Source organism: Pseudoalteromonas sp. SR43-5 (assembly GCF_014163835.1).
Taxonomy (GTDB): Bacteria; Pseudomonadota; Gammaproteobacteria; order Enterobacterales; family Alteromonadaceae; genus Pseudoalteromonas; species Pseudoalteromonas distincta.
In genome coordinates this window covers 1-57,671 of sequence record NZ_JACJEA010000025.1, presented here as the reverse complement: position 1 = coordinate 57,671, position 57,671 = coordinate 1, and the positions used below count along the sequence as shown (strand labels likewise).

At 39.6% G+C, this 57,671-nt stretch carries 50 protein-coding genes, 1 tRNA gene and 1 pseudogene (1 of these 52 running past the window's edge); 42 read left to right on the top strand and 10 right to left on the bottom strand.

Annotation, left to right across the window (positions count from 1 at the left end):
• A protein-coding gene (locus H5090_RS15015) for a crotonase/enoyl-CoA hydratase family protein (protein ID WP_182696106.1) crosses the window boundary here: on the bottom strand, positions 1–307 show its beginning. 491 nt of this gene lie to the left of the window's left edge; only the first 307 of its 798 coding nucleotides appear in the window; the start codon lies at positions 305–307; its stop codon lies beyond the left edge, outside the window.
• A gap of 367 nt (positions 308–674) precedes the next feature.
• Here H5090_RS15015 and H5090_RS15010 point away from each other — a divergent pair, with 367 nt between their 5' ends.
• Genes H5090_RS15010 through H5090_RS15000 form a run of 3 tightly spaced genes read left to right on the top strand, consistent with a single transcriptional unit; the run spans position 675 to position 2,358 of the window.
• Complete coding sequence (locus H5090_RS15010) at positions 675–995, top strand: HI1450 family dsDNA-mimic protein (protein WP_002958729.1); 321 nt, start codon at positions 675–677, stop codon at positions 993–995.
• Between the two features lie 42 nt (positions 996–1,037).
• Entirely contained in the window at positions 1,038–1,850 is an 813-nt protein-coding gene (locus H5090_RS15005; RefSeq protein ID WP_024597159.1) for a DUF481 domain-containing protein, read from the top strand.
• Between the two features lie 25 nt (positions 1,851–1,875).
• The gene (locus H5090_RS15000; RefSeq protein ID WP_165723566.1) at positions 1,876–2,358 is read left to right on the top strand and encodes a hypothetical protein; all 483 of its coding nucleotides are present in this window, start codon (positions 1,876–1,878) and stop codon (positions 2,356–2,358) included.
• A 41-nt stretch (positions 2,359–2,399) separates the two neighbouring features.
• On the opposite strand, the gene H5090_RS14995 is transcribed toward H5090_RS15000, so the two are convergent.
• Positions 2,400–2,885, bottom strand: a complete 486-nt coding sequence (locus tag H5090_RS14995; protein WP_182696105.1) for a peptidylprolyl isomerase — start codon at positions 2,883–2,885, stop codon at positions 2,400–2,402.
• Positions 2,886–2,897: 12 nt separating this feature from the next.
• Positions 2,898–3,809, bottom strand: a complete 912-nt coding sequence (locus H5090_RS14990) for a folate-binding protein YgfZ (RefSeq protein WP_182696104.1) — start codon at positions 3,807–3,809, stop codon at positions 2,898–2,900.
• Positions 3,810–3,973: 164 nt separating this feature from the next.
• On the opposite strand from H5090_RS14990, the gene H5090_RS14985 reads away from it, so the two are divergent.
• Both H5090_RS14985 and H5090_RS20910 read left to right on the top strand, forming a co-directional pair.
• The gene (locus H5090_RS14985; protein WP_002958724.1) at positions 3,974–4,225 is read left to right on the top strand and encodes a succinate dehydrogenase assembly factor 2; all 252 of its coding nucleotides are present in this window, start codon (positions 3,974–3,976) and stop codon (positions 4,223–4,225) included.
• Positions 4,226–4,280: 55 nt separating this feature from the next.
• Positions 4,281–4,637 carry a hypothetical protein gene (locus H5090_RS20910; RefSeq protein WP_024597157.1) on the top strand — a complete coding sequence of 119 codons (357 nt, stop codon included), beginning with the start codon at positions 4,281–4,283 and terminating at the stop codon, positions 4,635–4,637.
• On the opposite strand, the gene nadB is transcribed toward H5090_RS20910, so the two are convergent.
• Positions 4,612–6,222: an L-aspartate oxidase gene (nadB, locus tag H5090_RS14980; protein WP_154903488.1), complete on the bottom strand. Its 1,611-nt coding sequence runs from the start codon at positions 6,220–6,222 to the stop codon at positions 4,612–4,614. The genes H5090_RS20910 and nadB overlap by 26 nt on opposite strands.
• A 245-nt stretch (positions 6,223–6,467) precedes the next feature.
• Between nadB and rpoE the strand changes: the two genes are divergently transcribed.
• From rpoE to pdxJ, 10 genes are all read left to right on the top strand, one after another.
• Entirely contained in the window at positions 6,468–7,049 is a 582-nt protein-coding gene (gene rpoE, locus H5090_RS14975) for an RNA polymerase sigma factor RpoE (RefSeq protein ID WP_002958721.1), read from the top strand.
• 1 nt (position 7,050) lies between these two features.
• Positions 7,051–7,668 carry a sigma-E factor negative regulatory protein gene (locus tag H5090_RS14970; RefSeq protein WP_039484802.1) on the top strand — a complete coding sequence of 206 codons (618 nt, stop codon included), beginning with the start codon at positions 7,051–7,053 and terminating at the stop codon, positions 7,666–7,668.
• Positions 7,669–7,672: 4 nt separating this feature from the next.
• Entirely contained in the window at positions 7,673–8,623 is a 951-nt protein-coding gene (locus tag H5090_RS14965) for a MucB/RseB C-terminal domain-containing protein (protein WP_182696103.1), read from the top strand.
• 20 nt (positions 8,624–8,643) lie between these two features.
• Positions 8,644–9,093 carry a SoxR reducing system RseC family protein gene (locus H5090_RS14960; RefSeq protein WP_024594973.1) on the top strand — a complete coding sequence of 150 codons (450 nt, stop codon included), beginning with the start codon at positions 8,644–8,646 and terminating at the stop codon, positions 9,091–9,093.
• A 275-nt stretch (positions 9,094–9,368) separates the two neighbouring features.
• Positions 9,369–11,156: a translation elongation factor 4 gene (gene lepA / locus H5090_RS14955; protein WP_002958717.1), complete on the top strand. Its 1,788-nt coding sequence runs from the start codon at positions 9,369–9,371 to the stop codon at positions 11,154–11,156.
• Positions 11,157–11,172: 16 nt separating this feature from the next.
• Positions 11,173–12,108 (top strand): signal peptidase I, encoded by a 936-nt coding sequence (gene lepB / locus H5090_RS14950; RefSeq protein ID WP_002958716.1) that lies wholly within the window; start codon positions 11,173–11,175, stop codon positions 12,106–12,108.
• 2 nt (positions 12,109–12,110) lie between these two features.
• Positions 12,111–12,788, top strand: a complete 678-nt coding sequence (gene rnc / locus H5090_RS14945; RefSeq protein ID WP_002958715.1) for a ribonuclease III — start codon at positions 12,111–12,113, stop codon at positions 12,786–12,788.
• The gene (gene era / locus H5090_RS14940) at positions 12,778–13,710 is read left to right on the top strand and encodes a GTPase Era (protein ID WP_182696102.1); all 933 of its coding nucleotides are present in this window, start codon (positions 12,778–12,780) and stop codon (positions 13,708–13,710) included. Before rnc ends, era begins: the two co-directional genes overlap by 11 nt.
• 20 nt (positions 13,711–13,730) lie before the next feature.
• Positions 13,731–14,423, top strand: coding sequence for a DNA repair protein RecO (gene recO, locus H5090_RS14935; RefSeq protein WP_002958713.1), 693 nt, complete (start codon positions 13,731–13,733; stop codon positions 14,421–14,423).
• Positions 14,424–14,445: 22 nt separating this feature from the next.
• A complete protein-coding gene (gene pdxJ / locus H5090_RS14930; protein ID WP_182696101.1) occupies positions 14,446–15,177 on the top strand; it encodes a pyridoxine 5'-phosphate synthase in 732 nt (243 codons plus the stop codon).
• 81 nt (positions 15,178–15,258) lie between these two features.
• Here pdxJ and barA read toward each other — a convergent pair whose 3' ends face one another.
• Positions 15,259–18,033 carry a two-component sensor histidine kinase BarA gene (gene barA, locus H5090_RS14925; RefSeq protein ID WP_182696100.1) on the bottom strand — a complete coding sequence of 925 codons (2,775 nt, stop codon included), beginning with the start codon at positions 18,031–18,033 and terminating at the stop codon, positions 15,259–15,261.
• A 109-nt stretch (positions 18,034–18,142) separates the two neighbouring features.
• Here barA and rlmD point away from each other — a divergent pair, with 109 nt between their 5' ends.
• The 5 genes from rlmD (at position 18,143) to eno (ending at position 25,641) form a co-directional block, all read left to right on the top strand.
• Positions 18,143–19,468 carry a 23S rRNA (uracil(1939)-C(5))-methyltransferase RlmD gene (gene rlmD / locus H5090_RS14920; protein ID WP_182696099.1) on the top strand — a complete coding sequence of 442 codons (1,326 nt, stop codon included), beginning with the start codon at positions 18,143–18,145 and terminating at the stop codon, positions 19,466–19,468.
• An 8-nt stretch (positions 19,469–19,476) separates the two neighbouring features.
• Complete coding sequence (relA, locus tag H5090_RS14915) at positions 19,477–21,633, top strand: GTP diphosphokinase (RefSeq protein WP_182696098.1); 2,157 nt, start codon at positions 19,477–19,479, stop codon at positions 21,631–21,633.
• Between the two features lie 2 nt (positions 21,634–21,635).
• Entirely contained in the window at positions 21,636–22,433 is a 798-nt protein-coding gene (gene mazG, locus H5090_RS14910) for a nucleoside triphosphate pyrophosphohydrolase (protein WP_182696097.1), read from the top strand.
• 162 nt (positions 22,434–22,595) lie between these two features.
• Positions 22,596–24,230: a CTP synthase gene (locus H5090_RS14905; protein ID WP_033020682.1), complete on the top strand. Its 1,635-nt coding sequence runs from the start codon at positions 22,596–22,598 to the stop codon at positions 24,228–24,230.
• Positions 24,231–24,342: 112 nt separating this feature from the next.
• On the top strand, positions 24,343–25,641 hold the full coding sequence (eno, locus tag H5090_RS14900) for a phosphopyruvate hydratase (RefSeq protein WP_002958706.1): 1,299 nt from the start codon (positions 24,343–24,345) through the stop codon (positions 25,639–25,641).
• A 193-nt stretch (positions 25,642–25,834) separates the two neighbouring features.
• On the opposite strand, the gene mutH is transcribed toward eno, so the two are convergent.
• The gene (gene mutH, locus H5090_RS14895) at positions 25,835–26,506 is read right to left on the bottom strand and encodes a DNA mismatch repair endonuclease MutH (RefSeq protein WP_165723564.1); all 672 of its coding nucleotides are present in this window, start codon (positions 26,504–26,506) and stop codon (positions 25,835–25,837) included.
• A gap of 529 nt (positions 26,507–27,035) precedes the next feature.
• Between mutH and rppH the strand changes: the two genes are divergently transcribed.
• The 22 genes from rppH to H5090_RS14780 all read left to right on the top strand — a co-directional run bounded on the left by rppH (position 27,036) and on the right by H5090_RS14780 (position 49,972).
• Positions 27,036–27,554 (top strand): RNA pyrophosphohydrolase, encoded by a 519-nt coding sequence (rppH, locus tag H5090_RS14890; protein ID WP_002958704.1) that lies wholly within the window; start codon positions 27,036–27,038, stop codon positions 27,552–27,554.
• Positions 27,555–27,584: 30 nt separating this feature from the next.
• The gene (ptsP, locus tag H5090_RS14885; protein WP_002958703.1) at positions 27,585–29,849 is read left to right on the top strand and encodes a phosphoenolpyruvate--protein phosphotransferase; all 2,265 of its coding nucleotides are present in this window, start codon (positions 27,585–27,587) and stop codon (positions 29,847–29,849) included.
• A 90-nt stretch (positions 29,850–29,939) separates the two neighbouring features.
• The gene (locus tag H5090_RS14880; protein ID WP_182696096.1) at positions 29,940–30,749 is read left to right on the top strand and encodes a sulfite exporter TauE/SafE family protein; all 810 of its coding nucleotides are present in this window, start codon (positions 29,940–29,942) and stop codon (positions 30,747–30,749) included.
• A 13-nt stretch (positions 30,750–30,762) separates the two neighbouring features.
• A complete protein-coding gene (gene lgt, locus H5090_RS14875; RefSeq protein ID WP_002958701.1) occupies positions 30,763–31,566 on the top strand; it encodes a prolipoprotein diacylglyceryl transferase in 804 nt (267 codons plus the stop codon).
• A gap of 13 nt (positions 31,567–31,579) precedes the next feature.
• Complete coding sequence (locus H5090_RS14870; RefSeq protein WP_024594909.1) at positions 31,580–32,431, top strand: thymidylate synthase; 852 nt, start codon at positions 31,580–31,582, stop codon at positions 32,429–32,431.
• 23 nt (positions 32,432–32,454) lie between these two features.
• Positions 32,455–33,333 (top strand): UTP--glucose-1-phosphate uridylyltransferase GalU, encoded by an 879-nt coding sequence (gene galU / locus H5090_RS14865; protein ID WP_002958699.1) that lies wholly within the window; start codon positions 32,455–32,457, stop codon positions 33,331–33,333.
• Between the two features lie 699 nt (positions 33,334–34,032).
• Positions 34,033–34,716: an SPOR domain-containing protein gene (locus H5090_RS14860; RefSeq protein ID WP_024594911.1), complete on the top strand. Its 684-nt coding sequence runs from the start codon at positions 34,033–34,035 to the stop codon at positions 34,714–34,716.
• Between the two features lie 107 nt (positions 34,717–34,823).
• Positions 34,824–35,414, top strand: a complete 591-nt coding sequence (locus tag H5090_RS14855) for an SPOR domain-containing protein (protein ID WP_138488674.1) — start codon at positions 34,824–34,826, stop codon at positions 35,412–35,414.
• Between the two features lie 47 nt (positions 35,415–35,461).
• The gene (locus H5090_RS14850; RefSeq protein WP_149602251.1) at positions 35,462–36,055 is read left to right on the top strand and encodes a FlgO family outer membrane protein; all 594 of its coding nucleotides are present in this window, start codon (positions 35,462–35,464) and stop codon (positions 36,053–36,055) included.
• Between the two features lie 13 nt (positions 36,056–36,068).
• On the top strand, positions 36,069–36,761 hold the full coding sequence (locus tag H5090_RS14845) for a FlgO family outer membrane protein (protein ID WP_182696095.1): 693 nt from the start codon (positions 36,069–36,071) through the stop codon (positions 36,759–36,761).
• A 7-nt stretch (positions 36,762–36,768) separates the two neighbouring features.
• Positions 36,769–37,437, top strand: a complete 669-nt coding sequence (locus H5090_RS14840; protein ID WP_182696094.1) for a FlgO family outer membrane protein — start codon at positions 36,769–36,771, stop codon at positions 37,435–37,437.
• A gap of 72 nt (positions 37,438–37,509) precedes the next feature.
• A tRNA-Arg gene (locus tag H5090_RS14835) sits at positions 37,510–37,584 on the top strand.
• Between the two features lie 259 nt (positions 37,585–37,843).
• Positions 37,844–39,082 carry an integrase domain-containing protein gene (locus tag H5090_RS14830; protein WP_182696093.1) on the top strand — a complete coding sequence of 413 codons (1,239 nt, stop codon included), beginning with the start codon at positions 37,844–37,846 and terminating at the stop codon, positions 39,080–39,082.
• Positions 39,083–39,094: 12 nt separating this feature from the next.
• Complete coding sequence (locus tag H5090_RS14825; protein ID WP_182696092.1) at positions 39,095–39,883, top strand: hypothetical protein; 789 nt, start codon at positions 39,095–39,097, stop codon at positions 39,881–39,883.
• Positions 39,884–39,999: 116 nt separating this feature from the next.
• Entirely contained in the window at positions 40,000–40,200 is a 201-nt protein-coding gene (locus tag H5090_RS14820; protein ID WP_039484739.1) for an AlpA family transcriptional regulator, read from the top strand.
• Entirely contained in the window at positions 40,200–40,580 is a 381-nt protein-coding gene (locus H5090_RS14815; protein ID WP_182696091.1) for a hypothetical protein, read from the top strand. Before H5090_RS14820 ends, H5090_RS14815 begins: the two co-directional genes overlap by 1 nt.
• 8 nt (positions 40,581–40,588) lie before the next feature.
• Positions 40,589–41,473 carry a hypothetical protein gene (locus H5090_RS14810; protein WP_182696090.1) on the top strand — a complete coding sequence of 295 codons (885 nt, stop codon included), beginning with the start codon at positions 40,589–40,591 and terminating at the stop codon, positions 41,471–41,473.
• A 353-nt stretch (positions 41,474–41,826) separates the two neighbouring features.
• Positions 41,827–44,283 carry an EcoAI/FtnUII family type I restriction enzme subunit R gene (hsdR, locus tag H5090_RS14805; RefSeq protein WP_182696089.1) on the top strand — a complete coding sequence of 819 codons (2,457 nt, stop codon included), beginning with the start codon at positions 41,827–41,829 and terminating at the stop codon, positions 44,281–44,283.
• A gap of 118 nt (positions 44,284–44,401) precedes the next feature.
• Complete coding sequence (locus H5090_RS14800) at positions 44,402–45,889, top strand: N-6 DNA methylase (protein ID WP_182696088.1); 1,488 nt, start codon at positions 44,402–44,404, stop codon at positions 45,887–45,889.
• Positions 45,889–47,736 (top strand): restriction endonuclease subunit S, encoded by a 1,848-nt coding sequence (locus H5090_RS14795; RefSeq protein WP_220490788.1) that lies wholly within the window; start codon positions 45,889–45,891, stop codon positions 47,734–47,736. Before H5090_RS14800 ends, H5090_RS14795 begins: the two co-directional genes overlap by 1 nt.
• Positions 47,737–47,878: 142 nt before the next feature.
• A complete protein-coding gene (locus H5090_RS14785; RefSeq protein ID WP_182696086.1) occupies positions 47,879–49,108 on the top strand; it encodes an HNH endonuclease in 1,230 nt (409 codons plus the stop codon).
• A 9-nt stretch (positions 49,109–49,117) separates the two neighbouring features.
• Positions 49,118–49,972 carry a hypothetical protein gene (locus H5090_RS14780; RefSeq protein ID WP_182696085.1) on the top strand — a complete coding sequence of 285 codons (855 nt, stop codon included), beginning with the start codon at positions 49,118–49,120 and terminating at the stop codon, positions 49,970–49,972.
• Between the two features lie 685 nt (positions 49,973–50,657).
• On the opposite strand, the pseudogene H5090_RS20905 reads toward H5090_RS14780, so the two are convergent.
• The 4 genes and pseudogenes from H5090_RS20905 to H5090_RS14765 form a co-directional block, all read right to left on the bottom strand.
• A pseudogene (locus H5090_RS20905) lies at positions 50,658–51,149 on the bottom strand (DDE-type integrase/transposase/recombinase); the annotation flags it as partial.
• A gap of 275 nt (positions 51,150–51,424) precedes the next feature.
• Positions 51,425–53,092, bottom strand: coding sequence for a glycoside hydrolase family 32 protein (locus tag H5090_RS14775; protein WP_259395110.1), 1,668 nt, complete (start codon positions 53,090–53,092; stop codon positions 51,425–51,427).
• A gap of 288 nt (positions 53,093–53,380) precedes the next feature.
• Positions 53,381–54,958: a glycoside hydrolase family 68 protein gene (locus H5090_RS14770; RefSeq protein WP_002961343.1), complete on the bottom strand. Its 1,578-nt coding sequence runs from the start codon at positions 54,956–54,958 to the stop codon at positions 53,381–53,383.
• A gap of 1,497 nt (positions 54,959–56,455) precedes the next feature.
• Positions 56,456–57,388, bottom strand: a complete 933-nt coding sequence (locus H5090_RS14765) for a hypothetical protein (protein WP_002961341.1) — start codon at positions 57,386–57,388, stop codon at positions 56,456–56,458.
• Between the last annotated feature and the right edge of the window lie 283 nt (positions 57,389–57,671).

Genomic DNA, 57,671 nt, shown 5'->3' with positions numbered 1-57,671 from the left:
TAACAGGCACGCTCAGTGACTGCCAGCCTAATACTACTTTTTGCGCTAAGTTTTGATTGCCAGGTAACCATTTAAGCAATAATTTTATAATATTCAATGGTGCCGCCATTACGGCTGATATATCAAGCCCTGCACAAAAATGCTCGCCATCGCCTTTTATTACTACAGCACGAATACTGCGGTCTCTTTTTATGTTTTTAATGGCTTTGTTTAGCTCTACAAACATTTCAAAGCTTAATGCGTTTTGTTTTTTTGCTCTGCTAAGCGTGACGGTTGCAATGCCATTTTGTTTTTCTAGTTTTATCATTACACACTCCTCTGACCTGTTAGTTGAGCTTATGTTGTTATAAGAATTAAGTAAAGTGACGGTATTTTTTAAATAAATGGAATTTATTGCTAAAGCTGTAGTCTTAAAGGGTTAGATTTAGATGAGAAGAAGCTAAACAATTAGAACTTGAGATAATAAAATTTTTTACGTTGTTATTTTAAGCTTAAATTAAAAAAGTAATCTTGATATTCAATGGGTTAGTTAAATTGTTATTTACTGTTTGAGTTGTATGCTGAATAAAGCATGACTCAGTTACAAAAAAGTCAGTGTTTTACGCTTTTTTTTATCAAAATGATGATGAGATTTGATAATATAGCGCAACTTAAAAGCTTAAGGTTAAGCACATATGTCGGGTCCACGTTTATATACGGTAGAAGAAGCTACTCACCAAGCTTATGATATTTTTTTAGAGCTAGCGCCAAATAACTTGAGTGATAAAGATGTTGAAGACTTTAATGAGTTTAGAGAAGACCTAGGCTTTATCGAAGAAGACGAGCCAGACGATCAGTGGCAAGATTTTGTTGCCCTTGAGATAGAGCCAGAGCACTTTATTCAGGTGCTAGTTGGTTTAGAATTTGAAAATGATGATGTTTTGTTTGCTAAAATTTTGATTAGTCGTGATAAAGATGCTCCGTTTTGTCATATTTTATGGAAAGAGAGTGAATAAGCAATACCGCTTATTTTTATAATTGTGTGCAGAGAGAGTGTTGTGCGTAAGTATTTATTTTTAATTTTTTTAATAATTAGCTGCCCAAGTTGGGCTGTTGATCCATTTGAAGATTTTCATGAATATGGCAAGCTCTCTGATGAAGAAATTCATGAGTTACACAAAGGTGATATGCTTTACGGTGATACTGAATTTGGTTTTATTCTAAGTAAAGGTAACACCAATTCGACCAGTTTTAAGCTCAAAGGTAATTTATACCAAGATTTTGAAAAGTGGCGTAACCAATTTAAAATAGACTCTCTTTATAAGCGTGATGAAAACGATGAAAGCGGTGGCACTGATGTTACAGCTAATCGTATTTTTGTATCAGCGCAAGGTAACTATAAAGTAGGTGTTAAAAACTCCTCATTTTTTATTTACGGTGATTACGAAGAAGATGAGTTTAGTGGACTTGATTTTAAAAGCACGGTGGCGACAGGCTATGGTGCGCGTGTATATCAAGGCTCTAAAAACAAAGTAGATATTGATATAGGACCTGGTTTATACCGTTCAGTCGCCGATGAAGATTCGGATGTGAGCGAAGATGAAATTGATAAAACCGGTTATTTAGTACGTGTAGCAATGCAGTGGGAACGCTTGGTTTCTAAGCGCACTCGTTTTAATCAAGATGTGAGTATAGAGCAGTCGCTTTCAGGTCTTAATTCTCGCTTAAAATCGGAAACCGCACTGATAAGCCAAGTGATTGGCGCGGTATCACTCAAATTTACCTACATGTATCGTTATAATTCAAAACCCGAAGATGATAAACTCAAGTTTGACTCAGAGCTGAGTGCTACATTGGTATACAGCTTTTAAGTATTTATTTAATTTAGAGAATATTATGTATCAGCATAAACAGTATGCGGTGTTTATCTTTTTTGTATTAGCGTGGATTGGCGGTTTTGTGGCGCTTGCGTGGAACTTGTTAGGCGCTGATGGACCTTTAATAATATTTACTGGGATTTTAGTGCTGGTGGGCTTTTTGTTCCATGGCCTAACAGTAAAAGTAGATGATAAAAATATTAGCTGGGCGTTTGGTCCAGGCGTTGCTGGGCAAAGTATTGAGCTTAGCGAAGTAGTAGAAGCAAAAGCAGTTCAAAACTCTTACAGGCACGGTATTGGTATGCGAATTACTCATGATGGTTGGGTATATACAGTATCTGGCTTTAGTGCAATACAGTTAACGCTCAAAGATGGCACCTTGTATAGAGTTGGTACAAACGATCAAAAAGGTTTACTAGCTGCTTTAAAAGAAAAAAACGTATCAATCGCGCTGCCTAGTAAGCCAAAAGCTGAAACGGTTAAGCGTAACAATATGATATAAAAAAAGCGCCTTAGGCGCTTTTTTATTTGTTTAGCAGTACATTAGTGGTCGTGACCACACCCACCTTCGCCATGTACGTGGCCGTGAGTTAATTCATCTTCTGTCGCATCACGTACTTCTAGTATTTCTACATCAAAGTTAAGTGTTATACCTGCAAGTGGGTTATTACCATCTACAATCACTTCTTCATCTTGGATATCGATGATCATTACTGATTGGTCACCATCATCTGTTGATGCACGAAATTGCATGCCAACTTCAATTTCCATACCTTCAAACATTGATTTAGGTACTGCTTGCATTAGGTTTTCGTGGCGCTCGCCGTAACCTTCTTCAGGTTCAACCTTTACGCTAAGCGTGTCGCCTGGTTGCTTGCCCAGCAAAGCATTTTCTAGGCCTGAAATTAAATAGCCTGTGCCAATGATAAAGTGTAGTGGCTCACCACCGAACGAGTTATCAATGCTATTGCCATCATTATCCATTACTGAATAATGCATTTTTATCACTTTGTTTGCCGCAACGATCATAGTCATTCCTATTTATTCATCTTCAAGAGAGTAGGGTAGAGGCAGAATGCTTAGCTCCACCTGAGGTGTGTGTTTTGCACGAAGTACCTGAGTTACATCAGTATCGTTTGGCAACACAACGAGGCCTGTTAATTTATTTGTTTGCTCATCAAAGCTTTGTGCAATAAGTTTACCTGCACGGCGCCAATTTTCGCCTAATTGGGTTTCTAAATCAGGCTCTGAAAGAATCCCTTCGCTTTGCCCTGAAACGATATACATTGCACGTTTATTTTTACCAAGGTACTTCATACGGGCTACTGTTTCTTGACCGGTATAACACCCTTTTTTGAAACTTATACCGCCAATAGCATGTAGGTTTACCATTTGAGGAACGTACTCGCCAATTGCATCTGCACTTAGCTGAGGCTCACCGGCAAGCATCGCTGCTTGTTGCCAAGGGGCTTCGTTATCAAGTGTGGATACGTTATCAGGCATGCTAAATTGGTTATCAACCATTATTAAAACACGGTTATCAGCTAATTTTAGCGCTTTACCATTCGTAAAATCACACGCGCTTGCATCGCCTTCAAAGCTAATATCAAGTTGTGCCAGTACATCCGATAAATCATCACCAATTAAACCAATTAAACGCTTTGAGCATTCAGTAATATCAACTTTTGCAAATACAGCGTATTTTTTAAGTTCAGCTAATGATTTTTCAACTTCAGCTTGGCTACCCGCAAGGTAGTAGTTATCTTGGTAAGAAAATAATTTAAATACACCCCAAAGTTTACCTTTGGCGCTGCAATGGCCAGCCCACAAATAATTACTGCTGGTTAATTTATTTAGATCTTGAGTGATTTGTCCGTGCAAATAAGATAATTTATCAGCACCGCAGAGGCTAATAAGTTGATGAGATAACGGACATGCATAAACGCTCGACATAAAAACCTTCTTTGCAATATAAATGAAGTGACATAATAACGCAGTTGTTACGTATGGTACAGACAAGCGCCTATTGGTGCGGGTTTATTATTTAATGAGAGATTAATAGCTGCTAAATAGGCTTGTGTTTGTTAAACTCGAGTCAATTAAGTATGAGGTTTAAAATGGTTGAAATTCATAGTAAAGCACGTATTCGTTGGGCTTGTCGTCGTGGCATGTTAGAGCTAGATGTTTTGTTTATGCCGTTTGTAGAAGAAGCATACGACTCTTTGAGCGCAGAGCAACAGGCTATCTTTCAGCGTTTGCTAACAGAAGAAGACCCTGACTTATTTGCATGGTTTATGGGTCATGAAGAATGTAAAGACGAGCAGTTAAACGGTATGGTTTCGCTGATCTTAGACCGAGTTCGTGTATAGGTTTACGGTTACAAATAATAAAGCTGACCACAAACCAATTGTGGTCTTTTTTTGTATGCTCAGTTTTATATTATGTTTATTTTTAGATTCACTATTAGCCATGCTTTTTTGTTTAATACTAAATGCACTAGCTGGCTTGATAATGTGGCGCAAAGTATTAGCAATTCACCCAAATGAGGGAATTATAATATTAGAACCCAAGTTATTTAGATTTGAGGGCGAGAGCTTAAAAATTCAGGGTGAAATAAGTAACAAAAGCCGATTTTATGGTAATAATATATGGCTTCATATTAAAGGTTTTAGTAACAACCATTGGCTTATAATTTCAGCCAATGGCGTTAATGAGCAAAGTTATGCGCGTCTAAAACGTGCCACTGTCGGCGCAATTAATTGCGTTTTGGAGTCAAAATAGTCGGCGTTGGGTTTTCACTTTGTTCAGGGTAATCAATAGTGTAATGCAAGCCTCTGCTTTCTTTTCGCTCCATAGCACTTCTAATAATTAGCTCTGATACTTGCACTAAATTACGAAGCTCAAGTAAGTTGTTACTTACTCTAAAGTTTGCATAGTAATCGTGTATTTCTTGCTGTAGCAACTCAACTCTATGCAGTGCTCGTTCTAAGCGTTTAGTAGAGCGTACAATACCTACATAATCCCACATAAATAAACGTAGTTCATGCCAGTTATGGGTAATAACAATTTCTTCATCTGAGTTACTAACACGGCTCTCATCCCAATGAGGAAGCGCTATCGGCTCTGGTGCATGTTCAATTTTACTTAAAATATCTTTAGCTGCAGCGTGGGCAAATACAATGCACTCTAATAGTGAATTACTTGCCATACGGTTTGCACCATGTAAGCCTGTGTAAGCAACTTCACCTACAGCATATAAGTTATCGAGATCTGTTTTGCCGTTAAAGTCAGTCATTACACCACCACAGGTGTAATGCGCAGCAGGCACAACTGGGATTGCTTCTTTCGTTATATCGAGGCCTACACTTAAGCATTTTGCGTAAATAGTAGGAAAGTGCTCAATAATAAAGTCTTTATCTTTGTGGCTAATATCTAAATAAACACAATTGGCGCCTAAGCGCTTCATTTCAAAATCGATTGCGCGTGCCACTATATCGCGTGGAGCAAGCTCTTCACGGCTATCAAAGTCTTTCATAAAACGAGTGCCATCTGGGCGCTTTAAATAAGCCCCTTCACCGCGCATGGCTTCTGTAATTAAAAAGTTTTGTAGCTCTGGATGATAAAGACTTGTTGGATGAAATTGATTAAATTCCATGTTGGCAACTTTACAACCTGCACGCCAAGCCATTGCAATACCATCACCACTTGATACGTCTGGATTGGATGTATATAAATACACTTTACTTGCACCACCGGTTGCAAGAGCAACAAATTTAGCTGAGATGGTTTCTACCTTTTTAGCTTTTTTGTTCCACACATACATGCCTTCAATGTGTGAGCCTGTTTTTCCGGCGCTTTTATCTGTGATTAAATCAATGGCGTTGTATTGCTCTAAAAGCGTTATATTTTTATGAATTTTAACTTGGCTGATAAGTGTTGTTTGCACCGCTTTGCCTGTTGCATCGGCTGCATGCAATATACGACGATGGCTGTGACCACCTTCACGTGTTAAGTGAAAACGCTCTTTTCCTTTGCTATCAAACTCCATATCAAAGGGTACGCCTTGGTCGATTAACCACTGTAGGCAATCGTGGGCATTGCTGGCGGTATAATGAACAGCGTCTCTATCGCATAAACCGCCGCCTGCATCGAGTGTATCTTCAACATGAGATTCTATGCTGTCGTTTTGTTTATCAAATACAGCAGCTATACCGCCTTGGGCATACAAAGTAGAACCTTCGGTAAGCGCTCCTTTACTGATCACGGTAACGTTACAATAATTAGCTAGAGATAATGCAAGTGATAAGCCTGCTGCGCCGCTACCTATAATAGCGACATCTGCAATGTGATGTTTATTTTGGTTCATGTCAGAGGTACTTTGCGGTTACAATGCTCATATAGAGCAATATTTGTTTTTAATATCTGTAGTTGTATCATATTTGTCATACTACTACGTAGTGATTTTAAAGGCTTAGCGCCGTTATTATCATCTATTTTATAAAAAAATAATATTAAGCAGAACTTTTTATTCATAAAGAGGTCAGAGTATTTGTGAACAATGACGACAATATGAATAACAAGCAAAAATCAGACATAGGAGTACCGGCTCGAATGAGCGAGCAGGAATTAGATTTAGTGCTAGTAAAAAGGGTCCAGCAAGGAGATAAAAACGCCTTCAACCTATTAGTAAAGAAGTATCAAAACAAAATTGCAGGTTTGATCTCACGTTATGTATCTAACCAAGGCGATATTGCAGATGTAGCACAAGAAGCTTTTATTAAAGCTTACCGTGCACTTCCTAACTTTAGAGGTGACAGCGCCTTTTACACGTGGTTATACCGTATTGCCGTTAATTGTGCTAAAAATTACTTAGTAGCCCAGGGGCGTAAGCCGCCAGCAAATGATATAGACGCTGAAGATGCCGAATTTTATGATTGTGCAGATTCAATGCGATCGAATGCATCTCCTGAAAACCTACTTTTAAGCGAAGAAGTACGCGCTGTTATTTTTAATACGATTGATAGTTTGCCTGAAGATCTTAAAACCGCAATCACCCTTAGAGAAATAGAAGGGATGAGCTATGAAGAAATAGCAGTGGTAATGGATTGCCCAGTCGGGACTGTGCGTTCGCGTATATTTCGTGCCCGTGAAGCAATAGATAACAAATTAAACCCATTAATAGGCGAGTCTTAGTATGACAAAAGCACACCTTAACAAGTTAGATAACGAAGCGTTATCGGCATTACTTGATGGCGAGCAACATCTAAATGATGCAAAAATTGCAGAGCAAGATGTAACTACGTTTGGCCGTTATGCGTTAATTGGTGATGCGATGCGTGCTCAAAAAAATAATAACGACATACATATTGATATTAGCGATCGCGTTGCATTAGCACTAGAAAGCGAGCCTGTTTATGCTGACTTTAGTCAGTCAAAAACACAGCCTCAAGCAATCACTGAAACAGTACAAGATAATAAAGTAGTCGCTTTTAATTGGCGCAAACCAGTTGCTCAATTAGCTATTGCAGCAAGTGTAGCGATGTTTGCTATTGTGGGCGTTAATACGCTTCCTCAAAGTAACAATGAGCAGCAAAGTGAAATTCCATTACTGCAAACCACACCGCTAGCAGGTATGGCCTCGCCAGTAAGTTATTCGTCTGAGCCTGCGCTTGAAAATGCTGAGCAAGGTTTACGTGAACTACAGCAACAACGTATTGGTGCGTTAGTTCTTGAGCATCAACGCCAAGCACGAGTTGCGAATTCTTTAGAAACAGCGCAAACTAATACCAAAGCGTCTGAGGAAAAAAACTAATTAAATGAAAGTAATCACTTTTGTTCTGTCGTTGGTAGTAAGCTTTAATGCATTTGCCAACGACACAAATCCTGCCAAAGATTTATTACTCAAAATGGCTAATGCCGTTCACACCCGTAATTTTGACGCCTCGTTTGTGGTTGTCAAAGGTAAAACAATGGAACCCTACCGATGGGTGCATGCTTTACAAGGTGACACCGAACTTGAGCATTTAAGTTTACTTAACGGTGCTGGGCTTGAAATGGTCCGTATCGATAATCAAGTTACTTATTTTGAACCTCAGTCTGAACCATATTCTCTAAAAACAGATTCAATAGCAGGTCCAATCCCTGAAGTACTATTTAAAGATATAGATCGCTTAAGTGCGCACTATGATTTTGTACTAGGCGGCAAAGGGCGTATTGCAGGGCGCGCAGCGCAACTTGTTCGCATAGAATCTAAAGACGAGTATAAATATAATTACTGGATTTGGTTAGATATGGAATCGTCGTTGTTACTAAAAGCCGCGTACGTTAACCATGAAGGTGAAGCCTTAGAGCAATTACAGCTTACACATATTAGTGTGACAGAGCAGCCAGCCGGTATGCTAGTTGAAGTGCTCAATCGAAACTTTCCAACGCCTTTGCCAAACAATGCACTTATAGATGAAGATAGTACTGCCACTAATTGGAAAATCAGTTGGTTACCTGATGGCTTTGAGTTGCTAAAATCAGACAGACATAAGCTCGATTTAAATAACGAATTAACAGATTATTACTTGTTCTCTGATGGTTTTGTTGAGGTTTCTGTATTTATTCAGCGCCCATTACCAGGTAAGCGTTTAAGTGGAGCTCTCACTTCTGGTGCAACGACAGTATATGTGCATAATGGCGGTAATTTTGATGTATCGGTTGTTGGTAATGTACCGAGCATGACCGCAAAAGCGATTGCAGAGTCAGTTACCCGCGCACTATAGACGATTCCGTAAGGATTGTTATGATTGAACAAACCCTCACTGTTGTGGCCCTCGATGGCCACATTGCTCATTTAGAAGCACAGCAAAAACAAGCTTGTGAAGGCTGCAATGGTCGTTGCGGCTCACAAGTGTTTAGTAAATTATTTGGCACTGCAAAAAAAACCTTTCCTTATAAATTTGAATCCTCAGTAGAAATAGGGCAAAAGGTCACTTTGTCACTAGATGATAGTCATGTCGTTAAGCATGCTTTTGCGGTTTACATGCTACCGCTCCTTTTGAGTCTTGTTTTTGCATTTGTTGCGGCGCAATTGTTTATAGCTTCCGAAGGCTGGCAGATTTTAGCTGCTGCTCTAGGTGGCGTTACTGGCTTTTTTATAGCTAAAACTCGCGTGAAATCTCTAAAGCACGATATAAAAGTTATAAAAATTCACCCAATTAGTATCCCTTTAACTCAAATAGATGGTGATTGACGCCAATTAAATGTAAAATTGCCGTTTTATACCAAAGTAACTTGGAAATACAGGGAACCGTGGTTTTTTAAATTATTTTATCTGGCTGAATTATTTAAGTTAAGTAAATATAACTTATTGTTATTCAATACATAAAATGGTTGTAACCCATCTTAAAAAGCGTAAGTACAGTTTGTTATATACAAATTTAGCTTATGGCATCCTAAAGCAAGTATTTTCAAGTCACTTAGGTATTCATATTTAGTCCATTAAAATAGAAGTATAGAATCCAGTTTATGAAGCATATCCGTAATTTTTCGATCATCGCCCATATTGACCATGGTAAATCGACCCTTTCAGATCGTTTGATCCAAGTTTGTGGCGGTTTAACCGACCGTGAAATGCAAAAACAAGTTTTGGATTCAATGGATATTGAGCGCGAACGTGGTATTACCATTAAAGCGCAAAGTGTAACGTTGAATTACAAAGCGAACGACGGCGAAACCTACCAACTTAATTTCATTGATACTCCAGGACACGTTGATTTTACGTATGAAGTTTCACGATCTTTAGCTGCTTGTGAAGGCGCGTTGCTTGTTGTTGATGCAGGCCAAGGCGTTGAAGCACAAACACTAGCTAACTGTTACACCGCTATTGAAATGGAATTAGAAGTAATTCCAGTACTTAATAAAATCGATTTACCGCAAGCGGATCCTTTACGTGTTGCAGAAGAAATTGAAGAGATTATTGGTATTGATGCCCTTGATGCAGTGCAGTGTAGCGCTAAAACAGGTGTAGGTATTGCCGAAGTTCTTGAAATGATTGTTAAAGATGTACCGCCGCCAGTAGGCGACAAAGATGCACCTTTACAAGCACTTATTATCGATTCTTGGTTTGACCCATACCAAGGCGTTGTATCACTAGTGCGTATTAAGCACGGTGAATTACGCACTGGCGACAAAATAAAAATAATGTCGAACGAGCATATACATACTGCCGACCAAGTAGGTGTGTTTACACCTAAGCAAACCAACACCGGTATTTTAAGAACAGGTGAAGTAGGGTTTGTTATTGCTGGTATTAAAGAGATACATGGTGCGCCAGTAGGTGACACTATTACTCATCAAAAAAATGCAGCTCCACTTCGCTTACCTGGCTTTCAAAAAATTAAGCCTCAGGTTTATGCGGGTATGTTCCCAATTGCATCCGATGAGTATGAATCGTTCCGTGATGCACTTAATAAATTAAGCTTAAACGATGCGTCGTTATTCTTTGAACCAGAGAATTCAACTGCACTAGGTTTTGGTTTCCGCTGTGGCTTTTTAGGTATGCTACACATGGAAATCATTCAAGAGCGTTTAGAGCGTGAATACGATATTGATTTAATTACAACAGCACCTACGGTAATCTATGAGATAGTTACTAAAGAAGGTACATTTCAGATTGATAATCCATCTGATTTGCCTGCAGTAAACGATATTGTAGAGATTCGAGAGCCGATTGTTGAAGCTAATATTTTGGTACCACAAGAATACCTAGGTAACGTTATTACTTTGTGTATTGAAAAACGTGGTAGCCAAACAAAAATGACTTATCACGGAAAGCAAGTAGCTGTAACGTACGAGCTACCTATGGCTGAAGTGGTGATGGATTTCTTTGATAAATTAAAATCAACTAGCCGTGGTTTTGCGTCGCTTGATTATAACTTTAAACACTTTCAAACATCAGATATGGTGCGTGTTGATATTTTAATCAATGGTGAGCGCGTTGACGCACTTGCGATAATTGTTCACAGAGATGGTGCACAGTCTCGTGGTCGCCAGTTAGCTGATGCGTTAAAAGAGCTTATCCCACGTCAAATGTTTGATATAGCGATTCAAGCTGCTATCGGACAACATGTTATTGCCCGTACCACGGTAAAACAATTACGTAAAAACGTAATTGCTAAGTGTTACGGTGGTGATGTGAGCCGTAAGAAAAAGCTACTTAAAAAGCAAAAAGATGGTAAAAAACGTATGAAGCAAGTAGGTAATGTTGAAGTGCCTCAAGAAGCGTTTTTAGCTATTTTAAAAGTTGGCAAATAAAAACAAAGGATTATAAATGGCTGGTTATTTTTCAGTTTTATTGGTGTTATTAACTTTAGGCTCAGGCTTAATATGGTTAATAGATCACTTAATGTACGCCCCAAAAAGGCAGGAGCGCTTAGCGATAGCGCAAACGTCTGCTGGAGCTCCGTTAGATGAAGAAACTGCGGCATTAATTGCACCAGAACCAGTACTAACAGAAACAGCAAAGTCGATTTTCCCGATGATTGCAGCAATTACTATTTTTAGATCATTTATCTTTGAACCGTTTCAAATTCCATCCGGTTCAATGATGCCTACATTATTAGTAGGTGATTTTATTTTAGTACAAAAGTATTCATATGGAATAAAAGACCCTGTTTGGCGTACTCAATTAGTTGATATTGGGCAGCCTGAGCGTGGTGATATTGTTGTTTTTAAATACCCTTTAGATGAAAATGTTGACTATATTAAACGTACAATTGGTTTACCTGGCGATAAAATTGTTTATCGCGATAAACGTTTATATATTCAGCCAAATTGTAAAGAAGGCGAAACCCAGCAGGGTGAGCTTTTATGTAATGAATTCAATAAAATTGATTTTAAACTAATTAATGATAACGAATTTAAACAAGGCCCAATGCCTCTAGCTCGTGTAAATGAAAATTTAACAACAGTTACGCATGATATATTAATCAACCCACAAGCGCCTGAGAGAAAAGGGCGTTACTACCAGCAACCGGGCACGCCTTCTGATGAATGGACTGTTCCTGCTGATCATTATTTTATGATGGGTGATAACCGCGACAACAGCCAAGATGGTCGCTTTTGGGGCTTTGTACCAAAAGAAAACTTGGTGGGTAAAGCTGTCTTTATATGGATGAGTTTTGAATTTGAGAATGGCCCTGATGATATTTTACCAGGATGGGTTCCAACTGGTGTTCGCTTTGAGCGCCTAGGTAATATTCAGTAACGATGAAAAAAAATGTAACAGAATTATATAAAAAAATTGGCTATGAATTTGCCGATCAAGGTTTACTTGAGCAAGCAATGACGCACCGCAGCCACAAAGGCCAGCATAATGAGCGACTAGAATTTTTAGGCGACTCTATTTTAAGCTTTGTGATTGCCAATGCACTTTATGCCAAATTTCCTAAAGCGCGTGAAGGCGATTTAAGCCGCATGCGCTCAACGCTTGTGCGTGGTCAAACACTTGCCGAGTTTGGTCTTGAATTTGGCCTAGGCGATTATTTACGCTTAGGGCCGGGCGAGCTTAAAAGTGGCGGATTCCGTCGCGAGTCAACGCTTGCTGATGCAGTAGAAGCTATTATTGGCGCTGCATTTTTAGATTCAGGTATTGATAGCTGTGGCGATCTTATATTGTCATGGTACGAATCACGATTAGATGCTATTTCACCAGGGCTTAACCAAAAAGATCCGAAGACCCTGCTGCAAGAGTATTTACAAGCCCGTAAATTATCTTTACCGGGTTACACTGTGGTTGATACCAAAGGCCAAGCACACAATCAAACATTCACGGTCGAATGTATTGTTGATGGAATGGATAGCATAATTTCTGTAGGTAGCTCGCGCCGTAAAGCCGAACAAAAAGCTGCTGAAAAAGCATTGAAGATACTTAAAAATGAACCTTGATACCCTAATACAGCCTCATGAAGGTGATGTAGATACGTTTTGTGGAATGGTTGCTATTGTAGGGCGCCCAAACGTAGGTAAGTCGACTTTGCTTAATGAAATTATTGAGCAAAAAGTGAGTATTACCTCACGTAAACCACAAACCACGCGTCATCGTATTATGGGTATTCATACCGAAGATAAACACCAAGCGGTATACATAGATACACCAGGTCTACACGTTGAAGAAAAACGTGCGATTAACCGTTTAATGAACCGTGCCGCGTCTAGTTCTATCGGCGATGTTGAGCTTATTATTTTTGTAGTTGAGGGCACTCATTGGAATGCCGATGACGACATGGTACTTAATAAAGTATCGCAAAGTGGTAAGCCGGTATTATTGGTTATTAATAAAATAGACCAAGTTAAAGACCGTGACCTTGTGTTGCCTCATATGAAGTGGTTAAGTGACAAGTTTGATTTTGTTGGAATTATGCCAGTATCGGCAACGCAAGGTAAAAATGTTGATTTAATCAAAGCAGAAGTAACTAAACGCTTACCTCCTTGCGAATTTTACTTTCCGGAAGATTATGTAACTGACCGTTCAATGCGCTTTATGGCAGCTGAAGTAATTCGTGAAAAACTAATGCGTTTTATGGGCGAAGAATTGCCGTATTCTGTAACTGTTGAAATTGAGCAGTTTAAATGGCAAGACAACGGTATTTGGCATATCAACGGGTTGATTCTTGTTGAGCGCGAAACACAAAAACGCATGGTTATTGGTAATAAAGGCGAAAAGCTAAAAACCATTGGTCGTGAAGCCCGTAAAGACATAGAAGAAATGCTTGATAACAAAGTATTCTTAGAGCTTTGGGTTAAAGTTAAGTCGGGTTGGGCTGACGATGAACGTGCACTAAGAAGCTTAGGTTACAGTGAAGACTAGACCAAGCAGTAGCTTAGTGAATGGATAGCGACTTCTACACCGCGTATTTATTACATCGGCGTCCTTATAGTGACTCCCAAGTAATGTTAGATATGCTTGTAGAAGGCGTTGGTCAGTTAAGAATGCTGGCCCGAATTAGTGGTCGCCAGGCCACTAAACATAAAGCACAACTTCAGCCGTTTCAGGCACTGCTTGTTAATTACAGTGGCAAGTACGATTTAAAATATATCAATAAGTTTGAACTGCATGGGAACTCGCACTTTTTAAAAGGTGATGAGCTTTATTGTGGTTTTTATTTAAATGAGCTTACAAATCGTATCGTTCCTGTTAACGAGCCAATTGAACAAGTATTTGAGCTATATAAAACTCATCTATCAAACCTAAACAGCGGGGCTAATTTACAAGAGGTGCTTCGCTCATACGAGTTTCAACTATTGGAATTACTCGGTTATGGCGTGGATTTTAGTTTTGACGCCAGTGGTGAACCAATAGATGAAAAGCAGACGTATAGTTATTTCCCCGAACTTGGTTTTTTAGTACAAGAAGATACACGTTCTGGATTTAGTGGCAAACAACTCAACGCCATAGCAAATCATGACTTTAGCCAAAATGATGTGCTATATATGGCAAAGCAATTAAGTCGCTATTTATTAAAACCCTTATTAGGTAGTAAACCATTAAAAAGCCGCGAGCTATTTATGGCCTCTCAATAAACGTAATTTTACAGGTAAGAAAATGAAAGATATTCTTTTGGGTGTAAACGTAGATCATATTGCAACACTTCGCCAAGCGCGTGGAACAAGCTATCCAGATCCAGCTCATGCAGCCAGTGTAGCAGAGCATGCAGGCGCAGACGGTATTACGATTCACTTACGTGAAGACAGACGCCATATTCAAGATCGCGACGTTTATGTAATGGCTAAAACCATTCAAACTCGTATGAATCTTGAAACCGCTGTTACCGATGAAATGATAAAAATCGCGCTTGAAGTAAAACCTGAGTACGTGTGTTTAGTACCTGAAAAGCGCGAAGAATTAACAACCGAAGGTGGCTTAGACGTAGCCGGTAATATAGATAAAATTAAAGCAGCAACAAAAACGCTTACCGAAGCGGGTATTAAAGTATCGCTATTTATTGATGCAGATAAAGCACAGTTAGATGCAGCCAAAGAATGTGGTGCTCCTTATATAGAAATACACACAGGCGCGTACGCTGATGCCACAAATGATACTGATTTACACAAAGAGTTAGAGCACATTCGTGAAGGTGTTAAATACGCAGCAAGCTTAGGTTTGATTGTTAACGCTGGCCATGGTCTTCATTATCATAACGTGAAACCAATCGCTGCAATGCCTGAGATTTATGAGCTAAATATTGGTCACGCTATTATTGCTCGTGCAGCGATAGATGGGCTCGATAAAGCCGTACGCGACATGAAACGATTAATGATTGAAGCAAGAATGTAAGATAAGCAAACATAAGTATTTAAAAAGCTTAATAAAAAAACGCGGTAAATACCGCGTTTTTTTGTATCTAAAATTCAAAGCTTATCTTTGCAGTTCAGTCACACTTGCATCCGCAAGTAGGTTTTCAAGCTCATCTTGTAACTCAAATAATTCAGGTTCAATATTCTCTAACAAGCATTTATTTTTAAGCGATGTTTCGATTGTTTCTGCGAGTGATTTAAGTTTTGGTACACCAGTGTAACAACATGCACCATGAAATTTATGAACAATACTTAACACTTGCTGGCAATCGTTACTCTCTATTGCTTTAGCAAGTAATGTAAGGGTCTCAGGGACACTTAAAAGTAGCATGTTAAGCATCTCTAGCGCTAACTCGCTCTTTCCGCCAGCACGCTGCAGGGCTTGTGCCCAATCAATTCGACTACTTTGAAATGGTGCAGGACTTTGTGGTATATCTGTTTTAGCTTTGTCACGATTAACAGGAGTCTGTGGACTATGGTCGCTAATAATTTGTTTAAGCATATCTTCATCAATAGGCTTAGTTAAATAGCCTTTAAAGCCATCTTTTAGTAGTTGCTCTTTTTCGCTTTGAAGGGCGTGTGCCGTTACAGCGATAATGGGTGTGTCTTCATTAAGTGATGATTCTTGTATAAGCTTACATGCGGTTATACCGTCCATAATTGGCATTTGTATATCCATAAAAATTATGTCGTATTTATGACTTTTACTTAAACTGTATGCCTGTGAACCATTATGAGCCGTTTCTATTACTTCAATCTGTTCACTTAACAAAGTATGGAGAAGTTTTAAATTAGCATCGTTATCATCAACAACCAATACTTTTAACGGCAGTAGAGCTTGATCGTTTTGTTCAATATTATGAGTCGGGTGGTCAAGTCTGTAAGGTGCTGCAAGTACTTCACATAACTTACGGTGATTAAGTGGCTTACTTAAACATGCATCAGCTCCGCTGCCTATAAAGGCTTCTCGCATATTGTGCGATACAGTATTAAGCATTAAATATAAGTAATCAGTAGATTCACGCACGGCTTTTACATAGCTTTTTAGTTGCTGCATATCATCAACTGATGCCATATGGCCAATTAAGCAAACGTCATATTTATGTTCAGTATTTTTTATAGCGTCTAAAAAGCTAGTTTCGTTAAAGCATGCCGTAACGTTTGATTCCCACTGGGTTAATAACGAAAGTACGGCATGGTGCGTATGCTCATGTGGCTCTAAATATAAGATACGCTTACCAATGAGCGATTTAGTCGGTAAGTCATTTGTAAATACGTGATTTGGCAAACTAAACACACTATTGAATGTAAAGCAGGTACCGTTACCAGGCGCAGAATTTAACGTTATACGACCACTCATTGCTTCAACAATATGCTTGGTAATAATAAGACCAAGGCCTGTACCACCAAACTTACGTGTAATGCTTGAGTCTGCTTGCCCAAATGGAGTGAATAAAGAGTCTTGCTTATCCATAGGTATACCCACGCCAGTATCTGTTACTGACACAAGTAAAGAAGTGCGTTCGTCGTCGAGTAACCGATGGCTTATGTCGACCTTAATAGAGCCTTTTTCGGTAAATTTAATCGCATTACTTAACAGGTTTATTAAGACTTGTTTAAAGCGAGTGGGATCGCCTGTTAAGTCATCCGGTACTTGTTGGTTAATGTAAATGGATAGCTCTAATTGCTTATCGTGTGCGCTAGGAGCGAGTAGTGTCATTACTTCATTTACAGCATCACGAAGTTGAAACTGAATCGACTCAAGCTCCATTGCCCCCGCTTCTAGTTTGGAGAAGTCTAAAATGTCGCTAATAATAGTCATTAAACTATTTGCTGAGAGCATAATAGTGTCGAGGTAATCTTTTTGATGTTTATTCAGCGGTGTTTTATAAAGCTGGCGTGTAAATCCAATAACACCGTTTAACGGAGTACGAAGCTCGTGACTCATTTTAGCTAAAAAGTCTGATTTTACACGGTTAGCATCTTGCGCTTCTTTTTTTGCAAACGAGAGCTCTATATTTGACGTTTCGTATTGCTCTAGTGTTTCGCGGTAGTCGCTTGTTGCTTGATCAATATTTTTTTGCATTTCATCTTTTTGCATCACCATAGTGTGAGCAATGGTGTTTAAGCCTTCTCGAAGTAACTCAAACTCACCAATCATGTTGTCGTTAAGGCCAGTACTTCTTTTACCTTCAACTAACTTGTCGGTTGCAAGTACTAACTTATTAAGCGGCGTCATAAACATGCGGCTTAACTTTAAAGCTAAAATAGCTGCAAACACCAATGATAAAATAATTACAATACCGCTAATTAATAAAGCTCGTTGTTGCCCTATAACTGCTTGGTCTTTGTTTAGCTGTATAATAACGGTGCCCAAAGATGACTGAAAAGCCGATGGATCCCATTTAGAGTCGTGACTTGTATGGTTAATAATGGGCGTGAAGAATGTAACAAGCTCATCTGACTTTTGCACACGGGTCGTTTTTAAATTTATGAGCGTTTTTTGATTAATTAACTTTTCAAATGAGCGGTGATAATTACTGGTCATTAATAGCGCATTATTTTTATCAAAAATAGCAATCGACTTAATTGTAGGGGAGTGCTTGTTATGCGTGTAGCTTATAAGGCGATTCAATAGCTGTTTGTTTTTTTCGAGCATGGGCTGCTCAAGCGCAATAGCAAGGGGCTCAGAAATAGTAGTGCCTTGCTGATATAAAATTTCATCAAGCTCAATGTAACGATTTATTGTAAAATAGCCACCAAGTAGTAATCCTATGATCACCGTTGGGATCAGGGTCAGTGTTAAAACAGAATCGCGTAAGCCTAATTTGGTCATAATGAGAGCGTTTTATCGTTATTAGTATGACTTGAGTATATACGGTTCAACACGCATTCTAAAGCATCTAAATATAGGTGCTTCATAAATAAAGTTAAGGTAATGCCTAATGGCGCAAATTTTTAAAGCGAAAAAAAAACCGTTAAAGCAACAAACACTAGAATTGACTATAACGGGAATGGATCATCAAGGGCGTGGCATTGCTAAACATAACAATAAAGTATGTTTTGTAATCGGTGCATTACCAAACGAAACAGTCAAAGCAACACTCGTCGAAGATAAAGCTAAATACAGCAGTGCAAAAGTAATTAAAGTTATTAAAGCGAGTGAATCAAGAGTAGATGCTTTTTGTGAGCACTATAATCAGTGTGGTGGTTGCCAATTACAGCATTTAGAAGAAAGCCAACAAGTTGTAGAAAAACAAACTGCAGTTACTCAGTTATTTAGTAAGTTTGCTAAATTAAACAGCTTAAACTGGCAAACCCCATTATTAAGTAAACCTGTGCATTACAGACGCAGCGCTCGTATAGCTGTTATGTTTGATAAAGCAGCTAAAAAAATGCGCGTGGGTTACAGAGCAAGTGGCTCAAAAAATATTGTGAGTATTAATAAATGTGCAGTACTTGATGAAGTATTTACAGATGTTTTCACACTTTTTGATGATTTAATTAATCAACACAAAGCACTGCACAGTATAAGCCATTTACAGTTATGCCAAAGTGATAAACAAAACTTTGTTGTTATTCGTCACACTAAAGCAATTAATGATGATACAAAGGCTTTGGTTGAGCACATAACAAAAAGCCAGCAGTTTAAAATTGTATGGCAAAGCGAGAGCGATGCAATAGAACATTCACACTTAGCCATGCCATTTTATTATCTTAAAGAATTTGATCTAAAATTTGAATTTGGTTTAGGTAATTTTATTCAGGTAAATGCGCAAGTTAACGAAGCTATGTTAAAGCAAGCTGCAAATTGGCTTGATTTAAAAGGTGATGAAAATTTATTGGATTTATTTTGTGGGATTGGTAATTTCTCATTAGTGTTAGCAAAACAAGCAAAATCTGTAATTGGTGTAGAAGGTGTGACTTCAGCGGTTGCAATGGCTGCTCAAAATGCGCAAACTAACTCTATTACCAATGCGCAGTTTCATTGCTTTGATTTAACCCAAAGCATACAGAGCGCCCCATGGTTTAGCAAAAACTTAGATGTGCTTGTACTCGATCCTTCGAGGACTGGTGCTATGGCTGTATTAGAGCAATTACCTTTAAAGCAGTTTAAAACTATTTTATATGTCTCTTGTGACCCTGTTACTTTAGCCCGTGACAGCGCAATTATTTCACAAGCTGGCTTTGATCTTAATAAAATTGGGCTAATGAATATGTTTCCTCATACAGGGCATATTGAAACTATGGCGTTATTTCAACGGAGGTAGAACGCATTATGGTAGCTACACGACAATCACATCAACAAGATGAGACAACAGATTTTAGCACTCGGCTTTCATTTCTTGCCTTGTCTGAAGAAAAAACAGAGCTACTTACTAAAGCCCAAGCGCTCTGCGTAAAATGTGATAGTGAAAGCAGGCAAACTACTGCAATCGAAATGGTTGAAATTTTAGCTGAGCTAAATCTCGACCCCGAATCGTTAGTTACTGCGTATTTAACCCCGTATTTTTTAAACGACTTAATATCGCTTGAAACCATCGAAGAGCAGCTTGGGAATAACATTGCCATGCTGCTAACTGGGGTTGCACAAATGGCCACTATTAGTACTTTATCGCATCAAGGTAAAGGCACTATGCAAGTTGATAATATTCGAAAAATGTTATTAACCATGGTTGAAGATGTGCGCGCCGTGGTCATTAAGCTTGCCGAGCAGGTATGTCATTTACGCAATGTAAAAAATGCGGATGAAGAAGACCGCGTCATTGCCGCTAAAGAAACGGCTGATATTTTTGCACCATTGGCAAACAGATTAGGAATAGGGCAATTAAAATGGGAACTGGAAGATTTATCGTTTAGATATTTGCACCCAGGCACCTATAAAAGCATAGCCAAACAACTTGACGACAAACGCCTTACACGCGAAGCCTACATGGAAGATATGGTTGAGCAAGTAAAAAACCGTTTAAGTGAAGCGGGCATAGAAGCCCAAGTTTATGGTCGTCCTAAGCACATTTACAGCATTTATAAAAAAATGCAGCAAAAAAACTACGAGTTTGATCAGCTTTTTGATATTCGGGCAATGCGTATCGTCGTTGAACGCCTGCAAGACTGCTACGGTGCGCTTGGTATTGTGCACACCAATTGGCGTCATCTTAATAAAGAGTTTGACGACTATGTAGCAACCCCAAAGCAAAACGGCTATCAGTCAATTCATACCGTGGTATTTGGACCTGAAGGTAAAACGGTAGAGATACAAATTCGTACCAGCGACATGCATCAAGATGCTGAGTTAGGAGTGGCTGCACACTGGATGTACAAAGAAGGTGCATTACCAGGGCGCGGCTCGGGTTATGAGCAAAAAATCAGCTGGTTGCGTAAGCTACTCCAATGGCAAGAAGAAGTGGTTGATGGTGGCGATTTAGCAGAAGAGCTTAAAAACCAAGTAGTAGAAGATCGCGTATACATATTTACCCCAAGCGGCGATATTATCGATTTACCACTTGGCGCTACACCGCTTGATTTTGCTTACTACATTCACTCAAATGTGGGGCATCGTTGTATTGGTGCAAAAATATTCGGCAAAATAGTGCCGTTTACGCATCAACTTACAACAGGGGATCAGGTAGAAATACTCACCCAAAAACAACCAAATCCAAGTCGTGATTGGTTAAACCCGTCATTAGGATACATTAAGTCATCCCGTGCTAGAGCTAAAATCCACCACTGGTTTAAACAGCTCGACCGCGACAAAAACTTAAGTGCGGGGAAAGAAATTCTCGACAGTGAATTACAAAAGCTCAATTTAACATATAAAGATTTAGAGCCAGCCATTAAGCGTTTTAACTTTAAAGAGCTGGATGACTTAATGGTTGCGATTGGTGCGGGCGATGTTCGCCTCAATCAAATGCTTAACTTTGTAAGTGATCGGACAGAAGATGAGCCGGTTATTCGCATTAAAGCACCAAGTAAAGTAACTGGTGATAAAAACGGCATTGTGGTTGATGGTGTTGGCAGCTTAATGAGCCATGTAGCCAAGTGCTGTCGCCCAGTACCTGGCGATGAAATAATAGGTTATATAACCCAAGGTCGAGGAATAGGTGTTCATAAGGAAGACTGTGATTCGTTTAATAACTTAAAAAACCAGCATCCTGAGCGTGTTATTTCGGTAAGTTGGTCAGATGATATTAACGGCTCGTACGCACTAAGTATTAAAATAGAAGCCACCGATCGTTCAGGGTTGATACGCGATATAAGCTCAGTACTTGCTAATGAAAAAGTAAATGTTTTAAACATGAACGTAAATACGGTGGAAGATAATCAGTTAGCTATATTTACAATGCAAATAGAAGTACATGACTTATCGGGTACTAACCGTGTTCTTTCTAAATTACACCAAATTGAAGGTGTACATGATGCCAAGCGTGGTCATTAATCATGAATGATAATACAGCGCTTACACAACTTCTTAGCATAATGAAAACACTGCGAGATCCCAAGGGCGGTTGTCCGTGGGATCTCAAGCAAAATTTTAAATCTATTGTGCCGCATACGCTAGAAGAAGCGTACGAAGTTGCCGACTGTATTGAATCAGGCAACTTAGATGAGCTTAAAGGTGAATTGGGTGATTTGCTATTTCAAATAGTTTTTTATGCGCAACTTGCACAAGAGCAAAATCTATTTGATTTTAATGATCTAGTAGAGCAATTAAACGATAAGCTTACCCGTCGTCACCCGCATGTGTTTGGTGAAAAAAAAGAGCTAACAGACGATCAATTATCGCAGCAGTGGCAAGCAATCAAAGCACAGGAGCGAAGTGCTAAAGCGCAAATCGAATCCCCTTCTTTTTGGCAAGATATCCCTGGCAATATGCCAAGCTTAAGTAAAGCCAAAAAAATTCAACAACGCGTGGCTTCCCTTGGCTTTGATTGGCCAACGTATCATGGTGCACTAGATAAAGTGAGTGAAGAAGTGCTTGAAGTAAAAGAAGCGATTGAGCAAGACCCGTTATCTGATCATACAGCGGAAGAGCTCGGCGACTTACTTTTTGCCACTGTTAATGTTGTACGCCATGTTAAACGAGATCCCGAACAACTGCTTCGTAGCGCTAATGATAAGTTTTCAGCGCGTTTTGAAAAGGTAAACGCTTATTTGCATGCGCAAGGTAAAAGCTTAGATACAGCAACCTTTGAAGAGATGGATAGTGCGTGGGATGCGATTAAAAAAGTAAAATAGGCTTAATGTTAAATAGTGCACATTTTTTGTGCGCGTATTAGCTAATTTTAGCTGGATTGATAAGCAGTGTTTTGGTACAATTTCGCCCCGTCTTGATGATATACCCTTAGGCTCTTCTTTGGGTGTTATATTCCTTTTAATTCCTGATATTCTAGGGTTCGCATGAGTACAAAATTTATCTTCGTTACTGGCGGAGTTGTTTCTTCGTTGGGTAAAGGTATTGCCGCAGCTTCACTGGCCGCTATTTTAGAAGCCCGTGGTTTAAATGTTACCATTTTAAAGCTGGATCCTTACATCAACGTTGACCCAGGCACAATGAGCCCAATTCAACACGGTGAAGTTTACGTTACAGAAGACGGCGCAGAAACTGACCTTGATTTAGGTCACTACGAGCGTTTTATCCGTACCAAAATGACTAGTCGTAATAACTTCACACAAGGCCGTGTATATGAAGACGTATTACGTCGTGAGCGCCGTGGTGAATACCTAGGTGCTACTATTCAGGTTATTCCACATATCACTAACGATATTAAGCAGCGTGTATACGACGGTGCTGAAGGTTATGATATTGCTATTGTAGAAATTGGCGGCACTGTAGGTGATATTGAATCACAACCGTTTATTGAAGCAATTCGTCAGATGGGAACTGAAATTGGCCGCGAACGCGCGCTATTTATTCACTTAACGCTAGTGCCATTTTTAGGCCCTGCCGGTGAAGTTAAAACGAAACCAACTCAGCACTCTGTTAAAGAGTTACGCTCAGTAGGTATTCAACCAGATATTCTTATTTGTCGTTCAGACCGTAAACTACCTAATAATGAGCGTGCAAAAATCTCATTATTCACAAACGTAGAAGAAAAAGCGGTTATTTCACTACCCGATGTAGACAGCATTTATAAAATTCCTGCGTTATTAAAAACACAAGAATTAGATAACTTTGTATGTCGTCGTTTTCACTTAGATCCACCAGAAGCTGATTTAGCTGAGTGGGAACAAGTACTTTATCAAGAGTCTAACCCAACGGGTGAAGTGACCATTGGTATGGTTGGTAAATATATTGAATTACCAGATGCGTACAAATCGGTTAACGAAGCATTAAAGCATGCGGGTCTTAAAAACCGCCTAACAATCAACATTGAATACGTAGATTCACAAGACTTAGAAAGCAAAGGTGTTGAATTACTTTCACACTTAGATGCTATTTTAGTACCGGGTGGATTTGGCGGACGTGGTGTTGAAGGTAAAATTTTAGCAGCTAAATATGCACGTGAAAATAAAGTACCATACTTAGGTATTTGTTTAGGGATGCAAGTAGCATTAATTGAATATGCACGTAATGTTGCAGGTTTAACAGATGCAAACTCTACAGAATTTAATGCAAATTCAGAAGCACCGGTAGTTGGCTTAATTACTGAATGGCTAGATGCTGAAGGTAATGTTGAAACACGTAGCGAAAAATCTGATTTAGGTGGCACTATGCGTTTAGGCGCACAAAAATGTCATTTAACGCCTGGTTCTAAAGTACATGGAGTATATGGCAGCGACGAAATTGTTGAACGTCATCGTCATCGCTACGAAGTAAATAATAACTTCGTAGAAATACTTGAAAAAGCAGGCTTAAGCTTTACTGGTTTATCAGAAGATAAAAAACTGGTAGAAATTATCGAAAATAAAGATCACCCATGGTTTATTGCCGCGCAGTTCCATCCGGAATTCACGTCAACGCCACGTGATGGTCATCCGTTATTTGAAGGGTTTGTAGCAGCTGCGCACATCCACCAAAAAGCGAATTCGTAATTTTAAAAGCCGTGCATATTGCACGGCTTTTTTGTTTTAAGGGCTGACTAAGCTATATAAAACGTAGTAAAGTTAGCTGAACTCACCATTTTGGGAATATAGAGGAATCAAGATGTCAGAAATCGTAAAAGTAATCGGTCGCGAAATTATGGACTCGCGTGGTAACCCAACTGTTGAAGCAGACGTACATTTAGCAGATGGTTCTTGGGGTCGTGCAGCAGCACCTTCAGGCGCATCTACTGGTACTCGTGAAGCATTAGAGTTACGCGACGGTGATAAATCACGTTACTTAGGTAAAGGCGTATTAAAAGCAGTTGGTTATATTAATAAAGAAATTGCTGATGCTTTAGCTGGTCAAAATGCATTAGATCAAAACGCTGTTGATAAAGTTATGCTAGATTTAGATGGTACCGAAAATAAAGAAAAATTAGGTGCAAACGCAATCTTAGCTGTATCACTAGCAACTGCGAAAGCAGCTGCACAGTCTAAAAAAGTTGAGCTTTATGAACATATTGCTGACTTAAATGGCACACCAGGTGTTTACTCTATGCCACTTCCAATGATGAACATCATCAATGGTGGTGAGCACGCAGATAACTCTGTAGATATTCAAGAATTCATGATCCAACCTGTTGGCGCTAAAAACTTCCGCGAAGGCCTACGTATGGGCGCTGAAGTATTCCACAGCCTTGCTAAAGTGCTTAAAGCTGATGGTCATTCAACAGCGGTTGGCGATGAAGGTGGTTTTGCACCTAACCTTGCATCTAACGAAGCGGCTCTTGCTGCAATCAAAGTAGCTGTTGCAAACGCAGGTTACGAGCTAGGTAAAGATATTACTTTAGCGATGGATTGTGCTGCATCTGAGTTTTACGACAAAGAAGCAAACATCTACGATCTTAAAGGTGAAGGTAAAAAATTCACTTCTGAAGAATTTAACTTCTTCTTACAAGATCTTACTAATCAGTACCCAATCGTTTCTATTGAAGATGGTCTTGATGAGTCTGATTGGGATGGCTTTGCACACCAAACTAAACTAATGGGTGATAAAATCCAATTAGTAGGTGATGATTTATTTGTAACTAACACTAAGATTTTAAAACGTGGTATCGACAACGGTATTGCTAACTCAATCTTAATTAAGTTTAACCAAATCGGTTCTTTAACTGAAACTTTAGCTGCAATCAAAATGGCTAAAGATGCTGGTTTTACTGTTGTTATTTCTCACCGTTCTGGTGAAACTGAAGATTCAACAATTGCTGATTTAGCAGTGGGTACTGCTGCAGGTCAAATCAAAACAGGTTCACTGAGCCGTTCTGACCGTGTTGCAAAGTACAACCAATTGCTACGTATTGAAGAGCAATTAGGTGATAAAGCACCGTACAACGGTCTTAAAGAAGTTAAAGGTCAGTAATTCTATTTTACATAGAATATAACTTTTAATTTTAGATGATAAAATCCTCGCCTATGCGGGGATTTTTTATGCCTGATACTTTTTCCAAAGAGATGAAAATAAATTGTATGCTTTAAGCTTGTTGATGTACGCAGCACTAAAGAGTGGAGCACAAAAGTATAACGCTTTACTCATGCTTTAACTTCTTACGCACTCATAGCTGAAACTGCTGCTTTAAAATATCACCTGTAAAACTGGTTTTTAAATAAAAACCACGGGGTAGGGTTTTAATTATTTGCCCATTTGGGCCAATAGCATCAGTGACTATTTTACTATGAGCAGCTTTGGGGCGTATTTGCATAGCATCGCCTAAATGGCCTGATATTTCGTCGACTCTACCTAGCGCAATTAGCTCCATTTGCTCTTCCCAGTCGCGTTGTAACAAAGCGTCTTGTTCAGGTGAAGGCTGCCACAAAAAGCCGCTGCCGATAGTTCTGTCAAACGGCGCAATATCACGTTCGCTTAAAATTGGCAGCCATAAAACATGATTTAGTTTTTTACGCACAGAGCTGGTATGCCACGTCATTCCCGTTACGTTCATTAAAGGTGTAACCGATACAAACGTAGTTTCCAGTGGCCTACCTTTATAAGAAATAGGCAGTGTTTTTAGCTCAATTCCTAAATCTTCAAAATCGGGGAGGGGTTTTGAGCCTGCAGTAGCGCCTAGTACGTATTCAATGAGTTGCCCAGTCCAGCCTTTTTCACGTAGTAAGTCATCAGGTGTTTTAAAATGGTAGTGGTTTGCAAGTTGTCCTAGCGTTAATCCGGCAATACTGTTAACGCGCTGCATTAAGTCGTTTATTGAGTGTGGTTTTGTAGGTCGCATATTCTTAATTTCGGTTGTATAAATACCATAGCCATGATAGCAAATAGGCTAAGCCGTGGATATCTTTAGGGTTGTACGTTTTTTGCTCGCTTGTTGTTTGTGTTAATTTTGCACATATTGAAATTAAGCTACTTAACTTTAAGTTACTGACTCTGCAGGTTTTTTTAAATGTGCACGTTCAGTTTTGATTAAGCCATTTAAAAGTTGTAAGGATAAATACAACTATATGAACATGTTTATCCACAGAATCTGTGGAGAAGCTAAGTTTTAAGATCTAATATTGTGGATTTGTTTGCAAAATGAGCGTGTTTTACAAAAGTTATGCACAAACTGTGAGTAACTAGAGGAAAACAAGAACCGCAATAGCCTTGTTAAGTTATTTTCCAAATATTTACCCACTCTCCATAATTTATCAATGTACTAAAAGCTCAAACTTAGCTTACTAATCGGGTTGGGTATAATAGTATTTGCCGTATTGCGGCTAATGTGGAACAATCATTAAAAATCGACTTACAAATGAGGCACTAAGGTGATTGATGCCGAAGGTTTTCGTGCCAATGTCGGAATTGTGATTTGCAATAATCAGGGACAGGTTTTTTGGGCCAGACGTTATGGTCAACACTCTTGGCAATTTCCCCAAGGTGGTGTTGATGATGGCGAAACTGCAGAACAAACCATGTACCGTGAATTACACGAAGAAGTAGGGTTGCGACCAGAAGATGTAGAAATAGTCGCAAGCTCAAAACATTGGTTACGCTATAAATTACCCAAACGATTAATCCGCCGAGACTCTAGTCCGGTGTGTATTGGGCAAAAACAAAAATGGTTTTTACTAAAATTACGCTGTAAAGACGAAGATGTAAATTTACTTAAAACCCATCATCCTGAATTTGATGATTGGCGCTGGGTAAGTTATTGGTATCCTGTAAGACAGGTTGTATCGTTTAAACGGGATGTTTATCGACGTGTAATGAAAGAGTTTGCTCCTTTCGCCATGCCTTTTAATAAGAGAGAACAACATAAAGATCATTGGCGAAGTAAAAGGTAGTTAATTCAGAATAAAATAAAGGAGCAGGACATGCTGGCTACACTGAGATCTATTGCGGAGTCTGTATCGCGACAAGCGAATTTAGACAGCGCATTAGTGTGCTTTGTGCAAATGGTTAAAGATGCCATGAAAACCCAGTGCTGCTCCATTTATTTTGCAGATTACAGCCAAGACAATTTTGTACTTATGGCAACCGAAGGGCTAAACCCCGATGCGGTAGGTAAGTTTAGAATTGGTTTTACCGAAGGTTTAGTTGGCCTAGTAGCGCAACGCGAAGAACCTATTAATATTGCATTTGCTAAATCGCATCCTCGTTTTAAGCTCTCCCCCGAAGTAAACGAAGAAGGCTACAACGCTTTTTTATCTGTACCCGTTGTTCATCAAAAAAAAGTACTGGGTGTTATTGTTGTTCAACAAAAAATGGCACGTGTATTTAGCCAAGACGAAGAGTCGTTTTTAATAACGCTTTCTGCCCAGCTTGCTTCACAGTTAGCGCATGCTGAAATTAAAGAAATACTCCGCCAAGATGAGTCATCTCATCAAACGTCTGTTTTAAAAGGCGTATCGAGCGCGCCTGGAATAGGTATAGGGCAAGCATTTGTTGTATTACCAAAACTTGATTTTAAATCTATTGAGCTTTTAAAAGACAGTGACGTTACTGAGCAGCGCCGTTTATTTACTCAAGCTGTAGCTGCAACACGCAAAGAGTTTAATACCCTATCTATGACGCTAAGCGATTCTATTCCGCACGAAGCTCTTGCGGTATTTGATGTGTATCAACAACTGCTTGATGCTAAAAGTTTAGGGCATAATGTTGAAATGCAATTACAAGAAGGCTGGTGTGCTAAAAGCGCCCTAAAAATTGTAATAGAGCGTTTAATATCTCAATTTAATGCCATGCAAGACCCTTATATAAAAGAGCGTGCTGTTGATGTTAAAGATATTGGCCTTCGTGTATTACATCATCTTGTAAATACCGAGCACGCTGTTAAAAATTATCCGGCCAATACTATTTTAATTGCTAATACCTTAACACCCGCCATGCTTGCTGAGGTGCCAAAAGGTCACTTAACAGGCGTTGTAAGCGTAAATGGCTCTGCAAATAGCCATGCTTCTATATTAACGCGTGCGATGGGGATACCTGCCATTTGGGGTATAGAAGATTTACCTCTACTGCAGTTTAATGGCAAACCGATGATTTTAGATGCATTTGCTGGGCGTTTATATATATCGCCTTCGCAAATGTTGATGGATGAATACACAGAGTTACAGCATCAAGATAACCTACTTAATAACCGCTTTTTAGCAGAGCAAGACTCAGAATCAATTACGCTTGACGGTGAGCATGTTAGCTTATTATTAAACGCAGGCCTTGAGCTTAATACCGAGCAAAGTAGCGCGCATATTTGTGACGGTGTGGGGCTTTACCGTACCGAAGCGTGGTTTATGCAAAAGGGTCAGTTTCCTTCGCAATCAGAGCAAGAAAATTGGTACCGAGAAGTACTAACTAGCTATCATCCTAATCCTGTGGTTATGCGTACATTGGATATTGGGGGCGATAAGGTACTCGATTACTTTAACATTACCGAAGAAAACCCATTTTTAGGTTGGCGTGGCATTCGTATTAGCCTTGATCACCCAGAGTTATTTTTAGATCAACTAAAAGCGATGCTTAAAGCAAACATTGGTTTGGGTAATTTAAAAATAATGCTCCCTATGATCAGTGGCACTGAAGAAGTTGATGAGTCACTTGCGTTATTTGAACAGGCTTATTTTGAGTTAAGTGAAAAATACCCAGAGCAAACCATAGAAAGACCCGACATAGGTATAATGCTAGAGGTACCTTCAAGTGTATTTATGCTTCCAGAGTGGTCAAAAAAAGTCGATTTTTGCTCAGTAGGTAGTAACGATTTAACACAGTATTTATTAGCAGTAGACAGGGCTAATGCACGAGTTGCCGAACTTTTTAACCCTTATCACCCGGGCGTACTCAGGGTACTAAATAAAGTAGCGCGTGAATGTGAACAATATGAACTGCCATTTAGTTTGTGTGGTGAACTAGGTGGCGATCCTGAAGGGGCTATTTTGCTTATTGCCATGGGTTACAGGCGCCTTAGTATGAATTTATCATCGCTTAATAAAGTTAAATGGGTACTTAGGCGTTTAAATGTCAGTGACATGGAACAACTATTAAGTGAATGCTTAGCGCAATCCACAGCCAAACAAGTACTACGTTTAACGCGAAGCTTTATGCTAGAGCATAAATTAGGTGATTTGTTTTACACTCCCAAATAAGCTTATACGCCTAATTAATTGCAATACACAGATGCTATTAGTTTTATAATCCTTTAATATATAAACCTTAAAAGGGTATTTGAGATTACTATGTATGACTTAGGTTTGTTAGTCGCAAGCTGCGCACTACTAGGCTGTATTGTTGGGTTTTTAGCTGGGTTACTAGGCATTGGTGGCGGTTTAATTATCGTTCCAGTTCTAAGCACTCTGCTACTGTCATTTAATGTAACGTCAGCTGATCATGTATTAGTAATTGCTATTGCAACCTCACTCGCCTCTATTTTATTTACTTCAACGTCTTCAGCGCTGGCTCATCATAAAAATGATAACGTGCCTTGGGATATTGCCCCATGGGTTATGTCGGGCGTGGCTTTAGGTGCACTTATTAGTGGCTTTGCAGCAAGTTTAATCCCTGAACAAATATTGCGTACAGTGTTTGCTATAAGTGTTGTATTTATTGCAGCAAGAATGGTGCTATCCGCGCGTAATAAACCGATGTCAGATAAACCGTTTCCGGCAGGTCCTATTTTAGGTGGATTTTCTGCGATAATGGGCGGATTATCAGGTTTAATTGGTATTGGTGGTGGTGCTTTAATAGTACCTATGCTTAATTATTTTTCGGTTGATATAAAAAAAGCAATTGGCTGCGCAGCCGCGTGCGGAATTGTTATAGCATTATTTGGCTCTATTGGTTACATCAGCGCAGGCTGGCATGTTACCGATTTAGAGCATGGTTTTGCTGGGTTTGTTTATTTACCTGCATTATTTGGAATTGTTATTACCTCGTGGTTTGTTGCGCCTATTGGCGCTAAAGCAACTCACTATTTACCTGTTAATACAATTAAGAAAGTTTTCGCGGTGCTGCTTGTAGTTATCGCAATTAAAATGGTTTTTAGCTAAAGGTTTATTTTTTATGGCACTTGAGTTTCCTCAAATTGATCCAATTATTTTTTCTGTTGGACCGCTAAGCGTACGTTGGTATGGCTTGATGTATTTAATAGGTTTTGCATTTGCGATGTGGTTTGCAAATCGTCAAGCATCAAAGCCAAATTCGGGTTGGACTAAAGAGCAAGTAAGCGATTTACTGTTTTACGGCATGTTAGGGGTAATACTAGGTGGGCGTATTGGCTACGTATTGTTTTACCAGTTTAGTTACTTTATAGAAAACCCACTGTATTTATTTAGAATAGACCAGGGCGGTATGTCGTTTCATGGTGGAACACTTGGCGTTATAACTGCCGTCGCAATTTTTTCGTGGACGCGTAAAAAGTCGCTTCTTCAAGTGGGCGACTTTGTTGCACCACTGGTTCCTGTAGGGCTTTTAGCTGGACGTATTGGTAACTTTATAAACGGTGAATTATGGGGGCGTGTTACCGACGTGCCATGGGCAATGGTATTTCCAACGGGCGGTCCGCTTGCGCGTCACCCATCGCAATTATACGAAGCATTTTTTGAAGGCTTAGTGCTGTTTTTAATCCTGCAATGGTTTATTAAAAAACCACGTCCAGCAGGCAGCGTAGCCGGTGTATTTTTATTAGGTTATGGCGTGTTTAGATTTTGTATTGAATATTTCCGCCAACCCGATGCACAATTAGGTTTATTTGCCGACTTTATATCAATGGGACAAATACTTTCGTTACCTATGATTGTAGGTGGTTTAGGCTTATTAATTTGGGCATATAAACAACCTAAACAAATAACCACAGCTAAAGCATAATAAGAAGTAACGCATGAAACAATATTTAGAATTATGTCAGCGTATTGTTGACGAAGGGCAGTGGGTCGAAAATAAACGTACAGGTACGCGTTGTTTAACCGTTATCAATGCTGATTTAGAATACGATGTGGCTAATAATCAGTTTCCGATGATCACTACACGCAAAAGTTACTACAAAGCAGCGATTGCTGAATTGCTAGGCTATTTACGCGGGTACGACAGCGCTGCGCAATTTCGTGAAATTGGCTGTAAAACGTGGGATGCTAACGCAAACGATAACAATGCATGGCTTAATAATCCTAACCGCAAAGGTGAGGATGACATGGGGCGTGTTTACGGCGTACAAGGTCGTGGTTGGCAACGACCAGATGGCTCAACGCTTGATCAGCTTTCCAAAGTTATTAATAACTTAAAAAATGGCATTGATGACCGTGGTGAAATAATCACGTTTTATAATCCAGGTGAGTTTGAGCTTGGTTGCCTGCGCCCGTGTATGCATACACACACTTTCTCCTTACTTGGTGATACGCTATATTTAACGTCATACCAGCGAAGCTGTGATGTGCCACTTGGCCTTAATTTTAATCAAATTCAGTGTTTTGTGTTGCTTGCGCTAGTGGCTCAAATTACCGGCCACAAAGCGGGTAAGGCGTATCATAAAATTGCTAATGCACATATTTACGAAAACCAACTTGAGCTGATGCGTGATGTGCAGTTAACGCGTGAGCCATTTGCATCTCCTCAGTTAAAAATTAATCCAAAAATTAAATCATTAGAAGACATAGAAACGTGGGTAACACGAGACGACTTTGAAGTAACAGGCTATCAATGCCACGAAGCGATTCAATATCCATTTTCAGTATAATAAAAGATTAAGGAAAACATAAAATGAAAGCAGTCATCCCAGTAGCAGGCCTTGGTACTCGTATGTTACCAGCCACTAAAGCAATTCCTAAAGAAATGCTGCCAGTGGTAGACCGTCCTTTAATTCAATATGTAGTAAACGAAGCCGTTGCTGCAGGCATTAAAGAAATAGTGTTAGTAACTCACTCAAGTAAAAATTCAATCGAAAATCACTTCGATACGAGCTTTGAACTAGAAGCTACTTTAGAAAAGCGTGTAAAGCGGCAACTACTTGCCGAAGTGCAAGCAATCTGCCCTAAAGACGTAACCATTATTCACGTACGCCAAGGTGAAGCAAAAGGCTTAGGCCATGCTATTAGTTGTGCTGCGCCTATTATTGGTAACGAACCGTTTGTAGTTATTCTACCTGATGTAATTATTGATGATGTAGAGAGCGATCTTAAAAAAGATAACTTAGCAGAAATGATCGCTAATTTTGAGCAAAACAAGCATAGCCAAATAATGGTTGAGCCAGTACCAATGGATGAAGTAGATAAGTTTGGTGTGGTTGATTTAGGCGATGTTGACTTAAAACAAGGTGAAAGCTCGCCAATTTTTAACATGGTAGAAAAACCGCCAGTAGACGAAGCGCCATCTAACTTAGCTGTAGTGGGTCGATACGTATTAAGCGAAAACATATGGCCGTTACTTGCAAAAACTCCGCAAGGAGCAGGCAATGAAATTCAATTAACTGACGCAATTGCGATGTTAATGGAACACGAAAAAGTAGATGCATACGCTATAAAAGGCCGTAGCCACGATTGTGGAAGTAAAATTGGTTATTTAAAAGCGACTATTGAATTTGCACTTCGTCGCGATGAATTTGCTGATGAATTAAAGTCATTTATTAAAAAACTGATTTAACAGTTAATGTAAATCATGAAAGGCGCCTATATCGGCGCCTTTTTTATGAGTTTTATCAGGCCTGTTTATCTTTCGAGGTTAAATTTGCAGCAGGCTGTTTGGTATTTAGGCAAGGCAGAGCCGATGTAGTGTGGTTATTCCCCATAAATAGGCGATAACGTAGCATAGATGCCAAACATGCGCTGCCCGAAGGGTTCTGCCTCGGGGCAATTTACTCTTTGTTGCCTACATGGATGTAGGTAAGGGGCGTGAGCAGGACGCGGAAGCTTTACTCGGTTTTTACTTATTCTTACAGGGATGTAAGTCAGTAGAATAACGCAGGAGCAGTTATCGAGCCCACTAGATTACAAACCTCGCGCCGCGATTAAATGGCCCCTAGATTGAACAAATTTTAATCCTGAAAGGTCAACAGGCCCTAGAATAAAATAGGAAAGGAGCCTCTCTAAAAATAAAATTTTTAGGTCATTACAGACATATTGTTATTTATGTTGTAAAGTTTGTGTTAACTGGCATTAAATTTGTATTAAATAATGCTCTCAAGGAAGGGTGGGAGTATGCAACGTTGTGTTTTACAAAACACTGACAAGCATGCGAAGAGCTAAGTTTTATAGCTTACAGCTTAAATAAAGTTAAACGCTTTCTTGTGAGAATGTTTAACTGAAATGTAGTGAAAAACACTGCTTTCAGGACAGCAAATACATGTTTATATATAAAAAAAATAACATTGGGCTTTTACTTAGCTTGCTAATGCTTTTATTTGGCACAGCATGCAGCGTTACGCCTGAAATAAAAACCATTGACGAACAACCTCAAAGTAACTCGCCAGACTACGTATCAATTACAGCCCTTGAACTTGCTCAGCTAAAAGATGCTGCAATGCAGTGGCAACAAGCACGCGAAGGTATAGAGCGAATTTTAAGATTAGAAAAAGAAATAACTTACCTCGTAAATCATATTGATATTATAAACAGCAAAGCTATTGCGCAGTCTAATCAAGGGTATAGCAGCAAGTCTGTACGCTCACCTCGAAACACACGTAATGTTAAATCACGCCAACAAGTTAAACAAAACTACAGCAATAAAAAACAAGCTGTAAAATTAAATAAACCAAAACATGTATTTGCTTTGCAGGTAGCTTCGGTTGACTCAGAGCAAGGTGTGGCTAAAGCATGGCAAGAGCTAAATACTAAAGCAGCACCGTTGTTTAGAGACAAAATATTGACTAACGTAGAAACCGCCAAGATAAACGACAAAATGTTTTACAGACTAAAGCTAGGCTCTTACCAAAACTTTAAAAATGCAAAAGCAGACTGTGACGTATTCAAGCTGTATAAACTCGATTGCATAGTAAGTAACTACACCGATAAGCCAGTAAGGCTGTAGTTAAGAAACTTGCTTAAAAATTGTTTATCCATAAAATACACCCTTCATAATTAAATACGTTTAGGGGATAAATAACCCCCTAAACAACGTCATTTTAGGGAAGTTAAATGTTATTAAAATGGAGTTTAGAATGCATGATGCTAATGGGTGTACTTGTTTTATCTGCATGTAACTCATCTCAACAAGTTAAAATGACTCAAGCAACCCCGCAACCGATTCTTATTGAAAAGTCTGATTTAGAGCAGCTCAAAATCTCTGCGGCACAATGGGAAAGCTCTCAACCAAAAGTAGAGGAGCTACTCAAGTTAGAAAATAAATTAACGCAGCTTGCTACTAATCTAAAACAACTGAATGATTCTGATTCTCTAAATAGTCTTGTAAATGATGAAGTCAATAACGAAAGTATATTAAAAACCCACTCGGCATTGTTTGCTTTACAAATTGCCGCTTTTAAAAATAAAAATGCATTGCATAAGAAGCTCAGCGAATTCCAAGAAAAAATACCACAAAATATTATCTCACCCACTGAGATAAATGTAGAAACCGTAAGTGTTAATAACACAACTTTTTATCGATTGAAGTTAGGTGCTTATAGTAATTCAGCGGACGCAAAAAGTGATTGTTTAGCCCTTATAAAGCAACAAGTAACATGTTTTGTTAGCTACTATGTTCAACAACCTTACAGAAGTACGATATAGGCATACAAATTGCTTGTCCTCAGTATGTTTTGAAGAGGATGGCAATTATGCGCCTTTTACTGCCTTTATTGTTTTTAAATTTAGCTGCTTGTAACTTGGTGCCACCACCAGAACCAAGTGTGCCTACAAATGCACCTAAAGCGGCCATGGCTCCTTTTACGGTTAATGACTATGTAGTTAATTTAACGTCGCAACTTAACCACCTAAATGGAGCCTTAAATGCTAATGCACGTGTTGGCGTTAGTAGCTTCTTTTATGCAGATGCACTAGATACTAAATTAGTGACAGGGCAGGCCTCAGGCTTAAGTCAGCAGATCCAAGAAAGTCTGCTTACACAATTTACTCAACTGGGTTATCACACCGTTGAGTACAGACTTGGGAATAACCTCTCTTTATCAGAAAACTCAGACAGTATTTTAAGTCGCGATTTAAGTAAATTACGTAATCGCCAAAATATTGACTTAGTTATCACAGGAACAGTGACTCGCCAGCAGCATGCATACATAGTTAATGCACGGCTTGTGAATATAGAAAATAAACAGGTGCTCTCTGCGGGAAGTACCGAGATCCCAATTAATGTAATGTGGGGCAATGAGAAAATTCAGCAGCGTGACGGACTTTTATACCGAAGCGAATACTAATTTGGAGCACAAAATGAAAAACCTATTAATTACATTATGCTTACCACTGGGCTTTGGTTGCTCTCAAATACTAGGCACAATGAATACAGACACCACAACACCACAAAGTGAGCAAAGCAATCAACTGGTGAGTAACCAACGCGACGTTGCAGCGCCTGTTTCTGACGATAACTTATTTCAGTCAGGAATGGCTCCACAGGATAACTACACAAAAGCAACACCGCCAATGCGCAAAAATATTAACCATTATGTGCGCGGCATAATGCAAGACATGGTTGAAAACTTACAGTACGTAAGTGAACAAACACCGTTAGCTGTTTCGAGTTTTGTTTTTTTAGATGAAGACTACAACGATGGTAGCTTACTAGGGAACCAAATTGCAGAAAGCTTCATGCATGAATTACACAGCTTTGGTGTACCCGTTATTGATTTTAAAACAACTGATTATATGCGTGTTACCTCAACAGGCGACTTTGTATTTAGTCGCGACTATTTAGAGCTAAATCAAGATCAAAGCTTTAAATATGTACTTGCCGGTACGCTTGTAAACCATCAAGGTGGTGTACTTGTTAATGCACGTATTGTTGGGCTAGAAAGTAAGGCCGTAGTAGGTTCTGCACAAGGGTTTATTCCACAGTCGGTTGTTGATGCGCTTAATAGCAGCTATCGCACTGATGGCATAATGTTAAAACAAGCAAGCAAGTGAGATAATTATGTATAGTAAATTATTTAACCGCTTTATCGTTTTTTTTGCTTTAGCTAACTTAGCAGGTTGTGCCTTTACTCAAAATAGTGAAAGTGCTGAAATTAATACGCCTTCAACCACACAAGTAAATTATGACCTAGCAAGCATGCTTAAAATAGCCGAGCAAAAATCAACTCAAGATGATGTTAACGGTAATCAATTTACACCACTTCAGCACCATAAAACACTTGCTAACTATGTAGAGCAAATGGCACTTGATTTGGTTGATACGCTTGAATTTGAAAGTGATACCGACACCAATATTAATATTGCCGTTACTACCTTGGTCGATCTTGATTCATCGCTTACTAAAAGCAATCAATTGGGTAATCAAATTTCTGAGACGTTAATTCATCAGTTACAAAAGTTTGGTTATGGCGTGGTTGATTTTAAAACAACCCAAACAATAGATGTAAATAGCCGTGGTGATTTTGCTTTCTCGCGTGATATTGAAAAGCTTAGCGAAGAGCAAATGGCGAGCCATGTATTAGCGGGTACATTAATTTATCGACATGATGCTGTTGTTGTTAATACACGTGTAATTAATGCGCATACAAAAAAAATCGTCGCGAGTAGTCGAAAACTAATCCCAATTTATGTACTAAATAAAGAAGATATATACTTATCAAGCAATTAAGTTCAGTTGTCGCTTGATATAAAAAACCAGATGCCGTTATAATTCAGACCTCTAAGCACACAGCTTATTTGTGGCCTCTTAGTTAAATGGATATAACGGCCCCCTCCTAAGGGGCAGTTGCAGGTTCGATTCCTGCAGGGGCTACCAAAAACACTATTCACGGTAATTCATCGCAATTCAAAAAAACCACTATGTACTATTTTTTAAGGCCTGTAGGCTTTCATGTTGTTTCATGGGGTATCGCCACAGCTCATTTTTTTAGTTACACTGGATGTTACACCGAACCAATTTTGAGTTCTTGATGTAACATAAATGTGTAACCAGATGAAAATTAAAGAAAGAAAAGAAATTTTAGGTTTTTCTTATTTTCTAAGAGCTGGTTGCCCGTTCGACAGTGGAGCGTTAAATGCCTAAATTAGTTACCCCATTAAATGACACGCAAATCAAAAAAGCTAAACCAAAAGATAAAGAATATCTTATGGCAGATGGCAAGGGCCTTGCTCTTCGAGTTAAGCCCAATGGATCAAAAATGTGGTTATTCACTTACTCTAAACCTTACACCAAAAAAAGAGCTCAAATTAGTTTTGGTATGTACCCAGATGTAACCTTATCTGATGCTCGCACAAGCAGAGCTGAGGCTAGAGCTTTATTAGCGAAGGACATTGATCCCAAAGAGCATAAAGAGGCATTTGCAAACGATAAAGCTGCTGAAGCTAAAAATACGTTTGAGGCAGTAGTTAGAGAGTGGATAGCCCTTAAAGAGCCAAAGGTAACTGCGAAGTATGCTTTTAATTTACGCAGAGGTTTTGAGCTTCACTTGTTTCCTGCTTTAGGTAAGGTACCAGTAAGCAAGTTATCGGCACAGCTTACTATTGAAACCCTAAAGCCATTAGCGGCTGCTAACAAGTTAGATATTCTAGGCCGCATATGTCGTCGGATTAATGAGGTCATGGAGTTTGCTATCAACACTGGCCGAGTGCAATCTAATAACCTAAGCGGTATTAGTAAAGCGTTTGGTACAGCTACTCATAAAAGTATGGCATGTGTTAAACCAGAGGAACTGCCAGAGCTCATTAGCATTGTAAACAATGCCAATATCAAGCTAATGACTCGGTGCTTATTTGAATGGCAGTTACATACAATGGTCCGCCCTGGGGAAGCTGTCGGTACTGCGTGGCATGAAATCGACTTTGAAAATAAACAGTGGAATATACCAGCTAAGCGAATGAAAAAGCGCAAAGCCCATTCAGTACCACTAACACCCCAGGCATTAGCTTTACTTGAATATTTACAACCAATAAGCGGCCATCGAGAATTTGTTTTTCCAGCTGATAAAGATCCCCGTAAACACTTTAGCCGTGAAACATTAGGCGCAGCCTTTAGACGAATGGGTTTAAAGGGAAAACAAACAGCTCACGGCTTAAGAGCACTAGCAAGTACTACATTAAATGAACTCGGCTTTGACGCAGATGTGATTGAAGCGGCGCTGGCCCATGTAGATAAAAACAAAGTTCGCGCTGCTTATAATAGAACCGATTACCTAGAGCGCAGGCGAAAAATGATGTGCTGGTGGTCTGAGCATATTGAAGAAGCTAGTAAAGGTAATTATTCTGTTACGGGTAGTCAGCATTTAAAAGTAATTTAAGGAGATTGTTTTATGGATGAATACATAACAGCTTTTGAAGCGTTAGATTTACTTTTTGCAAAGAGGGAGCTAACTAAAAATGAGCAATTGGAACGACTTTTTAACTATTACTTTACTGGAAAATTAAATTTTTATTATGAAATTTATGGTCAAGTAGAAACTCATGGTGTTTTATTAGTTCCTGATGATAAAGATGAAACATTATCTATAGAAACAGAAAAATTAATAGGCTTTTTTAACTTAACTAGAGAGTACAATATTTCTTATTTTAAGCAGCTTTTACCTTTAGAGCAGGGGGAAGAGTGGATAGAAAGTGAGGTTGTTTCAGGTGAGGACTTCGAGGAGCCCTATAATTATATACAGCATTACGAAAGAGTTGGTATTGCTATTATTGAAGATGAGGATAAACAGTTATGGCAGTTAAAACATTCAAATAATACCTCAACTGAACGTCAAATTTATCCAGACGTGGCAGAGTTAATACTCATAAAAAGCCAAGTTTTAAATGTTATTCAAGATACTAAAGTAAGTCCCTCCACTCAAAAGCGCCAAAAAAGCACAGATAGACATGAAAAAAATAAGCAGGAAGTTTTAAATGCGGCGCTATATGAAGTTGCTACCAATTATAGCCGCTGTATTCGTGGTAAAATCGTAAGTGCTGAATTAATCGCAGAGCTAGTTTTTTCTAATGCGGAAAAACATTGGCCAGAAAGGGCTAGTACCAAAGGTATAAAAGCGGTTCCTATGGGAGTTAACCGGATGGCTGATCATATTAGAGATGTTATAAAAAAGAAGTTATAGCTCTTTATAATCAATGCCTTGCATTAGCTTAGGGAAAGCTAACGTTAGCTTCCGAGATTTTTATTTCTGAATCTCTAACATTCGCCTTGAACCATAACAAGACAAGGCGAATCTCCATGAACAACAAAATATTACGTTTCCAAGAAGTAACAGAACTCACCGGTTTGAGTCGTTCTACTATTTGGCGCAAAGAGCGATTAGGTGTATTTCCAAAAAGAAAACAGCTAGGTCTAAACTCAGTTGGCTGGCTTGAAAGTGATATTCAACGCTGGGTCGAGAAACTACCATGTAGCAACATCTACAAAGGGGCAGCATAATGTGTGCTGTAAGCGGTAGCAACGCCGCAAGCCCTGCTCCTAAAAAACCGCAACCTAAAACAGAGCGAGCTAATCTATATATTCTTGCTCATCCTGAAGGTGCGACTGAATTAGATATTTTACGTAATGCCGGTTTATCCAGTGGCAGAAATTACTTTACAGATCTTGAACGTGAGTATGATTTTACATTTACACGCGAAAAAATACCAAACTCAGATGGTATTGGTGGTCATTTAAAATATAGTTTTAGCTCATTAGATATTGCTGAAACCATCATAAAAGCCATAAATAAAAGCCGTATTAAACGCAAATTAGCTGAGTTCACACCAGAGCAAACAGCTGAACTTTTAAAGCCAATAATGCACCTCCTGGGAAGCTAGGAGGTTATATGGTTAAGCTTAATGACTTAATTAACCGTGGTGATGTAATTAGTATCATAAACGGCAAATTAAATATTACCCCCAACAGTGGAAAGCCGGTTCCTAGTGACTGGCTCCACATCTATCAAAACACTTTACTAAGCCAGTTAAGCTGTGTGATCGCACAGCCTATATACCAATTTAGACAGTTTAAAGTTGGACGATATTTGAGTAAATACGATGGGCTAACAATGAGCTTTACTGATTTGAGTTCCCACGAAGATTACTACACAATTTTTAACGTATCATTGGATCGTAAAAAAAAGTCAGGGCGCTTAAATGGAAAACTTTTTAATCCACCAGCACAAGGAGCGTTACTCAAATTCTGGAGTTGCTCAAACTTACCAAAACCAAGAAGGCCAAGTGAACTTTATAAAAAAATAAATATTATGAAAAACTACCTTTGGCAAGCTGAAATAAGAAAAGGTAATAAACTCGACTCTAAAACACTTTGCTTAGCAAACATAACATATCAGCAAATTATAGAAGCGGTTAATCGTGGCGTTTTAGCGACAGGCGAAGGGCAAAACGGTGGCACTCTTGCGGCACTTAGCCGTGGCAATATAGCGGGGCATGTTTATGGGGCATTAAACAGTGGCAGCGAAAATGCTAATAGCCACATATACCAAGGCACAGAAAATGGTGAGACTACGAGTATGAGTAACTACGGATATTGTGAATCACGGACATTAAATAATACGGAGTTTCATAGCCACGGTATAAGTAAACAAGGTAGTGCGGTAAAAGGTAAAGCTATACCCCCTTCTATAGAGCAAGAAGAGGAAGTATATTTAAAACGAAAACCACAAGAGCAAACTGTAGCCGAGTGGCTAGATGATTACGATAATGCTTAGCAGTTGTTGTAAACTTTAATATTGCAAAAATATCACTTGTTTACCTGTTCTAAAAACGCTTTTTATAAACGGAACAACGCGGAACAAATAGCGGAACAATTATATTTATAAGTACATGATAGAATAATGGTTTTTTATTTTATCGGAACATAAAAAGCGGTAAATAAACGATTTGTCCGCTTCGCTATTTTGTATAGAAGTTACAATTTTATTTTTTAATATCTCATAATTTAGTTTACCTTTTATTTTTGCTTATTAACCGTATTTTATATAGCATCACTAAATAGCATGAAACGCGTTGAATCAACGAGTTGTGCGCACTCATAGCGCAGTATTTAGGGATGGTTTAAGTTATGGATAAAAGAAAGCTCAGCGAAACCGATATAATCAGTAAGTTTATTCTACCCGCAGTTAAAACCGCAGGATGGGACGACATAACTCAAATACGCCAAGAGGTTAAACTACGTGACGGTAAAGTAATCGTACGTGGGCAACTTGGTGTACGTAAAACGGTTAAATCGGCTGACATAGTGCTTTACCATAAACCCAGTATGCCGCTTGCTGTAATTGAAGCTAAAGCGAATAAACACTCAGTAAATAAAGGGCTCCAACAAGGCTTAGATTATGCCAGGCTACTCGATGTGCCGTTTATATTCGCCTCTAATGGTGATGGCTTTATTTTCCACGATAAAACCAAGCTAGGCACGCCTGATGCGCATAACCTTGAAACCGAAATACGCTTAGAAGACTTCCCATCACCTCAAGAACTTTGGGCTAAGTATTGTGCCTATAAAGGCTATACAGAATCGCAACTTCCTATAATAAACCAAGCCTATTATGATGATGGTAGTGGTAAGCACCCGCGTTACTATCAGCTCCAAGCCATTAATAAAACAGTAGAGGCTATATCGTCTGGTAAAGACCGTGTATTACTAGTTATGGCAACAGGAACCGGTAAAACTTATACCGCGTTTCAAATCATTTGGCGCTTATGGAAATCACGCGCTAAAAAACGCATTTTGTTTCTAGCCGACCGCAATATATTGGTTGATCAAACTCGCATTAATGACTTTCAGCCGTTTGGTACTTCAATGACCAAAATTACCGGCAGAACAATCGACCCTGCTTATGAAATACACCTAGCACTTTATCAAGCGCTAACAGGACCAGAAGAATCCCAAAAAGCCTTTAAGCAAGTAGACCCTGACTTTTTTGACCTCATTATTATTGACGAGTGCCACCGTGGTAGCGCAAGTGAAGATAGCGCTTGGCGTGAAATACTCACTTACTTTAAAGGTGCTGCTCAAGTTGGCTTAACCGCAACACCAAAAGAAACAGAGGAAGTATCAAACTCAGACTACTTTGGCGACCCAGCTTATACCTATTCTCTAAAAGAAGGTATTGAAGATGGCTTTTTAGCGCCATACAAAGTGGTACGTGTTGATCTTGATGTTGACCTACAAGGCTGGCGACCAACAAAAGGGCAGGTTGATAATAACGGTGAAGTAATACAAGACCGCATATACAACCAAAAAGACTTTGACCGCACAATGGTAATTGACGAGCGAACACAGCTGGTGGCAGAAACCATTACCAACTATTTAAAACGTACAGACCCTATGGCTAAAACCATTGTGTTTTGTAACGACATAGACCACGCCGAACGTATGCGCCGCGCCATTGCTAACTTAAACCCCGAGCAAATGGCAAAAAACGATAAATACGTGATGAAGATCACCGGCGACGACGAACTAGGTAAAGGCCAGCTCGACAACTTTATCAACCCTAAACGCCCTTACCCAGTAATTGCCACTACTTCAGAGCTTATGACCACAGGGGTAGACGCTAAAACCTGTAAGTTAGTAGTGCTTGATCAAAACATACAATCAATGACCAAGTTTAAACAAATCATTGGGCGTGGTACCCGTATTGACGATCGCTACGGTAAGCTTTGGTTTACTATACTCGACTTTAAAAAAGCCACTGAGTTATTTGCCGATGAACGCTTTGATGGCACACCAGAAAAAATAATAAAAGTAACGCCCACCGACATTGAAAACGAAGATGTTGATCTTGAATCACAAGATGATACAACCGGCGTAGAAACACCAGACAACGTATTTGGCGACCAAACCGCTGACGATACAACCGATGCCAATAACGACACCATTAATGACCCCAAAGGCGATGGCAGCCTTGATGGCGAATGGGACGATGAAACCAAAAAAATGGTTAAGTACCGCGTATCAGGTGTTACCGTTAATAAAGTGGCAGAGCGAGTACAGTATTACGATACCGACGGTAAACTGGTTACCGAGTCATTTATAGATTACACCCGTAAAACTATGAGTAAGCAATACAGCTCACTGGATGACTTTGTAAAGCGTTGGAATGAGTCAGACCGTAAGCAAGCGGTAATAGATGAGCTTGCCGAAGAAGGCATTATTTGGTCGGCGCTTGAGGAAGAAGTAGGCAAAGACATAGACCCATTTGATATGATCTGCCATGTCGTTTACGACCAACCACCCCTTACCCGTAAAGAGCGCGCAGATAACGTACAAAAGCGTAATTATTTTACTAAATATTCGGGGACCGCACACACCGTACTCGAGAACCTTCTGTTAAAATACGCAGATGTAGGCGTGCAAGAAATTGAATCTATACAAGCGTTAAAAGTAGCGCCATTTACAGATATAGGTAACACCAAAGAAATCATCAAGAATGGCTTTGGTGGCAAAGCACAATACGAGCAAGCGCTTAAAGAGCTCGAAGCCGAAATTTACCAAATGCCAACGCCTAAAACAGCCTAAATTTATGTTTGCTGATGCTATGTATTAGCGTCGGCAAAGTATTAAACCATTTAAAGTAAACAGCTTTCATACTCTTTTTTAGCCGCTGTTTATAAAAATAATCAAACAAGAGAATACTATGTCTATCAGTTCAGCTATTAAATCTATTCAAGATATTATGCGTAAAGATGCCGGTGTCGATGGCGACGCACAACGCCTTGGTCAAATGTCGTGGTTACTATTTTTAAAAGTATTCGACGCGCAAGAAGAAGAGCTAGAACTAGAATTAGACGACTATCGAGAGCCAATCCCAGAGCAATTTTTATGGCGTAACTGGGCTGCCGACAACGAAGGCATAACGGGCGATGAGCTTTTAGAGTTTGTAAACGACAAGCTATTCCCAGAGCTTAAAAACCTAACCGCACCCATAGATAAAAACCCACGTGGTTATGTAGTCACCCAAGCCTTTAGCGATGCCTTTAACTACATGAAAAACGGCACACTCCTGCGCCAGGTTATTAACAAACTAAACGAAATAGACTTTACCGACTCAAAAGAGCGGCACTTATTTGGCGACCTGTACGAGCAAATACTAAAAGACCTACAGAGCGCAGGCAACGCGGGCGAATTTTACACCCCGCGCGCCATTACTAAATTTATAGTAGCGGTAACCGACCCAAAACTAGGCGAGTCAATCATGGACCCTGCCTGTGGTACCGGTGGCTTTTTAGCGTGTGCGTTCGACCACGTAAAAGCAAACTATGTTAAGTCGGGCGACGACCACCAAATACTTCAAAAGCAAATACACGGCGTAGAGAAAAAACAACTTCCGCACTTACTGTGTACTACTAATATGATGCTTCACGGCATTGAAGTACCGGTACAAGTTAAACACGGTAATACCCTAAATAAGCCACTTTCAAGCTGGGATGACCAAGTAGATGTAATCATCACCAACCCTCCGTTTGGCGGCACTGAAGAAGACGGCATTGAAAAAAACTTCCCAAGCGACATGCAAACCCGCGAGACAGCCGACTTGTTCTTACAGCTCATTATAGAAGTGCTCAACACGAAAGGTCGCGCTGCGGTAGTATTGCCAGATGGCACCTTGTTCGGTGAAGGCGTTAAAACCAAAATTAAAAAGCTATTGGTTGAGGAATGTAACTTACATACCATAGTACGCTTACCTAATGGTGTATTTGCCCCGTACACCAGCATTAAAACTAATATTCTATTTTTTACCAAAGGTGACGGAACCGAAAAAAAATGTACAAAAGACGTGTGGTTTTACGAGCATCCCTACCCAGCGGGTGTTAAAAATTACAACAAAACCAAACCTATGAAGTTTGAAGAATTTAAAACGGAGCTCGAATGGTGGGGCAATGAGGCAGACGGTTTTGCCAGCCGTACAGAGACCGAGCAAGCGTGGAAAGTATCAATCGACGATATTATTGCCCGTAATTACAACCTAGACATTAAAAACCCGCACGTAGGCGAGGTAATAAGCCACAATCCGCAAGAGCTATTATCCGACTATTCAAAGCAGCAAGCAGACATACAAGCACTGCGCGATCAGTTAAAAGGCATATTGGCAGATGCGCTTGCTAAAGATAGCGAGGGCAAGTAATGGCTGAGACTAAAGCACCAAACAAAAACGCCGAGCAGTTAATCACCGAGCACCTTGATATTTGGACGACGGCCATCGAGCAAAAGTCGTCATCAGGTCGCGGTTCATCTAAAAAGTTTTCACTTCACGGTATTAAAAAGCTCCGCGAGCTTATTTTAGAGCTCGCCGTACGAGGCAAATTAGTGTCACAAGATCCAAACGACGAACCAGCTTCAGTATTGCTTGAGCGAATAGCGGCTGAAAAAGCACAATTGGTAAAAGATAAAAAAATCAAAAAGCCTAAAGCACTCCCAGAAATTAGTGAAGATGAAAAACCGTTTGAATTGCCGAAAGGGTGGGAATCTGTAAGGTTGGGTGAGTGGGCTTATATATTTTCAGGTAACTCATTTAAAAGTGGCGATTTTTCAGTTGATAACGAAATAAAAGTAATCAAGATAACGAATGCTGGTGTTAGGGAGCTAATAGAAACAGATGAACGCTTACCTAAGGAGTTTTTGGATAAATATAACGGCTATCATGTATTTGAAAAGGATATTATTTTAGCTCTGACTCGACCTTACATAAGCAATGGACTCAAAGTTAGCTTGTGTCCACCAACTTATCATAAATCGTTGTTAAACCAACGCGTGGCCGCCATAAGGCCTTATATATTTCCAGAATATATATATTTGGTTTTGACTAGTCCATATATTCTGAATATTTATAAGGATAGATTTAATGGAAATGGATTACAGCCAAACTTAAAAGTAAGTGATGTTACGGAGCTAGTTTTAGGTATTCCACCTTTAACTGAGCAACAGCGTATCGTTGCTAAAGTCGATGAATTAATGGACTTGTGTGATGCGCTTGAAGCGCAAACTGAAAATAGCATTGCGGCACACCAAACATTAGTTGAAGTACTGTTAGATGCATTGCTGAAAGCACCTGAGGAAGGAGCAACACAGGAACAAACAGCTGAACAGTTCCAACAAAACTGGCAACGTTTAAGCAAACACTTCGACACGCTATTCACCACCACCGCCAGCATCGACATGCTAAAACAAACCATTTTACAATTAGCAGTAATGGGCAAACTCGTCCCGCAGGCCAGCCGCGAGGCGAGAAATAGCCCAAGCTATGAACCCGCAGCAAAATTGCTTGAGCGCATCGCAGCCGAAAAAGCCCAACTGATTAAAGACGGCAAAATCAAAAAGCAAAAACCACTGCCAGCAATCACCGACGAAGAAAAACCGTTTGAATTACCAAATGGGTGGGAGTGGAGTCGTTTTGATTATTTACCCCTAGGTTATTCTGTTGGATTAGATAGAGGTAAATCGCAACAAGGTCCTGATAATAGGTTTCGCTACTTTAAGATGAATAATATTTCCAATGAAGGCGGTTTCGATTTAAAAAGTGTTGTATTTGTGGATGCGTCAGATGAAGAAGTAAAGCAATATACTTTAAAAGATCATGACTTATTATTTAACACTAGAAATAGTAAAGAGTTAGTCGGTAAAACATGTGTATATGTAAGTGACTCTCCTGAGCCTATCTTATATAACAATAATATTTTACGGGCATTCTTTTCTGAAAGTAAACTTTCTCACATACTCGACATTTGGATGCGAAGCCCATCTGGTAAACTGGAGTTAGAAAAAATAAAGTCTGGCACTACAAACGTTTGGGCTATATATCAAGGTAAGCTTGCTTTGCTACATTGTTTAATTCCTCCACTTGAGGAACAACACCGCATTGTCGCCAAAGTCGATGAGCTAATGTCACTATGCGAGCAATTAAAAGCCCGTTTAACCGACGCACAAAACACTAAACTTCACCTCACCGACGCTATAGTCGAACAGGCGTTGTAAATGCGGCTATATCAAACCTTAGCGTGGTGCTTTTTAGGCTCAGGTGATTAAGGTTAATTTAATGCCTCAAGTAAATAACCGCTTGAGCCTATAGGGGTTACTTAATTTAATATTATTAAAATAACAATGAAAAGGGAAAGTCATGGAATCAATTAAACTAAAAGAATCAGTTTTAACGGCTATTCAAGAATATGATGAATTAGGTAGAGGAGATTTCTTAGTAAAGCATAAACTAAAAAACTCTTCGCCAAATAAATTTGACTATTTTATTTCATTTGAAGGCAAAAGTTATGAATGTAAGCCAATTTTTCAAGCCGCTTATTTTTATGAGTTTGCTGAGAGAATAAGTGGAACTGGTGGGGTTGCAAGACGTATTAAACCAAACCTAGAAAATATTGGTTTCAAAGTAATTAAGGGGAACACGCTTAATAAAACTGAAAGAGTAAACTTTTATTGGGTGAATATTGGCACTTCATTTAAAGAAGTCGCTGAATTTAAGTTTTTATGGGCCCCTAAAAATACCGTAAATCAAAATGGGCAGTCTATTATTGATGCTGGATGGAAAGCAGTACCTAATGTTCAAAAAGGCGACATACTCTTTTGTAATTACAAAGGCAGCTTAATACATATAGCGGTTGCCTCAAAAGGTGCTTACGAATCAGATAGGCCAGAAAATAGAAATTTTGATCAGTGGAAAAAGGATGGTTATAAAATTGATATTGATCTACATACATTAGCTTACCCAATCCCTAATAGTGATTTTAAAGATGAATTTATCCCGATGTTTAATGATAAGTGCGCCCCTAAATTATTTGCCCAAAATAAATCTGTCTCACAAAAATATATGGTGAAGCTCCCTTCGGCAGCGGGAGTGTTTTTATTAGGTTTAGTTGGCGACGACGCGCTTAACATCCAGTATAGTATTGCTTCGAATAGCGATAGAGATAGTAACCAAACGGTTCCTGAAGGTTACAACAAAGAAGTTGCTGCCAAAGCTCGTGTTGGGCAAGGCAAATTTAGGCAGAATGTTATGGCTTTATGGAACGACACATGCGCCGTTACTGGTCTAGATATTAAAATGCTTTTAACTGCTTCACACATACTTCCATGGCAATTATCAAATCCTCATCAAAAAGTAGATAAATTTAATGGATTAGCCCTTTCACCAAATATAGATAAGCTTTTCGATAAGGGCTTTATTTCTTTTGATGAAAAGGGAGATATTTTGATTAAGAACTCGTTATCAGCCGATGCTTTAAAAGCGGTAGGCGTAGATAAACACATGGCAATAAAAAATCTTACAAAAGAACATTTAGCATATTTAAAAGAGCATAGAGAAATATTTGAATTTAATCAGAATGATAACGTATAGGGAAATTTAGTGAAAAATATAACAGCTTCAATTTTATTATTAGCTTTAGTCGGTTGCGGCGGCAGTAGCGAAGGTGACTCAGAAAGTGGTTCTATAGCCGATAACGGCGGTACTGTAATAGACTCAGGGAATGAGTTTAACCCAGGGGGAACACCAAGTAACCCAGGTCTGGTTTCTTTTGTTAAGAAGAATGAAATTAACGTTGATGCTTTCGAAAATTATTTTACTCTTAATTTAGAGAAAGACTCGAAAGTTTACATATCAGCATTGCTTGAACTTGGAATGAAGACACTCGATAAAACTAGATGTCGAAGTAGTACAGTTGAAGAGAGTGGTTTTATAAGAGTTGATAGCATCGGTGTTGCTTGTGATCACCGAGTTGTACTTGATTTAAAAGCTGGGCAACATTCTATTAATTTTGAATATCCAAGATCTAATTATGGTTATTTTACAATAGATGCTGTTGCGAATAATCAGAGGACTATTTTAACTGAAAATGGTTCTGGTGGTTTACCAAGTACGCCTAGAAAAATAAGCTTTACTGAAAATAATGAAATTAATAAAGACCTTAATAATAATTACTTTGCATACGAAGGCAAGGCAGGCGATAAGTTGTTCTTAAACTCGTATTTGGAAGAGTCTATACCAGTCTTGATGTTGACTAGGTGTAGAAGTGGTGCTGGGGAAGATAGTAGCGCTATTGGATTTAGCATTAACGAAGGACCCTATAGCTGTACAGAAAATATTGAATATGAATTACCGGAAGATGGTACCTACTTATTCCATGTATTTTATATGGCTCCATCCGATGTAACTTACCCTGTTCCAGGGTATTTTAGAGCCGATGTTCAGTACGCTCAGTAAAGTAATTTAAAAAATTTTATTTATTTTAGTTCAGGGTGTTTCAAAAGTTACAAAAAATATTTTTGTTACACCCTATGTTACACTTACTGTATTTTATTAATTTAAAATCATTATTTATCAAAAACTTAACAGTCCTGCTTGGTGGTTGCAGGGGCTACCAATTAAATTAATGAGTTATGCTTGTGTAGCACATATGTAGCGTGATGAGTTTATTAAATAGTGGATTACACTCAACTCTTATAATTGTACCTAGCCATTGTTTCACTGATATCAACTAGCATAGATTTATTACGAATAGCCCAGTTAAGAATAAAGTGTAAAAAAGCCGAAAAGTTTTTTAAAGTTAGCCAATAAAGTTAAGTAGAAAGTAGAAACCTCATCAAATTTGAAATTAATTGACCGCTACATCACTCCTGATTTTTTATAAAATATAAATGATAAAGATTTCTAAAAATCAGCTTAACTAATGATGCATTAATTTCTCAGGCTTAATATTATATAGTTTAATTGATTTCTTAACTATTTTTAGGCGTTTCGTAGTTAGCTTGAACGTTCTTCAAAGTGATGTAGTTCAAGGCGTTCACATTCAATACCCGTGGTGTTTTACCTCTAAATGAGCCGTAAGCGTGCTGCTGATTGTAGTGTAGTAATGCCGTCATTCAGGTAAAGTTTAACTTTTGAGATCTCCAAAATCCAAATTAACGGTCGAATAAAACTCTTCTTTGTCGATTCTTTGTGGCCTCTTAACTTTACCATTTAAGTGAGGAGAGCCTGGTTTGTTGGGACGAAATTTAATGTTATGCTCCATCAATTTGAGCAGTACCTTCTCAGCAAAAAACTCCATTGCGCGATCAGTTTGTACCGTCGTGTTGGAAATGGCATTTCTTCTATCACTTTATCGACAAAGGTAAGTGTATTGTTTGCCGTTCTACGTTTAAAGGCGTCTAACACGCGATATCTAGAGCAATCATCAATGGTAGTGTACTGATAAATTCAGGCGCGACTTTACATGTATCCATCTGAATTTAGTCACTAGGAATAGGCCTTTATTATCGAATGAGGTATTTTTCTTTTGCTGAAAAACTATTGGCTTTACTTCGTATTTGGTCAGGACTTTATGAATTGAGTCAAGTGATGGATGAAAGTTATGCTCGTGTAGAAGCTGATTTTGGAGCTTCTAGCACCCATTTTCTATTTGATAATAAATATTAGTGCTTGGGGGTCTGTGAGTACGTCTATGCTGTTTTCTATGTATCGCTGGTAGTAATTTGAAGAGTAGGTCTAGATATACCAACGACGTCAAACTAGACCCACAACATTGTTTTTTCTTAAAGCTCAATCCACTTTAATAGCTGTTGAGTTTCTTTGTTCATAGAGAGATAGTATATTGAAACGATACCTATGAATCACACAATAACCAGCAACATCTTAAAATACAATCTAGGCTAAATTTCACGGAGTAGGGCCCAAGCCCGCATTACCTTTACTGCGAGTGACCGGGGCAACCTTGAGAGGGGTTAGCTCAAATAAACTCAGTTCCGTATTTCCTCCAATTGACTCGACCGATAGGTCATTTGCACCGGGAGCGCCGAATACAAGGTTTGAAAGTACAACTTCGCCGTTATTTACAAAGACCTCAATGGATGTTGTATCTACAATGATATCCAGCATGACAAAGCCATCGCGCGCTTGTACGGGGGACTTTCGAACCTCGCGGTAAACTTTGGGCATCGCATTGGCTATAGCATCCTTATCGCGTTTGACAAAAACAGTGTCATTCGCAAAGTTGTATCCAACGACAGAAAAGTGCCCATTGCCTTCCTTAAGACGGAAGCGGATCTCTTTAGCATCTGAGTCAGCGTCAATCTTAACCCGGAGTCGGTAGGCATCGGATTGAGGCTGAGGAAGTGCCATCTTCGACGCTTCCGTCACCCGAATATTGGATCGAGCTACTGTATTACCCTCAAGTTTGTCGATCGCATTGATGGGCTGCGAGACAAGCTGCGGCTTACCGTCTACAGACCGTAGCATGATGCGCCGTACGATCGAGTTGGCCCCCCCGTGCCACTCATCGGTTGGGAGTTTGGTGGCGTAGGCCCAGTTATTGAGCCAACCAATGGCATAGCGAGAAGCAAGGCGTTCGGCGTTATTGTGGCGAGGGTCTTCCCATGTCACTGCGGCATAAAAGTCGGCGCCGAAGTCTAGCCATTGAGGTTCATCGCTATCCACGGTGAAATTTTTTCCGTCCCATACTCCGGTCCAGTACAGGGTTCCCGTGGTCATTCCTTTTTTAAAGCCGTTCGCGCCAGTTGCCAGCACCCATCGTGTAGTTGCACTGTCACCGTTGACCGACATTTGGAATAGGTCGGGACATTCCAGAATCCCAAGGTCGTCGCGCTCGAACCCAGACTGATACTTCCAATGCTTCAAATCGGGCGACGTGTAAAAGCCGATCTTATGACCCTCAGCCAGCACCATCAGCCATTCATTGCGCGTGTCGTCCCAGATGATCTTAGGATCACGCCAATGCTCGGATCCAGGGTTGTCCATGACAGGATTGTCGTGGTACGCCTTAAATCGATAGCCGCCGTCAGTCGAGACAAAGAGCGACTGGCGCTGTACACCCTCGTGTTGTTGAGTCATGATGGCGATTACAGCGCCAGGTCCGAAGCCTGCAGTGTTATCGATGTCAATTACTGCGCTACCGGTTTCAATGTCGCCGAGGCCGTTCTTGTATTTGTCGATTGCCACACCGTGATCTTGCCAGTGCACAAGATCAACCGAGGTCGCGTGGTACCACTCAGTACCGTTTCCTATGGGATAATCGGCATTGTAGAGGTAATAGTAGTGCCAGATACCGTCAATCAGAATTGGACGCTGGGGATCGTTCATCCAGTGTTTGGCGGGAGTTAGGTGCACCGCGGGCCGATATCTCGCCCAATTAGCTGGGCGCTTGTATTTAGATGATTCTTCTGTCAACAGAGGCAACGGTGAAGAGCTAAACGCTGCTTCAGAACCTAATTCGACGGCCAGCGACATTCCTGAGCAGAACAACACGACCAACACGCAAATTGTCATATACCAGCGACTTGCAAATATTAAAATAAGATTGTGGTTCATAATTCCCCTTATTGGAGCACCGATTACAAAGCAATGTAATTGCGCAAAGGTACTCATTGAGCATGATAGATGATATTGGGCAGTACGAAAAACTTGTAAAATAAGGAAATGCAGTGCTTCAGAAATCACTGCTGTAAAACAAAAAAACAGAGCGACAGTTCGAGAGACTGTCGAATAAGTCGAGCATACCTTTATTTGCCATTCACAAACAAGGGAGAAGAGGATACGCCGGTACATCGCCATCTCCTCTTCCCACCGATAATGGCTGTATAGATTAATTTACTAAAGCTATTTCTTTAGAGGCTTGATCTGTCCACCCGAATTCACATTAAGGTTTGCAGGGATATCGGCCCAACCACCTAGCCCATAACCATTTACGCTATAGGAATAATCAACCTCTGACGAGTCGCCGTTGATTTCTATCCTGACTGTAGGTGCAAGCGTCCCACCGCGACGAAAATTTTCTTGAGTGCCGATCGTGTCGATGAACGATTGGATCAAGCCCCCAGGCATCACGTAGTGCGAGTACGACTGGAATTGACCTGGATGCTGATTATAGTCTGGCGCAAACGGACTACCCGGCCAGTAGTTGAGGTTCGTTGGGTTACCCAGCACCAGTCCGGATCCCTGGTTCATCGGCTGGTAATCGCTGCGAATACCGTTGCCTACGAAACCATATACGCCCTCGGGGCCAGTAATACCTGTTGCGTATGTGGTGCTGTGGCTAATAGTGAAAAGGTAGTACTTGCCATCTTGTTGGTAGATCTGCGGTCGTTCAGTCTGATCGGTGACACAGTTTGCAGATAGAATAGGCGGCAGAAATTCCCACTCGGTTAGGTCGTCGTTCGTAGCCCTTGCCAGACCGACGTTACCGATCTGAAAGGGCGCACCCGATGCATTCACTTGGGTTACGGTTTCTGCATAAGGGTCGCCGTCCCGGTAGCCAAGGTCGTCCGCATCACACTGTGCAGTTGTCCGGTCCATGGCCGAGTTGCCCTCAAATACCATATAGGTCTCACCTGGATGAGCCGGATCTTCGAAAGTAAACGGGTCGCGGAAGTTATAGTAAGGGTTTTGCTCAGCATTTTGGTAGTAAGTGCCGTCAGCCTCGAGTAGCGACGTAACCTTGTTGAAACCGGTGAATCTCACGCCGTGTTTATTAGCATGCACATGGCCTACGCTTAGCGCGAGCCGAGAGTCGTAAGGCTTGATGTCCGGTCCACCGTCTTGATCACGGTAGAAGGCAACATCTGTGAAAAATAACTTTATTTCGCCACCCGGAAAAATACGCGCCGAGCCTGACCACTGGGTCTGGTGGCTGTAAGACTGGTCTTCGAAAATTTCACCGGTGACACCTTCATCGAACACGAGACCACCATAGGTCCAACCACCATTTTCGGGGCGTTGGTCAGCGGAAATCCCAGCCGGCCGATAGAAGTAGCCGATCTTTGCGTAAACGTGGCGGTCATCAAAGCCAAGGCTACGGTCGGCTACTAAAGAAAAAATGATTTCCTGTCCATTGACACTGTACTGATTAGCATCCTCGTCAGTCAGAGGCCAAGAGTCCCATACCCAGACCTGTTCGTTCGACATGTCAGGGAAGTTCTGCGGGATGTCAGGCATAGTGTATTCTTCAGGCATCGAATTCTGACGTGAACCAGCCGTCGGATCAGACATTCGCTTGATTTGGCGTGCATCAGCCCGCGTCCACTTCGCAGTGAAATTACTCTCAGGTGCAAATGCCTCTTGGGTGTGAAATGTCGGCTCGGGACCCGGCTGTAGATAAGGTTCTGCAACAGCTGCCGTTGTTAAGCCCAGAAATGAACACAGAATTGGGATTGTCGATTTACCTATTTTACTATTCATCAATATCTTCTCACTAAATTAAAAATTGTTTCCCGTAAAAGGATGGCCTCAGCCTAATAAGACCCCTGTTATCCTAGTCTAAATCAATTATTTTGAGTGAAAACCAGTTGTATTCACTTGAATATATGTGACTTTTATAGCGAAATCGATTCGGACAAAGGTTGTCTTCTGGAATTAGCCAGGAAATTCGGGCGTAATAATGCCCGCGCTACATGATGTTAGCTTTTTTACTATATACCACTCTTTTAAAAACTTAAACGATTAAGTTTGTTTTTTTGTAATGGTTCACCGATTTAACAATCAAAAACAATCGAAAATATAAATATAAAATACTATTGCATATATGAACTTTCAAATGACAACCTTAATTCATCTTGAATTAAGGTTGCATAGTATATATGGGCTCTATGGTGTTAGTGTTTACTGGCTTTTTTTGTAAGTAACTTAGAGGTAGGAATTTAAAAGTGAATATTAATATTAAAAAAATAAGTTTTTATGCTTGAAAGTTATCATCATTCATTTAAATCTTAACGAAAAAATAATGTATTAATTCTCACGCGGCACCTGTTGAATGAAGGTTTAACTTAATCGATTAAGTCATTAAGAAGGAAGTTATAATACTTTTTATGCTAACGCTTATGCATTAGAAGAATGAATACCGATTAAAGGATCCCGTGTTGTTATTTTTCGATGAGTCAAAAAGCGATGCCTACCCATAAAATACTGTTGCTTCGAGGCTTGAGGAGCTTTCCTGCTAAGGTTTTAATCTGCAGCATGACGCCAATTAACTCGAAGTGCCCCACTTAGTAAATTAAGTCGCACTAGGTAATTTATCGAACACCACTGCTGAGTTTTTATATCCCAAACATTTTCTTGGCCGAAAGTTAAGGTCTCGTTGAGCGCCAGCAATTTGCTTTGCTGCGATAGGGATCCGTTAAAGTTTTTACTTACCTTAAGTTTTTAATATGGGTTTTATTTGGCGAGGGGGGGGCAGTTTTTTAGTTTGTTTGCTACCAGCCATGGTCACAGAATTTACTGGTATTACCTACTGTGATCGTGAGGAAATGATGACGGTAGTATCTTAAGATGCAATCATCGCCCGAACTATCCCAGCAGAGCTTTTAGCAGTCACTTTGCGTATCGGATACATTTTTCTTCGACGTTAAATCATACTAACTATGCCCTTCTACCTTGCTCGCCAAACACTAGGTACACATACTAGCCACTGTTAAAAAATTATTTTTAACAGTGGCTAGTCGGCACTCAATACTAACACTATTGGTGATAATAACGTGCTTTGCTAGGCTACTTTTCGCCACGTAATCTATCGCGCTGCATGAAAACATAAATCAACTTATGGTTGAAAGTATGATCAATAATTTTACCCACACCCGGAATGAATTCAGGATCCTAACTTTGGTTCAACCCAAACTCAACTGAGGCTATAGTCAATACTAATACACTATATTTCGCTGCTAGGTAGATAACAGCTTACAACTAACCATCACTTGTAATTTTATCAATCAATTCGCTAAGTACAGCTTCAGCTTTACTTGTTTCTACTTGGCAAGTACCTGCATTTAAATGGCCGCCGCCGCCGTATTTAAGGCACAGTTCGCCAACATTGGTGTTTGAACTGCGGTTAGTTATTGATTTACCTATGGCATACACTACATTTTGCTTTTTAAGGCCCCACATTTTATGAATCGAGATATTGCAGTCGGGGTACATGGCATAAATAACAAATCGGTTTGTGGCGTAAATTGTTTCTTCCTGAGTTAAATCAAGGACTACTAAGTTTTTATGAACGGTAGCGCATTGAGAAATTTGCTCTTTGGCTTTTTCGTTATGCTCGTTATATAAAGCAACACGTTCGGCTACGTCTTCCATTTGTAGGATTTCTTCGATGCTCTGATCTTTACACGCATCAATCAGTTTCATCATTAATTGGTAATTTGAAATTTTAAACTCGCGAAAACGGCCAAGTCCAGTTCGCGCATCCATAATAAAGTTCATTAATACCCAATCGGTTGGGTTTAATATTTCGTCTTTTGAAAACTGAGCAGCATCGCCTTTGTCTACCGCGTCCATCATTTCAACAGAAATATTTGGAAGTTTTTCAGCGCCGCCATAATAGTCATAAACTACGCGAGCTGCTGATGGGGCTTTTGGGTCAATAATATGGTTTTTTATGTCGCTTGAGTTACGAACGGTTTCGCTAAGGTGATGATCGAATGCTATATGACAGCCTGCAACGTAGGGGAGGTTGGTCGTAATGTCGTTTTCGGTAATGTCTATTTTGCCATCTTGCATATCTTTTGGATGAACAAATAAAATATCGTCAATTAGGTCTAAGTCTTTGAGCAATACGGCACAAACTAAGCCATCAAAATCGCTGCGAGTGACTAGTCTAAATTTATTATTGGGCATAGCTATTCCATCTTTTTAATTGAATTATCAATTAAGTGTAACAGCTAAATTTTTTTTTGAGAGGTTAGCTTAAAAAAATTATAAAAAAAAGCCAAAACGTTAGTTTTGGCTTTTGCTTAGCAAGTTTGTATGTGTGGCAAATAGGTTATGCGCCTGGACCACATTCCATACATGAATTTACAATGTCTGGGCCAAATTTAAGTTTGGCGTTTAAGTCGCGAAGAGCGGTGCGTAACCCTTCTTCAATTACTGGGTGGTAAAATGGCATATCAAGCATTTCTGG

Excerpts from the sequence above, each read along its gene's own strand:
- H5090_RS15010 (WP_002958729.1), top strand. The coding sequence starts at position 675 with ATGTCGGGTCCACGTTTATATACGGTAGAAGAAGCTACTCACCAAGCT.
- H5090_RS15000 (WP_165723566.1), top strand. The coding sequence starts at position 1,876 with ATGTATCAGCATAAACAGTATGCGGTGTTTATCTTTTTTGTATTAGCG.
- H5090_RS14995 (WP_182696105.1), bottom strand. The coding sequence starts at position 2,885 with ATGATCGTTGCGGCAAACAAAGTGATAAAAATGCATTATTCAGTAATG.
- H5090_RS14990 (WP_182696104.1), bottom strand. The coding sequence starts at position 3,809 with ATGTCGAGCGTTTATGCATGTCCGTTATCTCATCAACTTATTAGCCTC.
- H5090_RS14985 (WP_002958724.1), top strand. The coding sequence starts at position 3,974 with ATGGTTGAAATTCATAGTAAAGCACGTATTCGTTGGGCTTGTCGTCGT.
- H5090_RS20910 (WP_024597157.1), top strand. The coding sequence starts at position 4,281 with ATGCTCAGTTTTATATTATGTTTATTTTTAGATTCACTATTAGCCATG.
- nadB (WP_154903488.1), bottom strand. The coding sequence starts at position 6,222 with ATGAACCAAAATAAACATCACATTGCAGATGTCGCTATTATAGGTAGC.
- rpoE (WP_002958721.1), top strand. The coding sequence starts at position 6,468 with ATGAGCGAGCAGGAATTAGATTTAGTGCTAGTAAAAAGGGTCCAGCAA.
- H5090_RS14970 (WP_039484802.1), top strand. The coding sequence starts at position 7,051 with ATGACAAAAGCACACCTTAACAAGTTAGATAACGAAGCGTTATCGGCA.
- H5090_RS14965 (WP_182696103.1), top strand. The coding sequence starts at position 7,673 with ATGAAAGTAATCACTTTTGTTCTGTCGTTGGTAGTAAGCTTTAATGCA.
- H5090_RS14960 (WP_024594973.1), top strand. The coding sequence starts at position 8,644 with ATGATTGAACAAACCCTCACTGTTGTGGCCCTCGATGGCCACATTGCT.
- lepA (WP_002958717.1), top strand. The coding sequence starts at position 9,369 with ATGAAGCATATCCGTAATTTTTCGATCATCGCCCATATTGACCATGGT.
- lepB (WP_002958716.1), top strand. The coding sequence starts at position 11,173 with ATGGCTGGTTATTTTTCAGTTTTATTGGTGTTATTAACTTTAGGCTCA.
- rnc (WP_002958715.1), top strand. The coding sequence starts at position 12,111 with ATGAAAAAAAATGTAACAGAATTATATAAAAAAATTGGCTATGAATTT.
- era (WP_182696102.1), top strand. The coding sequence starts at position 12,778 with ATGAACCTTGATACCCTAATACAGCCTCATGAAGGTGATGTAGATACG.
- recO (WP_002958713.1), top strand. The coding sequence starts at position 13,731 with ATGGATAGCGACTTCTACACCGCGTATTTATTACATCGGCGTCCTTAT.
- pdxJ (WP_182696101.1), top strand. The coding sequence starts at position 14,446 with ATGAAAGATATTCTTTTGGGTGTAAACGTAGATCATATTGCAACACTT.
- barA (WP_182696100.1), bottom strand. The coding sequence starts at position 18,033 with ATGACCAAATTAGGCTTACGCGATTCTGTTTTAACACTGACCCTGATC.
- rlmD (WP_182696099.1), top strand. The coding sequence starts at position 18,143 with ATGGCGCAAATTTTTAAAGCGAAAAAAAAACCGTTAAAGCAACAAACA.
- relA (WP_182696098.1), top strand. The coding sequence starts at position 19,477 with ATGGTAGCTACACGACAATCACATCAACAAGATGAGACAACAGATTTT.
- mazG (WP_182696097.1), top strand. The coding sequence starts at position 21,636 with ATGAATGATAATACAGCGCTTACACAACTTCTTAGCATAATGAAAACA.
- H5090_RS14905 (WP_033020682.1), top strand. The coding sequence starts at position 22,596 with ATGAGTACAAAATTTATCTTCGTTACTGGCGGAGTTGTTTCTTCGTTG.
- eno (WP_002958706.1), top strand. The coding sequence starts at position 24,343 with ATGTCAGAAATCGTAAAAGTAATCGGTCGCGAAATTATGGACTCGCGT.
- mutH (WP_165723564.1), bottom strand. The coding sequence starts at position 26,506 with ATGCGACCTACAAAACCACACTCAATAAACGACTTAATGCAGCGCGTT.
- ptsP (WP_002958703.1), top strand. The coding sequence starts at position 27,585 with ATGCTGGCTACACTGAGATCTATTGCGGAGTCTGTATCGCGACAAGCG.
- H5090_RS14880 (WP_182696096.1), top strand. The coding sequence starts at position 29,940 with ATGTATGACTTAGGTTTGTTAGTCGCAAGCTGCGCACTACTAGGCTGT.
- lgt (WP_002958701.1), top strand. The coding sequence starts at position 30,763 with ATGGCACTTGAGTTTCCTCAAATTGATCCAATTATTTTTTCTGTTGGA.
- H5090_RS14870 (WP_024594909.1), top strand. The coding sequence starts at position 31,580 with ATGAAACAATATTTAGAATTATGTCAGCGTATTGTTGACGAAGGGCAG.
- galU (WP_002958699.1), top strand. The coding sequence starts at position 32,455 with ATGAAAGCAGTCATCCCAGTAGCAGGCCTTGGTACTCGTATGTTACCA.
- H5090_RS14860 (WP_024594911.1), top strand. The coding sequence starts at position 34,033 with ATGTTTATATATAAAAAAAATAACATTGGGCTTTTACTTAGCTTGCTA.
- H5090_RS14855 (WP_138488674.1), top strand. The coding sequence starts at position 34,824 with ATGTTATTAAAATGGAGTTTAGAATGCATGATGCTAATGGGTGTACTT.
- H5090_RS14850 (WP_149602251.1), top strand. The coding sequence starts at position 35,462 with ATGCGCCTTTTACTGCCTTTATTGTTTTTAAATTTAGCTGCTTGTAAC.
- H5090_RS14845 (WP_182696095.1), top strand. The coding sequence starts at position 36,069 with ATGAAAAACCTATTAATTACATTATGCTTACCACTGGGCTTTGGTTGC.
- H5090_RS14840 (WP_182696094.1), top strand. The coding sequence starts at position 36,769 with ATGTATAGTAAATTATTTAACCGCTTTATCGTTTTTTTTGCTTTAGCT.
- H5090_RS14830 (WP_182696093.1), top strand. The coding sequence starts at position 37,844 with ATGCCTAAATTAGTTACCCCATTAAATGACACGCAAATCAAAAAAGCT.
- H5090_RS14825 (WP_182696092.1), top strand. The coding sequence starts at position 39,095 with ATGGATGAATACATAACAGCTTTTGAAGCGTTAGATTTACTTTTTGCA.
- H5090_RS14820 (WP_039484739.1), top strand. The coding sequence starts at position 40,000 with ATGAACAACAAAATATTACGTTTCCAAGAAGTAACAGAACTCACCGGT.
- H5090_RS14815 (WP_182696091.1), top strand. The coding sequence starts at position 40,200 with ATGTGTGCTGTAAGCGGTAGCAACGCCGCAAGCCCTGCTCCTAAAAAA.
- H5090_RS14810 (WP_182696090.1), top strand. The coding sequence starts at position 40,589 with ATGGTTAAGCTTAATGACTTAATTAACCGTGGTGATGTAATTAGTATC.
- hsdR (WP_182696089.1), top strand. The coding sequence starts at position 41,827 with ATGGATAAAAGAAAGCTCAGCGAAACCGATATAATCAGTAAGTTTATT.
- H5090_RS14800 (WP_182696088.1), top strand. The coding sequence starts at position 44,402 with ATGTCTATCAGTTCAGCTATTAAATCTATTCAAGATATTATGCGTAAA.
- H5090_RS14795 (WP_220490788.1), top strand. The coding sequence starts at position 45,889 with ATGGCTGAGACTAAAGCACCAAACAAAAACGCCGAGCAGTTAATCACC.
- H5090_RS14785 (WP_182696086.1), top strand. The coding sequence starts at position 47,879 with ATGGAATCAATTAAACTAAAAGAATCAGTTTTAACGGCTATTCAAGAA.
- H5090_RS14775 (WP_259395110.1), bottom strand. The coding sequence starts at position 53,092 with ATGAACCACAATCTTATTTTAATATTTGCAAGTCGCTGGTATATGACA.
- H5090_RS14770 (WP_002961343.1), bottom strand. The coding sequence starts at position 54,958 with ATGAATAGTAAAATAGGTAAATCGACAATCCCAATTCTGTGTTCATTT.
- H5090_RS14765 (WP_002961341.1), bottom strand. The coding sequence starts at position 57,388 with ATGCCCAATAATAAATTTAGACTAGTCACTCGCAGCGATTTTGATGGC.